Annotated in this window: 34 protein-coding genes, 19 tRNA genes, 1 rRNA gene, 1 pseudogene, 1 riboswitch and 1 other annotated feature (1 of these 57 running past the window's edge); of the genes and pseudogenes, 42 read left to right on the forward strand and 13 right to left on the reverse strand. The window is 40.9% G+C overall.

Features of this window, described 5'->3' with window-relative positions; all coding sequences use genetic code 11:
* The 20 genes from NSR00_RS16460 to NSR00_RS16555 all read left to right on the forward strand — a co-directional run.
* Nucleotides 1–1,590 (forward strand): 23S ribosomal RNA (locus NSR00_RS16460); it begins 1,343 nt to the left of the window's first position.
* A gap of 96 nt (nucleotides 1,591–1,686) precedes the next feature.
* Nucleotides 1,687–1,762: transfer RNA gene (locus tag NSR00_RS16465), tRNA-Val, on the forward strand.
* A 149-nt stretch (nucleotides 1,763–1,911) separates the two neighbouring features.
* Nucleotides 1,912–1,984, forward strand: a tRNA-Thr gene (locus NSR00_RS16470).
* A gap of 176 nt (nucleotides 1,985–2,160) precedes the next feature.
* Nucleotides 2,161–2,236, forward strand: a tRNA-Lys gene (locus NSR00_RS16475).
* Between the two features lie 7 nt (nucleotides 2,237–2,243).
* A tRNA-Leu gene (locus NSR00_RS16480) sits at nucleotides 2,244–2,325 on the forward strand.
* Between the two features lie 6 nt (nucleotides 2,326–2,331).
* Nucleotides 2,332–2,403: transfer RNA gene (locus tag NSR00_RS16485), tRNA-Gly, on the forward strand.
* A 7-nt stretch (nucleotides 2,404–2,410) separates the two neighbouring features.
* Nucleotides 2,411–2,499: transfer RNA gene (locus NSR00_RS16490), tRNA-Leu, on the forward strand.
* Nucleotides 2,500–2,504: 5 nt separating this feature from the next.
* A tRNA-Arg gene (locus tag NSR00_RS16495) sits at nucleotides 2,505–2,581 on the forward strand.
* Between the two features lie 3 nt (nucleotides 2,582–2,584).
* A tRNA-Pro gene (locus tag NSR00_RS16500) sits at nucleotides 2,585–2,661 on the forward strand.
* A gap of 11 nt (nucleotides 2,662–2,672) precedes the next feature.
* Nucleotides 2,673–2,745: transfer RNA gene (locus tag NSR00_RS16505), tRNA-Ala, on the forward strand.
* 10 nt (nucleotides 2,746–2,755) lie between these two features.
* Nucleotides 2,756–2,829 (forward strand) — tRNA-Met (locus NSR00_RS16510).
* A 6-nt stretch (nucleotides 2,830–2,835) separates the two neighbouring features.
* Nucleotides 2,836–2,912 (forward strand) — tRNA-Ile (locus NSR00_RS16515).
* Nucleotides 2,913–2,924: 12 nt separating this feature from the next.
* Nucleotides 2,925–3,014: transfer RNA gene (locus NSR00_RS16520), tRNA-Ser, on the forward strand.
* 10 nt (nucleotides 3,015–3,024) lie between these two features.
* Nucleotides 3,025–3,101, forward strand: a tRNA-Met gene (locus NSR00_RS16525).
* Between the two features lie 2 nt (nucleotides 3,102–3,103).
* Nucleotides 3,104–3,179 (forward strand) — tRNA-Asp (locus NSR00_RS16530).
* A 110-nt stretch (nucleotides 3,180–3,289) separates the two neighbouring features.
* Nucleotides 3,290–3,362 (forward strand) — tRNA-Phe (locus NSR00_RS16535).
* A 17-nt stretch (nucleotides 3,363–3,379) separates the two neighbouring features.
* Nucleotides 3,380–3,455, forward strand: a tRNA-His gene (locus NSR00_RS16540).
* 202 nt (nucleotides 3,456–3,657) lie between these two features.
* A tRNA-Gly gene (locus NSR00_RS16545) sits at nucleotides 3,658–3,728 on the forward strand.
* Between the two features lie 6 nt (nucleotides 3,729–3,734).
* A tRNA-Ile gene (locus NSR00_RS16550) sits at nucleotides 3,735–3,808 on the forward strand.
* A gap of 99 nt (nucleotides 3,809–3,907) precedes the next feature.
* Nucleotides 3,908–3,979, forward strand: a tRNA-Asn gene (locus NSR00_RS16555).
* Between the two features lie 703 nt (nucleotides 3,980–4,682).
* On the opposite strand, the gene NSR00_RS16560 is transcribed toward NSR00_RS16555, so the two are convergent.
* Entirely contained in the window at nucleotides 4,683–5,435 is a 753-nt protein-coding gene (locus tag NSR00_RS16560; RefSeq protein ID WP_340789838.1) for a TraR/DksA C4-type zinc finger protein, read from the reverse strand.
* A gap of 592 nt (nucleotides 5,436–6,027) precedes the next feature.
* Here NSR00_RS16560 and NSR00_RS16565 point away from each other — a divergent pair.
* On the forward strand, nucleotides 6,028–7,248 hold the full coding sequence (locus tag NSR00_RS16565; protein ID WP_340789839.1) for an IS110 family transposase: 1,221 nt from the start codon (nucleotides 6,028–6,030) through the stop codon (nucleotides 7,246–7,248).
* Nucleotides 7,249–7,536: 288 nt separating this feature from the next.
* Here NSR00_RS16565 and NSR00_RS16570 read toward each other — a convergent pair whose 3' ends face one another.
* Complete coding sequence (locus NSR00_RS16570) at nucleotides 7,537–8,478, reverse strand: 1,4-dihydroxy-2-naphthoate polyprenyltransferase (RefSeq protein WP_063386558.1); 942 nt, start codon at nucleotides 8,476–8,478, stop codon at nucleotides 7,537–7,539.
* Between the two features lie 241 nt (nucleotides 8,479–8,719).
* On the opposite strand from NSR00_RS16570, the gene NSR00_RS16575 reads away from it, so the two are divergent.
* The 5 genes from NSR00_RS16575 to NSR00_RS16595 all read left to right on the forward strand — a co-directional run bounded on the left by NSR00_RS16575 (nucleotide 8,720) and on the right by NSR00_RS16595 (nucleotide 15,032).
* Nucleotides 8,720–10,141, forward strand: a complete 1,422-nt coding sequence (locus tag NSR00_RS16575; protein ID WP_165381974.1) for an isochorismate synthase — start codon at nucleotides 8,720–8,722, stop codon at nucleotides 10,139–10,141.
* On the forward strand, nucleotides 10,131–11,861 hold the full coding sequence (menD, locus tag NSR00_RS16580) for a 2-succinyl-5-enolpyruvyl-6-hydroxy-3-cyclohexene-1-carboxylic-acid synthase (RefSeq protein ID WP_340789841.1): 1,731 nt from the start codon (nucleotides 10,131–10,133) through the stop codon (nucleotides 11,859–11,861). The genes NSR00_RS16575 and menD overlap by 11 nt, the downstream gene beginning before the upstream one ends.
* Nucleotides 11,858–12,679, forward strand: coding sequence for a 2-succinyl-6-hydroxy-2,4-cyclohexadiene-1-carboxylate synthase (gene menH, locus NSR00_RS16585; RefSeq protein WP_082829515.1), 822 nt, complete (start codon nucleotides 11,858–11,860; stop codon nucleotides 12,677–12,679). Before menD ends, menH begins: the two co-directional genes overlap by 4 nt.
* 12 nt (nucleotides 12,680–12,691) lie before the next feature.
* On the forward strand, nucleotides 12,692–13,510 hold the full coding sequence (gene menB, locus NSR00_RS16590; RefSeq protein ID WP_063386561.1) for a 1,4-dihydroxy-2-naphthoyl-CoA synthase: 819 nt from the start codon (nucleotides 12,692–12,694) through the stop codon (nucleotides 13,508–13,510).
* Between the two features lie 67 nt (nucleotides 13,511–13,577).
* The gene (locus tag NSR00_RS16595; protein WP_340789844.1) at nucleotides 13,578–15,032 is read left to right on the forward strand and encodes an o-succinylbenzoate--CoA ligase; all 1,455 of its coding nucleotides are present in this window, start codon (nucleotides 13,578–13,580) and stop codon (nucleotides 15,030–15,032) included.
* Nucleotides 15,033–15,040: 8 nt separating this feature from the next.
* Here NSR00_RS16595 and NSR00_RS16600 read toward each other — a convergent pair whose 3' ends face one another.
* Nucleotides 15,041–15,229 carry a hypothetical protein gene (locus NSR00_RS16600; protein WP_340789846.1) on the reverse strand — a complete coding sequence of 63 codons (189 nt, stop codon included), beginning with the start codon at nucleotides 15,227–15,229 and terminating at the stop codon, nucleotides 15,041–15,043.
* Nucleotides 15,230–15,283: 54 nt separating this feature from the next.
* Nucleotides 15,284–15,517, reverse strand: a complete 234-nt coding sequence (gene yidD / locus NSR00_RS16605) for a membrane protein insertion efficiency factor YidD (RefSeq protein WP_340789888.1) — start codon at nucleotides 15,515–15,517, stop codon at nucleotides 15,284–15,286.
* A 119-nt stretch (nucleotides 15,518–15,636) separates the two neighbouring features.
* Here yidD and NSR00_RS16610 point away from each other — a divergent pair, with 119 nt between their 5' ends.
* The 4 genes from NSR00_RS16610 to ytkD all read left to right on the forward strand — a co-directional run bounded on the left by NSR00_RS16610 (nucleotide 15,637) and on the right by ytkD (nucleotide 17,610).
* Complete coding sequence (locus NSR00_RS16610; protein ID WP_063386565.1) at nucleotides 15,637–16,110, forward strand: S-ribosylhomocysteine lyase; 474 nt, start codon at nucleotides 15,637–15,639, stop codon at nucleotides 16,108–16,110.
* A 96-nt stretch (nucleotides 16,111–16,206) separates the two neighbouring features.
* Nucleotides 16,207–16,650: a Dps family protein gene (locus tag NSR00_RS16615; protein ID WP_340789848.1), complete on the forward strand. Its 444-nt coding sequence runs from the start codon at nucleotides 16,207–16,209 to the stop codon at nucleotides 16,648–16,650.
* 94 nt (nucleotides 16,651–16,744) lie between these two features.
* A complete protein-coding gene (locus NSR00_RS16620) occupies nucleotides 16,745–17,071 on the forward strand; it encodes a hypothetical protein (RefSeq protein WP_063386567.1) in 327 nt (108 codons plus the stop codon).
* Between the two features lie 65 nt (nucleotides 17,072–17,136).
* Nucleotides 17,137–17,610 carry an RNA deprotection pyrophosphohydrolase gene (gene ytkD / locus NSR00_RS16625; RefSeq protein ID WP_340789849.1) on the forward strand — a complete coding sequence of 158 codons (474 nt, stop codon included), beginning with the start codon at nucleotides 17,137–17,139 and terminating at the stop codon, nucleotides 17,608–17,610.
* Nucleotides 17,611–17,771: 161 nt separating this feature from the next.
* Here ytkD and NSR00_RS16630 read toward each other — a convergent pair whose 3' ends face one another.
* Genes NSR00_RS16630 through NSR00_RS16640 form a run of 3 tightly spaced genes read right to left on the reverse strand, consistent with a single transcriptional unit; the run spans nucleotide 17,772 to nucleotide 20,363 of the window.
* The gene (locus NSR00_RS16630) at nucleotides 17,772–18,578 is read right to left on the reverse strand and encodes an ABC transporter permease (RefSeq protein ID WP_340789850.1); all 807 of its coding nucleotides are present in this window, start codon (nucleotides 18,576–18,578) and stop codon (nucleotides 17,772–17,774) included.
* Complete coding sequence (locus tag NSR00_RS16635; protein ID WP_340789851.1) at nucleotides 18,556–19,335, reverse strand: ABC transporter ATP-binding protein; 780 nt, start codon at nucleotides 19,333–19,335, stop codon at nucleotides 18,556–18,558. The genes NSR00_RS16630 and NSR00_RS16635 overlap by 23 nt, the downstream gene beginning before the upstream one ends.
* A 44-nt stretch (nucleotides 19,336–19,379) precedes the next feature.
* Nucleotides 19,380–20,363, reverse strand: coding sequence for an ABC transporter substrate-binding protein (locus NSR00_RS16640; protein WP_340789853.1), 984 nt, complete (start codon nucleotides 20,361–20,363; stop codon nucleotides 19,380–19,382).
* Between the two features lie 122 nt (nucleotides 20,364–20,485).
* On the opposite strand from NSR00_RS16640, the gene NSR00_RS16645 reads away from it, so the two are divergent.
* Together NSR00_RS16645 and NSR00_RS16650 are read left to right on the forward strand one after the other, a co-directional pair.
* A complete protein-coding gene (locus NSR00_RS16645) occupies nucleotides 20,486–21,265 on the forward strand; it encodes an alpha/beta hydrolase family protein (protein ID WP_340789889.1) in 780 nt (259 codons plus the stop codon).
* A 64-nt stretch (nucleotides 21,266–21,329) separates the two neighbouring features.
* Nucleotides 21,330–21,572: a DUF2584 domain-containing protein gene (locus tag NSR00_RS16650; protein ID WP_327864021.1), complete on the forward strand. Its 243-nt coding sequence runs from the start codon at nucleotides 21,330–21,332 to the stop codon at nucleotides 21,570–21,572.
* Between the two features lie 240 nt (nucleotides 21,573–21,812).
* Here the strand turns inward: NSR00_RS16650 and pckA are convergent, their stop codons facing one another.
* Nucleotides 21,813–23,402 (reverse strand): phosphoenolpyruvate carboxykinase (ATP), encoded by a 1,590-nt coding sequence (pckA, locus tag NSR00_RS16655; protein ID WP_063386648.1) that lies wholly within the window; start codon nucleotides 23,400–23,402, stop codon nucleotides 21,813–21,815.
* 268 nt (nucleotides 23,403–23,670) lie between these two features.
* Nucleotides 23,671–23,862: riboswitch (SAM riboswitch) on the forward strand.
* Between the two features lie 205 nt (nucleotides 23,863–24,067).
* On the opposite strand from pckA, the gene metK reads away from it, so the two are divergent.
* Nucleotides 24,068–25,273 carry a methionine adenosyltransferase gene (metK, locus tag NSR00_RS16660; RefSeq protein ID WP_340789855.1) on the forward strand — a complete coding sequence of 402 codons (1,206 nt, stop codon included), beginning with the start codon at nucleotides 24,068–24,070 and terminating at the stop codon, nucleotides 25,271–25,273.
* 691 nt (nucleotides 25,274–25,964) lie between these two features.
* On the opposite strand, the gene NSR00_RS16665 is transcribed toward metK, so the two are convergent.
* Together NSR00_RS16665 and NSR00_RS16670 are read right to left on the reverse strand one after the other, a co-directional pair.
* Complete coding sequence (locus tag NSR00_RS16665) at nucleotides 25,965–26,495, reverse strand: phosphatase PAP2 family protein (protein ID WP_063386576.1); 531 nt, start codon at nucleotides 26,493–26,495, stop codon at nucleotides 25,965–25,967.
* Nucleotides 26,496–26,667: 172 nt separating this feature from the next.
* Nucleotides 26,668–27,195, reverse strand: coding sequence for a gamma carbonic anhydrase (locus tag NSR00_RS16670; RefSeq protein WP_094245285.1), 528 nt, complete (start codon nucleotides 27,193–27,195; stop codon nucleotides 26,668–26,670).
* A 67-nt stretch (nucleotides 27,196–27,262) separates the two neighbouring features.
* Between NSR00_RS16670 and NSR00_RS16675 the strand changes: the two genes are divergently transcribed.
* Together NSR00_RS16675 and NSR00_RS16680 are read left to right on the forward strand one after the other, a co-directional pair.
* The gene (locus tag NSR00_RS16675) at nucleotides 27,263–28,042 is read left to right on the forward strand and encodes an alpha/beta hydrolase (RefSeq protein WP_340789858.1); all 780 of its coding nucleotides are present in this window, start codon (nucleotides 27,263–27,265) and stop codon (nucleotides 28,040–28,042) included.
* A 36-nt stretch (nucleotides 28,043–28,078) separates the two neighbouring features.
* Nucleotides 28,079–29,158, forward strand: coding sequence for a tetraprenyl-beta-curcumene synthase family protein (locus tag NSR00_RS16680; RefSeq protein ID WP_157727915.1), 1,080 nt, complete (start codon nucleotides 28,079–28,081; stop codon nucleotides 29,156–29,158).
* Between the two features lie 662 nt (nucleotides 29,159–29,820).
* Here NSR00_RS16680 and NSR00_RS16685 read toward each other — a convergent pair.
* Both NSR00_RS16685 and NSR00_RS16690 read right to left on the reverse strand, forming a co-directional pair.
* A complete protein-coding gene (locus NSR00_RS16685) occupies nucleotides 29,821–30,408 on the reverse strand; it encodes a class I SAM-dependent methyltransferase (RefSeq protein WP_094245288.1) in 588 nt (195 codons plus the stop codon).
* Nucleotides 30,405–31,370: a TIGR01212 family radical SAM protein gene (locus NSR00_RS16690; protein ID WP_066249458.1), complete on the reverse strand. Its 966-nt coding sequence runs from the start codon at nucleotides 31,368–31,370 to the stop codon at nucleotides 30,405–30,407. The genes NSR00_RS16685 and NSR00_RS16690 overlap by 4 nt, the downstream gene beginning before the upstream one ends.
* Before the next feature lie 158 nt (nucleotides 31,371–31,528).
* Here NSR00_RS16690 and NSR00_RS16695 point away from each other — a divergent pair, with 158 nt between their 5' ends.
* From NSR00_RS16695 to NSR00_RS16725, 7 genes and pseudogenes are all read left to right on the forward strand, one after another.
* Complete coding sequence (locus NSR00_RS16695; protein WP_063386581.1) at nucleotides 31,529–31,792, forward strand: YtzC family protein; 264 nt, start codon at nucleotides 31,529–31,531, stop codon at nucleotides 31,790–31,792.
* A 455-nt stretch (nucleotides 31,793–32,247) separates the two neighbouring features.
* A complete protein-coding gene (locus tag NSR00_RS16700; protein ID WP_311067003.1) occupies nucleotides 32,248–32,637 on the forward strand; it encodes a GntR family transcriptional regulator in 390 nt (129 codons plus the stop codon).
* A gap of 475 nt (nucleotides 32,638–33,112) precedes the next feature.
* Complete coding sequence (locus NSR00_RS16705; RefSeq protein WP_063386583.1) at nucleotides 33,113–34,264, forward strand: diglucosyl diacylglycerol synthase; 1,152 nt, start codon at nucleotides 33,113–33,115, stop codon at nucleotides 34,262–34,264.
* Nucleotides 34,265–34,353: 89 nt separating this feature from the next.
* Nucleotides 34,354–34,575 (forward strand) — a binding site (T-box leader).
* A 67-nt stretch (nucleotides 34,576–34,642) separates the two neighbouring features.
* Entirely contained in the window at nucleotides 34,643–37,057 is a 2,415-nt protein-coding gene (leuS, locus tag NSR00_RS16710) for a leucine--tRNA ligase (RefSeq protein ID WP_094245290.1), read from the forward strand.
* Between the two features lie 30 nt (nucleotides 37,058–37,087).
* The gene (locus NSR00_RS16715; protein ID WP_063386585.1) at nucleotides 37,088–37,408 is read left to right on the forward strand and encodes a rhodanese-like domain-containing protein; all 321 of its coding nucleotides are present in this window, start codon (nucleotides 37,088–37,090) and stop codon (nucleotides 37,406–37,408) included.
* A gap of 842 nt (nucleotides 37,409–38,250) precedes the next feature.
* Entirely contained in the window at nucleotides 38,251–38,436 is a 186-nt protein-coding gene (locus NSR00_RS16720) for a sporulation protein Cse60 (protein ID WP_063386586.1), read from the forward strand.
* A gap of 517 nt (nucleotides 38,437–38,953) precedes the next feature.
* Nucleotides 38,954–39,511, forward strand: a pseudogene (locus NSR00_RS16725) (NAD(P)-binding protein); the annotation flags it as partial.
* A gap of 123 nt (nucleotides 39,512–39,634) precedes the next feature.
* Here the strand turns inward: NSR00_RS16725 and NSR00_RS16730 are convergent.
* Nucleotides 39,635–40,402, reverse strand: a 768-nt coding sequence (locus NSR00_RS16730; RefSeq protein WP_340789860.1) for an aminoacetone oxidase family FAD-binding enzyme, incomplete at its 5' end; no start/stop codon positions are given.

Here is a 40,402-nt window from a genome sequence, read left to right on the forward strand (position 1 = left end):
GCCTAAGGTTTCCTGAGGAAGGCTCGTCCGCTCAGGGTTAGTCGGGACCTAAGCCGAGGCCGAAAGGCGTAGGTGATGGACAACAGGTTGATATTCCTGTACCACCTCCTCACCGTTTGAGCAATGGGGGGACGCAGGAGGATAGGGCAAGCGCGCGGCTGGATGTGCGCGTCCAAGCAGTTAGGCTGGCAAGCAGGCAAATCCGCTTGCCGGAAGGCTGAGCTGTGATGGCGAGGGAAAGGAAGTACCGAAGTTCCCGATTCCACACTGCCAAGAAAAGCCTCTAGCGAGGTGAGAGGTGCCCGTACCGCAAACCGACACAGGTAGGCGAGGAGAGAATCCTAAGGTGAGCGAGAGAACTCTCGTTAAGGAACTCGGCAAAATGACCCCGTAACTTCGGGAGAAGGGGTGCTCATCAAGGTGATAAGCCATGATGAGCCGCAGTGAAAAGGCCCAGGCGACTGTTTAGCAAAAACACAGGTCTCTGCGAAACCGTAAGGTGAAGTATAGGGGCTGACGCCTGCCCGGTGCTGGAAGGTTAAGGGGAGCGCTTAAGCTGTAGCTGAAGGTGCGAACCGAAGCCCCAGTAAACGGCGGCCGTAACTATAACGGTCCTAAGGTAGCGAAATTCCTTGTCGGGTAAGTTCCGACCCGCACGAAAGGCGTAACGATCTGGGCACTGTCTCAACGAGAGACTCGGTGAAATTATAGTACCTGTGAAGATGCAGGTTACCCGCGACAGGACGGAAAGACCCCGTGGAGCTTTACTGCAGCCTGATATTGAATGTGGGTACAGCTTGTACAGGATAGGTAGGAGCCAGAGACGCGTGAGCGCCAGCTTGCGCTGAGGCGACGGTGGGATACTACCCTGGCTGTACTGACATTCTAACCCGCGCCCCTGATCGGGGCGGGAGACAGTGTCAGGTGGGCAGTTTGACTGGGGCGGTCGCCTCCTAAAAGGTAACGGAGGCGCCCAAAGGTTCCCTCAGAATGGTTGGAAATCATTCGGAGAGTGCAAAGGCAGAAGGGAGCTTGACTGCGAGACCTACAAGTCGAGCAGGGACGAAAGTCGGGCTTAGTGATCCGGTGGTTCCGCATGGAAGGGCCATCGCTCAACGGATAAAAGCTACCCCGGGGATAACAGGCTGATCTCCCCCAAGAGTCCACATCGACGGGGAGGTTTGGCACCTCGATGTCGGCTCATCGCATCCTGGGGCTGTAGTCGGTCCCAAGGGTTGGGCTGTTCGCCCATTAAAGCGGTACGCGAGCTGGGTTCAGAACGTCGTGAGACAGTTCGGTCCCTATCCGTCGCGGGCGCAGGAAATTTGAGAGGAGCTGTCCTTAGTACGAGAGGACCGGGATGGACGCACCGCTGGTGTACCAGTTGTCCCGCCAGGGGCACCGCTGGGTAGCTATGTGCGGAAGGGATAAGCGCTGAAAGCATCTAAGCGTGAAGCCCCCCTCAAGATGAGATTTCCCATCGCGAAAAGCGAGTAAGATCCCTTGAAGATGACGAGGTAGATAGGTCCGAGGTGGAAGCGTGGCGACACGTGGAGCTGACGGATACTAATCGATCGAGGACTTAACCAAGAAAGAGCATCTATTCGTGAAGGAACCGTTATCTAGTTTTGAAAGAATTATGGACTTTTATTTACTTTGCATATGTCCTCTGGTGATTTTTGAATTGGAGGATTAGCTCAGCTGGGAGAGCACTTGCCTTACAAGCAAGGGGTCGGCGGTTCGATCCCGTCATCCTCCACCATACAGTATATCGATTCAGCTCAATTGGCAAAGCACGGTCGAGATATCGTCTTTCATGCTGCTTCATCGTACCAATTGAACTTTTCCTTGGACAAGATTTAACGACGATCAAATGAAGCAAGACTGATTATTGATTGTTGTATTCATCATGCCGGTGTAGCTCAATTGGCAGAGCAACTGAATCGTAATCAGTAGGTTGGGGGTTCGATTCCTCTCGCCGGCATCATTAAAGTTGTTGCATATTGAGCAGGAGCTTTTAGATTAGTCGTCAGAGCAACGAGAAATGCTTCGACGAACAATCAGAGAGTTGTCCCGATGCATCCAACATCCTCGAAAAGACTGGCAGAGGAAGGGACATCTGACAAATGAAAAATGGATTAGGAGAAAAAAATTTTTTATGAGCCATTAGCTCAGTCGGTAGAGCATCTGACTTTTAATCAGAGGGTCGGAGGTTCGAATCCTCCATGGCTCACCATTTTGACGCGGGTGTGGCGGAATTGGCAGACGCACTAGACTTAGGATCTAGCGCCTTACGGCGTGGGGGTTCAAGTCCCTCCACCCGCATAATACGCGGAAGTAGTTCAGTGGTAGAACACCACCTTGCCAAGGTGGGGGTCGCGGGTTCGAATCCCGTCTTCCGCTTTTCTCTGCCGGGGTGGCGGAATTGGCAGACGCACAGGACTTAAAATCCTGCGGTAGGTGACTACCGTACCGGTTCAAGTCCGGTCCTCGGCACCATATTTGCGCCCGTAGCTCAATTGGATAGAGCGTTTGACTACGGATCAAAAGGTTAGGGGTTCGACTCCTCTCGGGCGCGCCATATCGGGAAGTAGCTCAGCTTGGTAGAGCACATGGTTTGGGACCATGGGGTCGCAGGTTCGAATCCTGTCTTCCCGACCAGGGAATTTAAAGGGGCCTTAGCTCAGCTGGGAGAGCGCCTGCTTTGCACGCAGGAGGTCAGCGGTTCGATCCCGCTAGGCTCCATATTTAATTTGGCGGTGTAGCTCAGCTGGCTAGAGCGTACGGTTCATACCCGTGAGGTCGGGGGTTCGATCCCCTCCACCGCCATTTTTCGGACCTTTAGCTCAGCTGGTCAGAGCAGACGGCTCATAACCGTCCGGTCGCAGGTTCGAATCCTGCAAGGTCCACCATCTTTATTATATGGAGGAGTACCCAAGTCTGGCTGAAGGGGTCGGTCTTGAAAACCGAGAGGCGGGTCAAACCGCGCGGGGGTTCGAATCCCTCCTCCTCCGTCATTATTATCGCGGGGTGGAGCAGTCCGGTAGCTCGTCGGGCTCATAACCCGAAGGTCGCAGGTTCAAATCCTGCCCCCGCAACCAATGGTCCCGTAGTGTAGCGGTTAACATGCCTGCCTGTCACGCAGGAGATCGCGGGTTCGATTCCCGTCGGGACCGCCATTAATTATTGATTCAACAGCTGTAGGAGGAATTTTTCAAGTACAGCAGGTTGTTTCGATGAATTCTTTCTTTAATGATGGATTTTACATAATTTTTTATCGGAGTTTTACGGCTCGGTAGCTCAGTCGGTAGAGCAAAGGACTGAAAATCCTTGTGTCGGCGGTTCGATTCCGTCCCGAGCCATTGTTTTATTAATTGCGGCGACTGTGGCGAAGTGGTTAACGCACCAGATTGTGGCTCTGGCATTCGTGGGTTCGATTCCCATCAGTCGCCCCATTTGCCTATAGTTAAGTATTTATTTCTATCATCAGCTTATTATGCGGGTGTAGTTTAGTGGTAAAACCTCAGCCACGAGCGACACTTCAATGAATAATCTGCGAGTTGCCTCGACGCATTTACATCCTCGAACAATGCTGGAAGAGGAAGAGGCATGGAAAATGCGTGTTTATCATTTAAATAAAAAAATAAATATTTTCGTGCGGGTGTAGTTTAGTGGTAAAACCTCAGCCTTCCAAGCTGATGTCGTGGGTTCGATTCCCATCACCCGCTTAATATGGGCTTGTAGCTCAGCTGGTTAGAGCGCACGCCTGATAAGCGTGAGGTCGGTGGTTCAAGTCCACTCAGGCCCATTGCTATTTTTTTAGCAGCCTAGTTGGGCAATTGACATTGCTGCAATTGTCAGTCAAAAGCTGCTCTATTTGGCAAAATGCCTTAAATTTTTTTTATATTCCGCAGTAGCTCAGTGGTAGAGCATTCGGCTGTTAACCGAACGGTCGCAGGTTCGAATCCTGCCTGCGGAGTCATTTCGAAATCAAAAAAAAGCGTTGCAGTTTGCAACGCTTTTTTTGTCTTCGTGCGCCCGGCATGTACATGAACTATAGGGTGTAAGTCCCGAACCCCGAAGACAGAAGTAGAGGTTAGCCAAGAGCAAGGGTGTCCGTGGTGACGCGGAATCTGAAGGAAGCGAGCGGCAAACTTCCGGTCTGAGGAACACGAACTTCATATGAGGCTAGGTATCACTGGGTGAGTTTGCATGACAAAACAAAGCCCTTTCTGCCGAAGGTGATACAGAGTAAATGAAGCAGATGGATGGAAGGAAAGATTACACTCTTACCCGGGGAGGTCTGGCTGGCACGCCAAGTAACCTTGGTAACCTATCTAGTGATAGATAGCTGAACAGTCAGAAGTCAGCAGAGGTCATAGTATTAGTTGGTCTAGAACAACTAAGAAGGACCGAACAATTAAGAGAGAATAGCCCTTGGCATTCAGTGTGTCATGATGAACACAGAAAACGTAGTACCTCACTTGAGGGAGGAAGCGGTGAATCCCGTGGGAGATCTCTTGGAGGGTGGAGTGACCACTGGCATAAAGAGAACAGCTATTCACGGAAGTTATAAAGACTTGCGTCAATTATCTTAATTGAACCGCCGTATACGGAACCGTACGTACGGTGGTGTGAGAGGACGGGAGTTAATCGCTCCCTCCTACTCGATTCTTCTAATTTTAATCATTTTTCGTATATGGTTCTTTTTCTGTTAATGGAAGATCTCCCCATAAAACTGTTAAATCCTCTTCATCAAGCATTTTTTCATATTGTTTATGTTCATGTGACGGATAGACGTTTACGTTTTTTCCCTCAATATCTGTATAAATGAAGTTTTCAATATCTTCAATATATCCAATTTCATCATCGGAATTATACATATCTCCGTACGATAACGGTGGAGTTCTTACATCTTGCGGTGTTTCTGACGTTCCGTATTCGATAACATCTTGAAAATAATCATACGGCTCAGTAACAGCGGTATTTTCATGGTCGATTTGAGAGGATCCGTGAAAAGTCGCATCAAGTATTTCTTCCTCTACAGGTCTTTCATGAGAAATCGTTTGAACTAGAGTATGTTCTTTGCATGTTTTGGCTGTCGGTATGGCTTTGAGACGGTCTTCATCAATTTTTTTTCCGCAGACGGAACAAGTACCGTAAGTACCCTCATGAATTCTTTCTAATGCTTCAACGATCTCTTCATATTCTTTTTCTAAATGTTTATTTAATGCTAAATCTTTTTCTCTTTCATACAGTTCGGTCGCATCGTCTCCGGGGTGATTGTCGTAGCTGGAAAGCTCTCCAGTTGATTCATGGTCCAGCCCTTTTTCCAATTGAAAATGATCGTTATTATCCCAACGTTTTTCAATCTCATTTTTCATGAATATTAATTGCTTTTGAAAATCCTTTAATTTTTTTTCGTCCATGTCCATATGAAAGACACCTTCTTTTTTAGAATCTAAAGCTATTTTGGACGAAAAGGAATAAATTATAACTTTAAAATCATGAAAAAAATTCACCTTTGCAGCCATAAATTTCATCATCATTTTAAAACATGTCAGGAAAGGATTGCTGCTTCCGCGCCTTTTTTAACGCTATGCTTTGAAGCTGATGGCACTTGAAAGGCTAACATAACATCATTCGCTGAGAAACAGGCTGGCTATCCGATAAAGAGGCTGTGACCTATCGAGATGTTTTTTCAGGACAAAATATTTGCTCAGCATATTGAAATTGCGAGTGGATGATACAGAACAAATTTCACAGTAAAGCTTAATAAAAACATACTAACATTAGTAGTACAGACCTAGGCCAAGGTTTGTGCTACTATTTTTTTATAGTAGAAGTGAAGGAAGGTCGAACAGCTCCTGGGACCAAATAGAGTCCGTATTAAAAACAGACCAACTTCACACCCTTATTTGAATCAGTTTAGTATGTTGGGTCCGAAGAGACCGTGTATAAGAAAATGGAATCGATAAGGCAATGTGAAGACCTTCTATGTTTGGCTAAAAAGGAGAGGCAGAAAATATGAAACACGTAGTGGCATTTGATGTCAGTATGGGGAAAAGCACAATGGTCATTTACGACCGTTATCGTCAATGCGAATATGAGGGTGAAATAACCCATAACCGTTACTCTTTCGAGAAATTAAACAAAACCCTTATAACTTTAACACAAAAAGATGGACAGGCACCTGATATTGTCTTTGAAGCAACAGGCGTATATTCAAAACCACTAGAACGATTCTTAGGTGATCAAGGTTATATGTATTATCGAGTTAACCCACTCGAAGCGAATATTCAAATGGCTTCAATGAGGAGACAAAAAACAGATAAAAGCGACGCTCATGAACTTGCGAAAACTCACTTTAGAGTTGAACGTGAACAAACTTATCAAGAAGGGGAATATTATAAACAAATGCGTGCAATGACGAGATATTATGATGAATTAAGTAGTGAAATGACGCATTTATATAGTCGTTTACATGCGATTCTACAATTGAGTTTTCCCGAGTTAGAAAAGCTATTCAGTAAACGTTCTGCTTTATTTTTGAATGTCGTTCAATTATATCCTCATCCGGATCATGTGTTAGTTTGTTCAAAAACAGTGATTCGTAATCGTTTAAAAGCCAACACAAGAAAAAACTTATCATTGGCACGTGCTGAAGAAAAAGGGATCGCTTTAATCGAAGCAGCAAAAGAAGCGTATCCAGCAATTTCAAAAGATGATATTCGCTGTGAACAAGTGCGGGATTATGCCAAACGGATTGCAGACTTGAAGGAGAAAAGAGATCAACTTGTCCAAAAGATGGTTAAATTATCGAAAGATAAACAAGAGTATCAGATTTTAATTTCATTTCCAGGAATCGGAGAAACGACTGCAGTTCGTTTAATTGGAGAACTAGGAGATATTCAACGATTCAAAAACCATAAACAACTGAATGCTTACGTCGGTATTGATATCATGAGATATCAATCTGGGAATACCTTTTATAAAGACAAGATTAATAAAAGAGGAAATAACAAACTTAGAAAGATTCTATTTTACATGATCCAGACCATGATCCAACTACGGAAAAATACACAAAATCATATTGTAGATTATTATGATAAATTAAAAACGCAACCCCAGAGGAAACCTCATAAAGTTGCGTCCATAGCATGCGTGAATAAGTTCTTGAAATCGGCTTATCACCTTATCACACATAATCTGAAATACGATTACGAAAAGGCAACAATGCATCAGTAATCGTAAGTAAGATTATATCACAAAGACCTGGCGAAAAAAATGGAAATCGTGAGGTCTATTTGTCATGCGAAAATTTATTTTGGAAGGAAGGGGTACCCCTTCCTTCCAAAATAAAATCTATATTAACCAAATTATTTAATAAAAAACACTTGACTAGAGGTAAGAAGGGGCTGTCCAGAAAGTCAAATCCCCATTGAAAACAAAAAATCATAAACACCGATATATCAACGTTTCTAAAACATTCATGGGGGCGTCAATAAGCCGTAAAAAAGACTTATTAGACACCCCCTACTGAGATATGATGGTGCTTATGAGCAAACCTGCAGCAAGCAAAAAGCCTAATAAAGTGTTTGTTTGCGATGTTGCTTTCATGGCCGGCATCATTTCAATAGGCTTTGTTTTGCCGACAAATCGCTTCACCGCCTGAATAGCTTTTGGAATGCTAAGAAAAGCAAGAATAGACCACCATGTGGAATAATCAAAAATGATCATAATAAAAATGAGACAGTAAGAAACAATAAACATAATTGCTAAAAATCGAATTGCATTCTGGCGGCCAAGCAAAATTGCTAATGTTTTTCTTCCGTTTTCCTTATCGCCGTCTAAGTCTCTTATGTTATTCGCAAGCATGATGGCGCCGATCGTGATCGCAATCGGGATCGAATGAATGAAAGCTGTTGAAGTTAGATAACCTGTCTGAATAAAAAAGGAAATAAGGATAATAACGACTCCCATAAATAAACCTGAAGCTAGCTCGCCAAACGGCGTGTAAGCGATTGGATATGGACCTCCAGTATATAAGTATCCTACTGCCATACAAATTGAACCGACTAATGCCAACCACCAGCTTGACTGGAGACAGATGTAAATTCCCAATAGGATAGAGACAACAATACATGTGATTGCTAAATTTAAAACGGTTTGGGGCTTGAAGCCATTTCGGACAATTGCTCCTCCAATTCCGACAGATTCTTCTGTATCAAGACCTCGTTTATAATCGAAATATTCATTAAATAAGTTTGTGGCTGTTTGAATTAACAACGAGGCAGTAAGCATCGTAAGAAAAAGTCCAATATGAATGGGTCCTACTTGCAGTGCCAAAAGAGTTCCGACAATCACGGGGACAAATGCTGCAGTTAATGTATGGGGTCTTAAAAGCATCCACCAAGCCCGAAACCCTCGTTCAGCTTTTATAATGGGTACATTATGTGACTCCGTTTTAGGATGCATAATATGTTCTCTCCTTTATTTCATTCTGAAAACGAAAGCTATTCCCCACAACCTAGTCTAGAAAAATGTCGAAAGAGTGTCAATTGTTTTTCATTGGAATAAATGCTCAAGCCCCATCAAAGAGCTGAGGCAGTTTGTTTGCTTGTTGTTTTGCATTGCGTCATTCTATAATATAGTTGACATAAATTTTGAACAGGTGTATCTTAATATAAGCTATTTTTCGGTTATGGAGGGATCATCTTTGGTTTCAATTCCATGTTCAGATACATTGAGGGATAAAGTTGCGAATGCTGTCAATCATGTCAAAAAATATTCCCATCCAATCATTTTAAGTTATGTATTTGAAATCAAGGAGAAAGATCCGCTCCAGATTTTCTCAAGCTTTCAATCGGCTTATGCAGGGAAAAGATTTTATTGGGCGACACCTGATCGTACATTTATCCTTTGTGGAATTGGTGTTGAGCTCGAATTGACGACAGACAAAAAATTTTCCAACCGTTTTTTTGACATTTATTCAAAGTGGAAAGATTGGAAAGAACATATACAAATTGAAGGCGCCCATCCGATTGGAACGGGTCCGCTTCTTTTTGGGGGTTTTTCTTTTGACCCTTTAAAAAATGCGAATTCTTCAAAATGGAAACCGTTTCATGAAGCACGATTCACTTTACCTTCTTTCATGATTACAAAAATTGGCCGTCACACACTTGCTACTATAAACAGGGTAATTCAATCAACTGATGATATAAATGAAATTATAAATCATTTCAATACATATGAATACACCTTAAAGAAAAAAAATGAAGACACAAATTCTTTTTTGAATTTTACCATCAAAAAAGAAAGTTTGTTTTATAAAAAAGAGTGGATGGCAGCTGTTGAAAAAGCAACAGAACAAATAAAACAAAACCGTTTTGAGAAAGTCGTATTGGCAAGGGAAATGCTGCTGGAGTTTGAGGGATCGATTGATATACATTATGTTTTATCAATGTTAAATGAACATCAGCCTAATTGTTATTTATTTGTTGTTGAAAATGAAGGAAAAACGTTCGTTGGTGCAACTCCTGAGCGGCTTGTAAGCAAGAGAGACCAAAAGGTCCAGTCTGCATGTGTAGCAGGATCAATTAAAAGAGGAAAAACAGTGGAGGCAGACGAAGAATACGCTCAGATGCTGCTTTCAGATACAAAAAACATTCATGAACATCAAATTGTTGTCAAAGCGATCGAAAAAGTGTTCCGTGAATATTGCCAAGAAGTGCAACTACAAAACAATCCAACGATTTTAAAAACGCCGAATATTCAACATTTGTATACACCTGTTGAAGGAACCGTAAAAAAAGGTTTTACGTTGATTGATTTTGTAGAAAAATTGCATCCGACCCCTGCGCTTGGCGGCTATCCGAAAGATGCTGCTCTAGCATTTATTCGCAATGAAGAACCTTTAGAGAGAGGCTGGTATGCTGCTCCGGTTGGATGGATGGATGATCAGGACAACGGAGAATTTGTCGTTGCGATCCGTTCAGGTCTGCTGGATGAGCAAAAAGCTTATTTGTACGCAGGATGCGGCATTGTTGGAGATTCGAAGCCGGAAGAGGAATACAGGGAGACAGAAATCAAATTTGGACCTATGCAGCATGCATTAGGGGGAAAACTGAATGAAAAATAAAAATCTATCTGACTATGTCATTGCATTTGTAAATGGATTAATTACAAAAGGTATTTCTGAAGTTGTGATTAGCCCAGGTTCACGATCTACCCCGCTTGCGATCACATTTGCAGAGCATCCGAAAATACATGCTTATATTAATATTGATGAACGATCTGCAGGTTTTTTTGCTCTTGGATTGGCTAAAAAACAAAGAAAACCAATTGCTTTGCTTTGCACATCAGGAACAGCTGCAGCAAACTATTATCCAGCTATCATAGAAGCCCATTATTCACGCATCCCTCTTGTGATTTTAACGGCTGACAGACCTCATGAGCTGCGGGATATTGGAGCTCCACAAGCAATTGATCAAATTCATCTGTATTCGAACTATGTGAAATGGTTTGTTGATTGCGCTCTTCCTGAAAGCAGTCAAACGATGCTGTTATATATAAAAAATATCGCTCAACGGGCGGTCCAAACTGCAAATGAAAATCCGAAAGGACCAGTCCATATCAACTTACCTTTCCGAGAGCCGCTTTTGCCCGATCTATCGAAAATCCATCAATTGCAGAAGTCTCTTCATATTGAGCCAGTGGTGGAAACAAAAAAGCTGGTCGAACATGAGCAAATTGAACGGATTGTGGATGAAATCGATTCAAGCGAGAAAGGACTTATTGTATGCGGGGAATTACATAACAAAGAGTTTCGTGAACAAGTTTTGGCACTAGCAGAGAAATTGAAATTCCCGATATTAGCGGATCCGTTGTCCAATTTACGCTTTGGCGAACATTCTAAACATTATATTATTGATTGTTATGATTCCATTTTAAAAACGATGGAAAAGAAAGCGTATCTGAAACCTGATGTCGTCCTTCGTTTTGGTGCAATGCCCGTCTCAAAACCGCTGTTTCTATTGTTAAGAGACCATCCTGAAATAAAGCAAATTGTGGTTGATGGTGATGGCGGTTATCGCGATCCTACTTTATCAGCAGAACATGTTCACAGTGATGAAGCCTATTTATGTGAAATGCTGATCAAAAAATGTAAAGATAAACAGGAAACATCTTGGTGCAAAAAATGGAAACAAGTAAACAATCTCTTTCGAGAGTATTTGTCAACGCCGGTCATTGAGGAAGATTCTTTATTTGAAGGAACGGTATATGTCGAATTGCAAAAATTGCTCCCGGATCGCTGCAATGTATTTGTAGGAAACAGCATGCCGATTCGAGATGTCGACACGTTTTTCCATAACAGTGATAAAAATATTACGGTTTATGCCAACCGGGGAGCGAATGGAATTGACGGAGTCGTTTCGACAGCCCTTGGGGTTTCTGCAGCTAGTCATGAAAAAACTATTTTAATCATAGGGGATTTATCATTTTATCATGATTTAAATGGACTCCTTGCTGCAAAACAAAATAAATTGAACTTAACTGTTTTATTAATTAATAATAACGGCGGCGGCATTTTTTCATTTTTGCCGCAGGCGGATGAAAAGACGCATTTTGAACAATTGTTTGGCACCCCGACCAATTTAGATTTTCAATATGCAGCCAGCTTATATAGTGCACATTATAAAAAAATTTCCACTTGGGAAGAATTCAGAACCGAGTTTCAAATCTGCATGAATAGAGATGGATTAAATATTATTGAAATCCCGACCAATCGACATTCACGAGTCAACGAACAGAGAAAATGGCTTCGTTCTGTTTCCTGGGAAATAGAAAGGATGTTATGATGGGAAAATTGGCGGTTCGAAATGTGAATTATTGGGCTGAAACGTTTGGAAAGGGGGAGCCACTTGTTCTCCTTCATGGTTTTACAGGAAGCGGAGAAACCTGGGGATTTTTGAAAAATAGTTTAAAAAAATACCAGCTAGTACTTATCGACATCATCGGCCATGGTCAAACAGATTCACCTGAAAATCCTGAAAGATATCGGATGGAAGAAGCAGTTGAAGATTTAAAAGAAATATTGCTTTCATTCAATATTCGAAAAGCGCATGTGCTCGGGTATTCAATGGGCGGAAGATTGGCATTGAGCTTTGCAATGAGACAGCCGGAATTTGTGAAGACTTTAATATTGGAAAGCAGTTCTCCTGGATTAAAAACTGAAAAGGAACGAGAGACAAGAAGGCTGCAGGACGAACGACTTGCCCAAATGATTTTGGACGAAGGGGTTGCGGCATTTGTACAACATTGGGAAAATATCCCTTTGTTTTTAACGCAAAAGTCTCTCCCGCCTGCCGTCAAGGACAAAATAAGAAAGGACCGGCTGAAAAATAATGCAATTGGATTGGCAAACAGTTTAAAAGGAATGGGAACTGGCGTTCAACCTTCATGGTGGGGAGCATTAAAAAGTTTCAACATCCCTACATTATTAATTTGCGGTGAAAGGGATCTTAAGTTTTGCAAAATTATGAAAGAAATGAACCAATTGATTCCTTGCTCTGAATTAAAGGTCGTGCCGCAAGCCGGACATGCAGTTCATGTGGAACAGTCAAAATTTTTTGGTAAAATAGTAGATGAGTTTCTCCAACATTTTTCTACATATTAAAGGAGGATAAAAATGGGATTTCCTTGGGTAAAAGAACGAGAATATGATGAAATCATTTATGAAACGTACAATGGGATAGCAAAAATTACGATGAATCGTCCTCATGTACATAATGCATTCACACCAAAAACGGTCGCGGAAATGATCGATGCTTTTTCCTATGCGCGGGACGATGATAAAATTGGTGTAATTATTTTGACAGGTGCTGGTGATAAAGCGTTTTGCTCAGGCGGAGATCAAAAAGTGCGGGGGCATGGAGGATACGTCGGGGATGATAAAATTCCTAGATTAAACGTTTTGGATTTGCAACGGCTTATTCGGGTGATTCCAAAACCGGTTATTGCAATGGTGAACGGATATGCAATTGGAGGAGGACATGTTCTGCATGTCGTGTGTGATTTAACGATCGCATCAGAGAATGCAATTTTCGGACAAACAGGCCCAAAAGTTGGAAGCTTTGATGCGGGATATGGAGTGGGACTGCTTGCCCGGCTTGTTGGTACGAAAAGAGCTCGTGAAATATGGTATTTATGCCGTCAATATAATGCGCAGGAAGCTTATGAGATGGGCTTAGTCAACAAAGTTGTCCCATTAGAGCAGCTTGAAGAGGAAACTGTCAAATGGTGTGAAGAAATTTTGGAAAAAAGCCCAACTGCTATTCGCTTCTTGAAAGCTGCATTTAATGCAGATACAGATGGTCTCGCCGGTCTCCAACAATTTGCGGGGGATGCGACATTATTGTATTATACAACAGATGAAGCGAAAGAAGGACGAGATGCATTTAAAGAGAAAAGAAAACCTGATTTCAAACAATTCCCGCGTTTCCCATAAAAAGAACAAGCAGCTTGATGGCGATGCATCGAGCTGCTTTATTGTGCAATAATCGAGGTGTTAAGACATGAGTGCAAATCGAAATGAAACACCGAATTGGCTTAAACAGCGAGCTTTTTTGACTCCGGACCGATTGGCCATTCGTTATGAGGGGAAAAATTATTCATTTTTGGACTTGCATCAGCTTGTTGAAAAAAGAGCAAGACAGCTGCATCAAATAGATATCAAGCGTGGAGATACAGTTGGGCTTTTAATGAAAAACAGCTTAGAAATGGTCATTAATATTCATGCTTTAATGTATCTCGGTGCGGTCAATGTTCTTTTGAATACTAGACTAACAGCTCAAGAATTATTATGGCAAATAAATGATGCGAATATAACATGCGTTATCTGTGATGATGAATTATCGGTTCATTTTCCCGGTAAAAAAGTTATGACATTATCAGAGTTGCAGCTTTGTGATGAAAAGGAAGCAGCATTAGATGACAGCTTTATTTTAGATGACGTGGCAACGATTATGTATACGTCTGGAACAACAGGAAAACCGAAAGGAGTTCAGCAAACATTTGGGAATCATTGGTGGAGTGCGATCGGTTCTGTGCTGAATCTTGGACTGAAAGACGGCGATTGCTGGCTTTTGGCAGTTCCTCTTTTTCATATAAGCGGACTGTCAATTTTGATGCGCAGCGTCATTTATGGAATCGGAATTGTTCTCCATTCTTCATTTTCAGCGAAAGAAGCAAACAGAGCGATCAAAAATGAAGGAGTTACGATTGCTTCCGTCGTTACGGCCATGCTGAATGACATGCTGCAGGAATTAGGAAGTGACACGTATCCGAAATCGTTTCGCTGCATGCTTTTAGGAGGAGGTCCTGCCCCGCGGTCGATTCTTGAACAATGCCGTGAAAAAGAAATTCCCGTTTTTCAAACATATGGGATGACGGAAACGTGTTCGCAAATTGCCACACTAGCCCCTGAATTTTGCTTTTCAAAACTCGGATCTGCGGGAAAAGCGTTGTTTCCAGCTCAAATTCGGATCGTAGCAGACGGCAGGGCCTGCTCCCCTAATGAAGAAGGAGAAATTGTAGTAAAAGGACCGAATGTTACACCGGGGTATTTACATCGTCCAGACGCAACAAACGAAGCTATACGTGACGGCTGGTTTTATACTGGAGATTTAGGCTATCTGGATGAAGAAGGATTTTTATATGTATTGGACCGTCGATCCGATTTAATTGTTTCGGGAGGAGAAAACATTTATCCGGCGGAGGTTGAAGCAGTTATTTTGTCGCATCCTTCCGTAAAAGATGTAGGAGTGGTAGGAAAAGAAAATAAAAAATGGGGAAAAGTTCCCCATGCTTTTGTCGTCCGAAGCGAAGAGGTGTCTGAGGAAGAATTAAGGCAATTTTGTTTGAAAAAGCTGGCAAAATATAAAGTTCCAAAAGGATTTACATTTGTTGAATCTCTGCCACGAAATGCATCTAAAAAGCTGCTCAGGAGAAAACTAAAAGAATGGCTGTAGTTTTTTGGCTACTCATAATCGACAGTTAAAATATCATATTGGCTAATATGCAATAAGTGGTGGATTTCGTTTGGCAAATGTTCGAACGAGCCGTATTCGTAGTTCCACAAATTTAAAAAAGAACAAACAGAAGAATGGAACGTCTCTTCTGTTGCATTATTCACTTCATGTTTAAATTGAGCGATCATATTTTCCATATCTTTTGCTCCCCTTTAGCTTTATATGATAATTGTAGTATTTTGCATTATTTTTCATTTATTCACTCGTTTTTTTATATCTTTTTCAATTTCCGGGACAGGGTCAAATCCTCCCGGGTGAAACGGGTGGCATTTCAAGATTCGTTTTACTGTCAGAAAGCCGCCTTTGACAGCTCCGAAACGCTTCACTGCTTCAAGCCCGTATTCAGAGCATGTTGGGTAAAAGCGGCATGAAGGCGGCTTTAACGGGGAGATAAAGATTTGATAAAAACGGATAAGGGCGATCATGACAGATTTCACAGCAAGCACCTCTTTTTTCTGGAATCTTGACAACATTTTAACATAAATGTATGTTATAAAATTTTGTGTTAAAATGGAAACTAAGAAAATGTAAGGGAGTGATGGGAATGCCTTCAGTGGAGAGTTTTGAACTGGATCATACAAAAGTGCAAGCACCGTATGTCAGACATTGCGGAGTACATAAAGTCGGCACGGATGGAGTAGTTAACAAATTTGATATCCGCTTCTGTCAGCCGAATAAGCAGGCAATGAAACCGGATGCTATTCACACATTGGAGCATCTTCTGGCATTTACAATTCGCAAATATGCGGAAAAATATGATCACTTTGATATCATTGATATTTCTCCAATGGGGTGTCAAACAGGCTTTTATTTAGTCGTTAGCGGGGAACCGACCGTAAAAGAAATCATTGATTTATTGGAAGAGACAATGAAAGATGCTGTAGAGCAGACAGAAGTGCCTGCCGCAAACGAACTGCAATGCGGCCAAGCGAAGCTTCATGATTTAGAAGGCGCCAAAAAGCTCATGGAATATTGGCTAAAGCATAGTAAAGAGGATTTGGAAAAAGTGTTCAGCTAACAGCTACACGCAATGATGCAACTTTTTTTATAGTTTTAAGAGTACAAAAAAGGGGTACTGTATAACTAAAAGATTAAATAAAAAGGAGATGGGATTATGTCTAAACAAGATTTATTTCAAATCGTAAATAAACAAATTGCGGATTGGACGGTACTTTATGTAAAATTACATAACTTTCATTGGAATGTAAAAGGAGACCAATTTTTCGTTCTACATGAAAAGTTTGAAGAGCTGTACAATGAAGCTGCAGGTTATATTGACGAATTAGCGGAAAGACTTTTAGCTTTGGGCGCTAAACCTGTTGCTACGATTAGAGAAAGCCTAGAAATCTCCTCTATGAAAGAAGCAGAAGGCGTTGAAACTGCAGAACAAATGGTGCGGGCAGTTGTTGACGACTTTTCCGCCATCATTCAAGATTTGGACAAAGGAATCAAAGTTGCTGAAGAAGTGAATGACGAAGCAACTGGTGACATGCTTCTCGATATGAAAGTGAATCTTGAAAAACATAACTGGATGTTAAAGTCATTCCTTGGAAAATAATTATATCCTTCCTCTTTTGGCTGCGTTAGGCAGCCTTTTTTTATAAATATTTTTCTTTGATAAGGCAATACTTAAAAAGAGGAGGGGGATATAAATGTCCGAAAATCCAAAAAAAACCTATTATATATCAGTAGCTAGCGGTGAGATTTCCCAAAGCAGAGAAGCATCTCCGTGGGATTTTCAAATTTCTGCCAATGATGAAGAAATTACGGAGTTACGGGAGTATTTCGATCAGATTCATTCTACCAGCTGGCAAAATTTCTTCCGGGCGCATGTTCCGTATATACAGTATCATTATGACAAGGAAAATGATGCGATTGATGCTTTAACAAAAAAAGTATATGAATTCATTTATAAGCATGGCGACGAAGAAGCTAGAAAACATATTGCTTCAATGGGTCTTATGCATAATCAAGAATAAGTTATACAATCCTCTTTTCCATATGTTATGATGAAAACAGATAAATGGGAGTAGAGGGATTGATTATGTTTTATTTTAAAGATTTTTACGGCAATGATGTATACCTGTCTTTCCGTCAACACCCTTTTTCTGTTTACCCGAAGCATGTCTGGGTCATCTGCCGATATGAAAACAAATGGCTTTTAACTTTACATGAAGACCGGGGCTACGAGTTTCCAGGAGGAAAAGTCGAGAACGGCGAAAAGCCGGTTGGAGCTGCTGTCCGGGAAGTGAGGGAAGAAACGGGAGGAATTGTCCAAGATATCGTATATATTGGGCAATATAAGGTTATAGGAAAAGAGAAAACGATTGTGAAAAATATTTATTATGCGGAAATTGAGAGGCTCGAAAAACAGAGCACGTATTTTGAAACGTTAGGTCCAGTCCTGCTTGCGGACTTGCCTGAAAAAATTGAGGACGATCATCGCTTTAGCTTTATTATGAAAGATGATGTTCTAAAACGTAGCTTGGACAAAATTTATGCCGATTACATAAAATAGCTTTTAAATTCCTGAAAGTCGGTTTAGAAATTGTTTAAGGGGGTGTCTAGTAAGTCGTTTTTACGGCTTATGGACGCCCCCATGAATGTGTTAGAAACGTTGATATATCGGTGTTTATGATTTTATGTTTTCAATGGTGATTTGACTTTCTTGACAGCCTCTTATTGGCTTTTGATTAATGTTCTTTCAATTAGTTCGACAATTTTGTACATGATCGTTGCAAAGATGGCAATGATAACTAGGCTTAACAGCACAAGGGTAAAATTAAAAACTTGGAACCCGTAAATAATCATATAGCCTAATCCTTTAGCTGAAACGAGAAATTCTCCGACGATCACACCCACCCAAGATAACCCGACATTGACTTTCAAAGTAGAAATAATGGTTGGAAAAGATGACGGCAGGATCGCCTCTCTGAACACGTGCTTTTTGCCTGCTCCAAATGTTTGCAGCACTTTTATATAATTCGGATCCACTTCTTTAAAGGAAGTATAGACTACAATTGTAGTAATAATAACCGAAATGATTGTTCCCATCGCGATAATTGAGGTAAATCCGGGCCCAAGTACAACGATGAAAATCGGCCCAAGAGCTACTTTCGGCATTGCGTTTAAAACCACTAAATACGGATCTAATATTTTAGACAGCCTTGGAAACCACCATAATAGAGCAGCAAGTAATGTCCCGAATAATGTTCCCAAAATAAACCCCAAGACCGTTTCAAAAAGCGTCACGTTCAAATTGGCAAGTAATGTACCGTCCTGCAGTTTTTCAACAAATAAGTGAAAAATTTTTGTCGGCGAACTGAATATGAGCGGGTCTATCCATTTTTGGCTGGATGACACCTCCCATATGAGAAAAAAAGAAATAAAAATTAAGATTTGATAAAAGGTAATCCATTTCTTTTCCTTATTCAATCTTTGCAAATATTGTTTATGGAGGAGATCAATTGTTGTTGTTTGTTTCAAGCTGATCTAACTCCTTCCAGATTAAGTCAAAAAGTGAAGTATACGTTGGATGCTGCCTTGTTTTAAACGGGGATGTATCCCGCAATTCTTTTGGGACAGTAAATATTTTGGCAATTTTGCCAGGCCTTTTGGATAGCAGGACAATCCGATCGCTCATGGCGATTGCTTCCCCAATATCATGCGTGACTAGAATGGCTGTTTTTTTAAAATCCTTTAATGTTTGAAAGACTAAGTCTTCAAGCTTTAATTTCGTTTGATAATCGAGGGCGGAAAAAGGTTCATCCAATAGCAGCATTTTCGGATCTGTAGAAAGAGTGCGGACTAAAGCGGCTCTTTGTCTCATTCCGCCTGATAATTGATTCGGATATAGCTTTTCTACATTTTCGAGACCCATTTGGTGCAGAAGTTGAAATGTCCGCTTTTTCTCATTTTCATTCAGTTTGTTCATTAATTTTAATCCAATTAAAATATTTTCCTCTATCGTTTTCCATGGAAATAAATAATCTTGTTGCAGCATATAACCGACAGACGGTGTTGCGGAAGATATTTGCTTTCCGTTCAAAATAACTTGCCCTTCTGTCGGTTTCATGATACCGGCAATGATGGAAAGCAGCGTTGTTTTGCCGCAGCCGCTAGGACCTAGAAAGGATATAAATTCCCCTTCCTCTACTTCCAAATGGATGTCCTCCAAAGCAGTCGTTGCCGATTTTTTTGTAAAATAAGTATGGCTGACATGATCGATCGTTAAAAATGACAATCTCCTCCCCCCTTGTCGATAAATGTACTTCTTTTGAAACAACATTATTTTGTCACTTCGTTTGCTATGGACGTGTTGACTAATAGTTCATAATCAATTTTCTCCGGCAGTTCTCCTGCTTCTTCCATAATTTTTTGCAAATTGTTCCATTCGTCCTCATCTAACAGCGGAGTTTTTGCATAGGATCCTTGGCTTTTATAACGGTCAATGGAAGATATTAAAATATCGATCGGCGTATCTTTAAATTGCGGCGCTATCGTTTCGGCAATTGTTTCGGCGTCATGTTCTTCCACCCATTTTTGCGCTTTGTAGAGCGCTTTTGTGAATTTTTTCACCGTTTTATCATTTTTCTTAATATAGCTTTCTTTTGCCATAAATGTTGTATAAGGAACTTTGCCCGATTCCTTGCCGAAGGATGCGATAATGTGACCTTTTCCTTCTTTTTCAAAAATACTTGCGGTTGGCTCAAACAGTTGAACATATTCACCTGTACCGGAAGCAAAAGCATTTGCAATATTCGCAAAGTCGATGTTTTGGATAAGGTTTAAATCTTGATGCGGATCGATGTTATGCTTTTTCAGCACAAATTCCCCTACCATTTGCGGCATGCCGCCTTTACGCTGTCCTAAAAAAGTGCTTCCTTTTAAATCTTCCCATTGAAAATCATCCAACTTGTCTCTGGAGACAAGGAAAGTGCCGTCCGTTTCGGTCAGCTGGGCGAAGTTAATGACTGGGTCATTTGCTTCTTGAGCATATACGTAAATGGACGTTTCCGAACCGACAAGACCGATATCAGCGCCGTTTGATAAAATGGCGGTCATTGTTTTATCTCCGCCCCAAGTAGTTTTTAATTCTACGTCCAGCCCTTCTTCTTTGAAAAATTCTTTTTCAATGGCCACGTACAATGGTGCGTAAAAAACAGAATGAGTGACTTCCGCCAGCCGAATTTTTTCCACTCCTCCGCCGCAGGCTGAAAGAGGTATGGTGAAAAGGATCACCAATACGATGGAAGCAAGCTTTTTTTTCATGTGAAATCCTCCCTAATGATGTTCATATTAAAGGAAAAATGTTTAAATATATTTATCTAGGATAAAGTATGAAAAAAAAATATAATGTGTGATTGCCTACCTAAATGGAGGATGAAAAGATGATGAGAAACGGAGAAATAGTTGATAAACAAATTTTTCCATCTCCGAACCCTTCGATTAAGCTTTCCATCGTGACATATATTTCTGAAGGATTAAAAGTGAAAGGTATGTTAGCAGAGCCTGTTCAAGAAGGTGTTTATGATGGCTTTTTATATTTGCGCGGAGGGATTAAAAATGTTGGTATGGTCCGAGCAGGAAGAATTATACAATTTGCATCAAAAGGCTTTATCGTGATGGCTCCCTTTTATCGAGGAAATTTAGGAGGAGAAGGGAATGAAGATTTTGCGGGGAATGATCGTTTTGATGCGGTCAATGCATTCTATTTGTTGATGAAACATCCGCAAGTGAATCCGGATCGCATTCACGTTTTTGGCTTTTCAAGGGGAGGAGTCATGGCCTTGCTTACTGGGATTATATGCTCAAATGTTCGATCTGTTGTAAGCTGGGGCGGGGTGTCTGATATGTTTTTAACTTATGAGGAGAGAAAGGACTTAAGAAGGATGATGAAAAGAGTTATTGGAGGGACACCGAAGAAATATCCTGACCGCTATAAATGGCGGACACCGTTGTATTACCTTGAAAAAATGCAAGCACCCGTTTTAATCATTCATGGGGGAAAAGATGAAAACGTGTCAATTGAACATGCATATCGATTGGAAAGAAGGCTGAAAGAATTGGGAAAGCAAGTGGACAGCTGGTATTTCCAACATTTTAGTCATCATTTTCCGCCTCGGCATAACCGGATGGTTTTAGAACGAATGATAAAATGGATGAAAAACTGACCATTATATTTTTCATATGATACATACTAAAAAATGATCGATCAAATGAAAGGGGATTGGAGAAATGGGCATGCCGCTTGAATTAAATACGATGATTATTACAAAAGGGAAGGAAAAGCGGATAGAGGAAAACGTATTTCAGCTTGTCAAAGATGGCTATCGCCTTTATCCTATGAATATTCCTTTGGAAGTTCGAAAAACGTTGACAAGCGATCCTACAGGAACAGCTGAAATTATTAAATTGGAATGGGCTGATAACAAAACCGTGCTTACTTATAATCTCACTTCATTGTACTCAACCAATTAACCGTCATCATATTTCCGTTCATTTGTTGAACGGATTGTGGAAGAAAAAGGAATTTTCTTAATTTTATCGAGTACGGCTTCCATTTGTCTTATCATAAAAAATCGCGTAACCCCTTTTTCATAAAAGTTCGTTGAAAAAGGGGTTTTCGTCTAAAAATCTGTATATAACGGTTTGTTTGCCAACCCAATATAAAAAAAGGCTATCGGACAAAAAGCCGATAGCCGAAAGTAAGTAATTTTTTTATATGATTGGACCGCCAAGTTCTTCAATTTCCTTCGGAACGTTCGAGAATTTTTTGAAGTTCTCTTTGAATGCTTTTGCTAATTCATACGCTTTTTGTTCATAAGCGTTTTTATCACTCCATGTTTTAATAGGCTGTAAAACTTCATCAGGCACTCCTGGAACATGAGCAGGAATCGCCAGCCCGAAAATAGGGTCTTTTACAGTTTCCACCTCATCGAGTTCGCCTTCCAATGCTGCCTGAACCATGGCTCTTGTATAAGCAAGTTTAATTCGTTTTCCTACTCCGTATTCTCCGCCGGTCCACCCTGTATTGACTAAAAATACTTTCACATCGTGTTCTTCGATTTTTCTTCCGAGCATTTCAGAGTATCTTGTAGCTGGAAGCGGAAGAAATGGTGCGCCAAAGCATGTGGAGAACGTTGTTTTAGGGGAAGTAATACCCCTTTCCGTTCCAGCAAGCTTGCTCGTATAACCGCTTAAGAAATGATACATAGCCTGTTCTTTCGTTAATTTGCTTATTGGCGGCAGAACACCGAACGCATCAGCTGTTAAAAAAATAATAGTGTTAGGGTGACCCGCAATGCTCGGTTTAGCAATATTGTCAATCGCTTCAATTGGATAAGCCGCACGGGTGTTTTCTGTTAATAAGGAGTTGTCATAATCAGGAATTCGTGTCGATTCATCAACCACAACGTTTTCCAAAACGGAACCGAATCGAATCGCGTTATAAATTTGAGGTTCTTTTTCTTCAGACAAGCCGATGCATTTTGCATAACAGCCGCCCTCAATATTAAAAATACCAGATGAAGACCAGCCGTGTTCATCATCACCAATTAATCGGCGTTTTGGATCGGCGGAAAGTGTTGTTTTGCCTGTTCCCGATAAACCGAAAAAGAGCGCGACATCGCCTTCTTGACCGACATTGGCGGAGCAGTGCATTGAAAATATATCTCTTTCTGGAAGCAGGAAGTTCATGACGGAAAAGATAGACTTTTTCATCTCGCCTGCATATTCAGTTCCGCCGATCAGGATTATTCTCTTTTCAAAAGAAATAATGATAAATGCTTCTGAGTTCGTTCCATCCACAGCTGGATCTGCTTTAAAGGAAGGAGCGGAAACAATTGTAAACGGATTTTTATGCTCCTTTAAATCGTCTTGGCTTTTCGGACGGATAAACAGTTGGCGAGCAAATAAATTTTGCCACGCCAATTCATTGACCACTTGAATTGGAAGACGATATTTTTTGTCAGCTCCGGCAAATCCGTTAAAAACATAAATTTCATCTCTATTTTTTAAATATTGTATGACTTTTAAGTACAGTTTTTCAAAAACTTCTGATGAAATTGGCTTGTTGACGGGTCCCCAATCAATTAAATGCTTGACAGAATCTTCTTCAACGATGAATTTATCTTCTGGTGACCGGCCGGTATATTTGCCTGTTGTAACCGAAACTGCACCTGTATTTGTTAAAAAACCTTCTTTCCTAGCTAAAACTTTTTCTACAAGTCGTGCGACTGGTAAATTATGATATGCATTTGGTCCGCTGATCAACGAAGCTAATTCATTTGATACATCTACAATATTCATATACATACCATCCTTTTTTTGCATATTTGAAATGGTTTTATAGAAATAGTATAACACATTCGTGGAAATAGTCCATCCTATTTATCGATTTCTGAAAATAATGTTTTTACTATATATTTTGCCTTCATTTTTGGGCATCATACGAATCATGATTGATCAGCTGATCCTGAAATAATGGATATCAGATGATTTGGAAAATTACAGAGAAGCTTTATTTATTGTTGACAAGTACTTTTTTGCTCCTGTATGATATACATTTGAACGGATACTCTTATCCCGAGTTGGCGGAGGGACAGGCCCTATGAAGCCCAGCAACCGGCTCGTTGAAAGAAGACAGTAGAATATGGCTTTCAAAATCCCGGTATTCTATGGACATACAACATGATGCGAAAGAATTCCATATTCATAGACGAGCAATGGTGCTAACCTGATGCAAGGTTATATCCTTGAACGATAAGAGTGAAAGGCAATGATGTTTATAACAACCTTTCCTCTGGCAGGGAAGGTTTTTTCTATGTATAAGAGAAATCTCGTTTAGCCAAGTTTTTCTTATCGTACGAAATTTTGATATGTTTACAATAGTGGTGAGGGAATGAGTTCCGTGTCAATGACAAGGAGTGTAGCACTCCATAAACATCATTTTAAGTTTGAGGAGGAAGCAGTAAATGACAAAAAAGCGCCGTCTGTTTACATCTGAATCCGTAACGGAAGGGCATCCGGACAAAATTTGCGACCAAATTTCAGATGCGATTTTAGATGCCATTTTAGAAAAAGATCCGAACGCACGTGTAGCTTGCGAAACATCTGTCACCACCGGACTTGTATTAGTCAGTGGAGAAATTACGACAAGCACGTATGTGGATATACCAAAAATTGTGCGAGAAACGGTCAAAGAGATCGGCTATACGAGAGCTAAATACGGTTTTGATGCTGAAACTTGTGCTGTTTTAACATCAATTGATGAGCAATCACCCGATATCGCTGCAGGGGTGGATAAAGCTTTAGAAGCGCGAGAAGGACAAATGACTGATGAAGAAATTGAAGCGATTGGCGCTGGAGATCAAGGGTTAATGTTCGGTTTTGCATGCAATGAAACGAAGGAATTAATGCCTCTCCCGATTTCCATTGCCCATAAGCTTTCACGCCGGCTTACAGAAGTTAGAAAAAGCGAAGAAATTCCTTATTTGCGTCCGGACGGAAAAACGCAAGTTACGGTAGAATATGATGAAAATGAACAGCCGGTTAGAATTGACACAATTGTCATATCGACTCAACACCATCCGGAGGCAACTTTAAAACAAATTAAGCAGGATATTAAAGAAAAAGTAATTGATCCGGTTGTGCCAAAAGAACTGATCGATGAAGAAACAAAATATTTCATCAACCCTACCGGACGTTTCGTTATTGGCGGACCACAAGGAGATGCAGGATTAACGGGACGAAAAATCATTGTCGATACTTACGGAGGCTATGCTCGCCATGGCGGAGGAGCTTTCTCAGGAAAAGATCCGACGAAGGTAGACCGATCTGCAGCTTATGCGGCTCGTTATGTAGCGAAAAATATTGTCGCAGCCGGACTTACAGACAAATGTGAGGTTCAGCTGGCCTATGCAATTGGTGTAGCGAAACCTGTCTCTATTTCTGTTGATACGTTCGGTACTGGCAAAGTAAGCGAAGATGTTTTAGTTGAATTAATTCGCAATAACTTTGATTTGCGCCCAGCTGGCATTATAAAAATGCTTGACTTGCGCCGCCCGATTTACAAACAGACAGCTGCTTACGGTCATTTCGGACGCAACGATCTAGATTTGCCATGGGAACGCACAGATAAAGCGGAAGCTTTGCGCGAACAAGCTCATCAATATTTGTAAAATAAAAAAGGTGTCCAATGCGATGCATGCATTAGACACCTTTTTGCTTGTGCGCCCGGCATGGGTGTAATCTATAGGGTGAAAGTCCCGAGCTGCGAAGGCAGAAGTAGCAGTTAGCTTAACGCAAGGGTGTCCGTGGTGACGCGGAATCTGAAGGAAGCGAGCGGCAAACTTTAAGGTCTCTCGGAACACGAACTTCATATGAGGCTAGGTATCACTGGGTGAGTTTGCAAGACAAAACAAAGCCCTTTCTGCCGAAGGTGATACAGAGTAAATGAAGCAGATGGATGGAAGGAAAGATTACACTCTTACCCGGGGAGGTCTGGCTGGCACGCCAAGTAACCTTGGTAACCTATCTAGTGATAGATAGCTGAACAGTCAGAAGTCAGCAGAGGTCATAGTATTAGTTGGTCTAGAACAACTAAGAAGGACCGAACAATTAAGAGAGAATAGCCCTTGGCATTCAGTGAGTCATGATGAACACAGAAAACGTAGTACCTCACTTGAGGGAGGAAGCGGTGAATCCCGTGGGAGATCTCTTGGAGGGTGGAGTGACCACTGGCATAAAGAGAACAGCTATTCACGGAAGTTATAAAGACTTGCGTCAATTATCTTAATGGAACCGCCGTATACGGAACCGTACGTACGGTGGTGTGAGAGGACGGGAGTTAATCGCTCCCTCCTACTCGATTTATGGTCCGAATGCGACAAAACAGATGGTGCCTGCTGAAGCTCCTAGAACTATTCCCGCCAGCACATCTGAAGGGTAGTGTAGGCCAAGAAAAATTCTTGATAGTGCCACACTGAATGCGAGAGGAAGCAAAATCCATGTTAAGGCTGGAAAAAAGAGCAAAAATGGTGTAGCCACTGAAAATACAGCTGTCGTATGTCCAGAAGGAAATGAATGGTCAGTTAACGGATTTTCTAACACTTTTGTTTCAAATAATGTAAGATAAGGCCGTCTGCGTGGATAAATTCTTTTCACAATGAAAACCGGAATATGACTGAAAAAAAGTGCAGCTGAACTTGCCAAGGCAACAGTTTTTACAGGTTCATTAAAAAATAACATCAGCATTAAACATGTTGCAATTGAAAAAACAGCCCCTCCTAAATGAGTAACATACCGAAAATAAACATTCAGTCCTTTTCGTTCAAAATGCGAATTAATCAGTTTGAACAACTTGCACTCAAATTGGTAAAGCTGATTCAGCAGTCTGCCCATGTTAAAGTTCCTCTTTTCAAAAAGCAAAAATTCTTATAAAAAATTTTCTCTCATATTTATGTAAACTTCAACAAATCTAATAAAAATTTTACAAAATTTTAAAAATGCATGAAGCTGCCCGGTAAAGAATGACATTTGAAAGAGAAAGTTTTAAAATGTTTTTATAAGCAATTTATATGTTGTTCATACGAGCAATATTTTTATAATATTGAGCTTTTTCGATATACTCGCGACGGATGCGCTCCATATCTTGAAGATCTTCTTCTGTTAATTCTCTAATCACTTTGGCGGGTCTTCCGAATGCTAAAGTTTTCTCAGGTATCTTTTTGCCTGGCGGGACAAGACTGCCTGCACCGACAAAAGCGCCTTTTCCGATTTCTGCTCCATCCAGAATAATCGAACCCATTCCAATTAGAGCTCCTTTCCGCACAATCGCACTATGGAGCAGAACTTGATGGCCGACGGTTACATCATCTTCAATAATTAACGGTTTATTTGGGCTCTGGTGCAGACAGCATTGGTCTTGAATATTGACCCGATTTCCAATAATAGTTGGGGCGACGTCACCGCGAATAACCGTCTGAAACCAAATGCTTGATTCATCTCCTATTTGAACATCGCCGGTGATTGTGACAAAATCAGCTATATAAGCCGAATCGCTAATTATAGGTTTTTTGTCTTTATATGGATAAATAACCATGGGAACCATCCTTTTCTTTTTTTCATATTATAACAAATTTTCCGTCATGTTCGGAAAGGAGTTAATTATGTGGAAATGGGTAAGTTCTAGTCCTAAAGCTGCGATTGTCATCATTCATGGAGCTTTAGAACATCATGGACGTTACAAATGGCTGATAAAAAAGTGGCAAACAAACGGGTACCATGTTGTCATGGGGGATTTGCCAGGACAAGGAAATTCATCCTCCAGACGGGGACATGTCCAATCGTTTGATGAATATATGGATGAAGTTGACCGTTGGATCAGGGAGGCTCAATCTTTCCAATTGCCGCTTTTTTTGTTGGGGCATAGCATGGGCGGTTTAATAGCCATACGTACGCTTGAGAGAAATAAAATTCCGTTAAACGGGGTCATTTTATCTTCGCCATGTTTAGGAATTTTGCAAAAACCGAGTAAAGCGCTCGATCTTTTGGCAAAAGGATTAAATATTTTCGCGCCTAGGGTACGCTTTGATTCCGGTTTGACAGTTGAGATGGCAACGAGAAATAAGGAAATTCAAGACATAAACAGAAACGACTCCCTTTACGTAAGAAAAGTTTCTGTGCGCTGGTACAGAGAGCTTCTTCATGCCATTGAACTAGCATTTCAGCAGCTTCCGCAGTTTCCAGATGTCCCTCTTTTCGTCATGCAGGGAGGAGAAGACAAAATTGTTGATAAATCAGCAGTTCAAAAATGGTATAGTCAGTTGAATCTCACGGAAAAGAGCTATAAAGAATGGGAAGGACTATATCACGAAATTTTTAATGAACCGGAAAGAGAACTTGTTTTTCAAGATGCGTTGAGATTTACAGAAAGCCATTTAACATAAACACTGGAATTTTACAATGAAGAGGTGAGTTGATCTTTGAGTATACCTGAACACCCTATCAGCCTTATGTCAAGAGTTTATAGGGAAATTCTTCCGACCGTCCATTATTACTTAGATGGGTGGAAAAAAAAGGCTGAGGAAATACCGAATCCTGAATTGAGAAAGCAGGCGCTTGCAAGCATAAATACGAAGGCATTTCATTGCGAAGGAGGAAGCATTTTAGCGCTTTTGTCGCACTCTCATATAGAGGAATGCATAGAGTTTATCGTTGCTTATCAAACGATTAGCGATTACTTGGATAATTTATGCGACAGAAGCACTTCTTTTGATCCGGAAGATTTCCGCATGCTGCACCAATCAATGAAGGATGCGCTGTCGATTCATGCAGAATTAAAAAATTACTACCAATTTCGTGAGGACCAAGATGATGGCGGATATTTAAAAGAGCTTGTCATGACATGCCAAAGAATGCTGAGCCAATTGGAGAACTATCCGGTTATAGCTGGCTATTTGATGGAGCTTTGCGAATATTATTGTGAACTGCAAGTACATAAGCATGTAATAGAAGAGGAAAGAGTGCCAAGGCTAGTACAGTGGTTCGAACAATATAAATCTTCCCTCCCGGATATGCGGTGGTATGAATTTTCTGCCTGCGCTGGATCGACATTGGGCATTTTTTGTTTAGTCGCCTATGCATTTCAGCCCAGCTTTAACGAAGCGATTGCCAAAAAAATTAAAGACGGTTACTTTCCATATGTGCAAGGGCTTCACATTTTATTGGATTACTTTATTGATCAAGAGGAGGATCAATTGGAGGGCGATTTAAATTTTTGCAGTTTTTATGAAAGCACATCAGAAATGATGGAACGATTAGCTCATTTTGTACATGAAGCGGACAAAAATTTAAAAGGTATTCCGAACGAAAATTTTCATAAATTAATTAACCGCGGATTGCTCGGCATTTATTTATCTGATGACAAAGTATTAGTACATAAAGATTTAGGAAAGCTGGCTAAAAAATTAATAAAAAAAGGAGGAACAACCTCCGTTTTCTTTTATGTGAATGCTAGGGCATATCGAACGTTCCGAAAATGGAATTTGATTAAATCTTCTTGAAGGATAAAGCTAGCCGGGATATTATTCCCCGGCTATTTTGCTTGTGCGCCCGGCATGGGTGTAATCTATAGGGTGAAAGTCCCGAGCTGCGAAGGCAGAAGTAGCAGTTAGCTTAACGCAAGGGTGTCCGTGGTGACGCGGAATCTGAAGGAAGCGAGCGGCAAACTTTAAGGTCTCTCGGAACACGAACTTCATATGAGGCTAGGTATCACTGGGTGAGTTTGCAAGACAAAACAAAGCCCTTTCTGCCGAAGGTGATACAGAGTAAATGAAGCAGATGGATGGAAGGAAAGATTACACTCTTACCCGGGGAGGTCTGGCTGGCACGCCAAGTAACCTTGGTAACCTATCTAGTGATAGATAGCTGAACAGTCAGAAGTCAGCAGAGGTCATAGTATTAGTTGGTCTAGAACAACTAAGAAGGACCGAACAATTAAGAGAGAATAGCCCTTGGCATTCAGTGTGTCATGATGAACACAGAAAACGTAGTACCTCACTTGAGGGAGGAAGCGGTGAATCCCGTGGGAGATCTCTTGGAGGGTGGAGTGACCACTGGCATAAAGAGAACAGCTATTCACGGAAGTTATAAAGACTTGCGTCAATTATCTTAATTGAACCGCCGTATACGGAACCGTACGTACGGTGGTGTGAGAGGACGGGAGTTAATCGCTCCCTCCTACTCGATTTTCGATTGCTACAATAAACGGAGGGGAATTTTTTTGGTTTAAAAACCGGTATTCAAGTACATGAGCAGTATGTTGATCGATTTGTTCGGCAAATTTAAGAAGCTCATCTCTCTCACGTTTTCCTTCCGGATGGCCGTGATAAACGACCAGTACGATCATTCCACCGGGTCTTAGTATGGATAAAAGCTGCTTTACTGCTTCAATAGTTGATTCTGGTTTTGTCACAATGTTTTTTTGACCACCGGGCAAATAACCGAGATTAAACATCGCACCGGCGATATGATTGTGATGTTTTTTCGGAATCGTATTGAAAATGTCATCATGGCTGGAATGAAACAAAGTAACACGGTCGATTAAACCGGATTCCTTCAACCGTTTTTTTGTCTCTTCAAGCGCTTGTTTTTGAATATCATATCCAAACACATGACCTTGTTCGCCAACGAGTTGTGCTAAAAAGACGGTATCATGTCCGTTCCCGACTGTTGCATCAATAACGATATCGCCGTTTTGGACAGCGGAAGCCATCAATTTTTTTGCAAATGGAAGAATGCGAATGAGGTTCATTTTGACATCACTCGATCTTTTGTATAATACTTTCCTTGGTAGCTGTTTCGTTTTTCGAGTTCGGCATCAATGGCATTCAGCACTTCCCATTTGTTAACGCTCCACATCGGCCCTATCATTAAATCGATCGGACCGTCGCCTGTAATGCGATGAACGATCATTTCGGGAGGCAGTACCTCTAGCTGATCGCAAACTAATTGTACATATTCATCAAAGGATAAAAAGCGCACCATCCCTTTTTCATATTGCTTAACCATCGGTGTACCTTTTAACAAATGGAGCAGATGAATTTTAATTCCTTGAACATCCAGCTTAGCAACTTCTTTTGCAGTTTCCATCATCATATCGTACGTTTCAAGCGGAAGACCGTTTATGATGTGTGTGCAAACTCGGATTCCGTGCTTTCTGAGCTTGTTAACTCCTTCCACATAACATTCATAATCGTGCGCACGGTTAATTAAATCAGCGGTCCGCTGGTGAACGGTTTGCAATCCTAATTCAACCCAAAGATATGTCCTCTCATTTAATTCCGCCAAATAATCAACAACATCGTCAGGCAAACAGTCAGGCCTTGTAGCAATGGACAAACCGACAACTCCTTCGAGACCTAATACCGTTTCATATTTCTCACGAAGAACTTCCACGGGTGCATGAGTGTTTGTAAATGCCTGAAAGTAAGCAATATACTTTCCGTTTTTCCATTTCTCATGCATTTTGCTTTTAATGTCGTGAAATTGCGTAACAAGATCATCAGCTCTGTTTCCGGCAAAATCGCCCGACCCTGCGGCACTGCAAAACGTACACCCGCCATGTGCTACCGTACCGTCGCGGTTTGGACAGTCAAATCCTCCGTCTAAAGCAACTTTAAACACTTTATCTCCAAATGTATTTCGTAAATGGTAATTCCATGTATGATACCGTTTGTTGTCATTCGTATACGGAAATGGATTGTGGTTCGCCAATTCCTACTCCTCCTGTTTCGATATACTATCAAGACATTTTACCATGATTGCCAAACCAATCTCAAATAAGAATTTACCAGCTTTTTTCATGATGGAGCTTGCAGAAATAGCGAAAAATACAGTTGATGAAGAAATTCTTCATCAAGGAGGGGATTTGTTTGGCTACTAGACAATCCGTGGAAGAGTGCATTCAACATTGCCAGCAAGCATTGGAATATGCAAATGAGCAATATATTGAAGGGCTGAAACAGGAGCATTACAATGATGAAGAATATACAAATGCACAGCAAAAGCTTCAAGATGCACTTGCAGAAGTGGAAAAACTCAGTTTAAGCGCAAATGACCAGCAGCGGGAGCAGCTTCACCGCATGCGCCTTCAACTGCAGCACCTTCAAAATGAGATGATTTTGCTCGATCATTAAAATTCCAGGGCAAAGCCTGATTGTAGGCTTGCCCTTTAATTGCAATTATGATTTTTCATTTATTCTTTAGCCGATTTGATCTTATATATAAATTTGCATAGGGAAAGAATGGTTTTTGGAATAAAAACGAAAATATAGAATAAAAATATCTTTCAACAGATTGCGCAATTACCGATATAAAAGCTCGGCTCAATGCGAATGAACGATTACATTTTAAAACAAAATCGGGATCAGTTTGTTGAACATCAGCCAAACTTCTAGCAAAAGCTGCTATACGACTATGTACATCATAATTTTTCCCTAAGATCAAGAGCCCCCGAACGAGTGAAATCATTCAGTGTTCTTTATATGCGGAATCAGAAAATGTTGATTGCATCTTTTCTGTATTATGTGTACTATATAATGTAGTACACATAATACAAAAGAGTCCTTTTTGTAAGAAAGAAGGGTATTTGATGTTTGAAATTGACCCGAGAAGTGCCACTCCGATATATGAGCAGATCATAAAAAAAATGAAAGAACTATGTATCAAAGGTGTGTTAAAGCCTGGCGATAAACTGCCCTCTGTAAGAGAGATGTCTTCCATGATTATCGCTAATCCTAACACGGTTTCAAAGGCTTATAAAGAGCTGGAAAGAGAAGGCTTGATTGAAACGCTGAGAGGACGGGGGACATTTGTATCGAAAATGGTGCAGAAAAAGCTGGATGAAGAGAAAATTGAAATAATTAAAGAGGAGCTGCGGCAAATTATGATCGACGCATTTTATGCAGGAATCAGCTTTGAACAAATATACCAATGGATGAAAGACATGAATAACGAATTTGCCAATGCTTTTCATAAATAAAGTTTAGCAAAGAAAAAGTATTTGAATCTCTGCAGCGTGAGTTTCAGCTTGTTTGGCTAAAACGGTTCAGAAAAGATAAAGGAAAAACTTTGTTCGGAGGGCATATCTTATTCTTCTCGGTGTTATTCATGCAGCTTTGGCTGCCCATTAGCTAGCTAAAAAATCCCCGGAAAAACGGCATAAATTCAATTAAACCAATGCGTATCGGTAAGATTCTTGTATGAACCATGCGAGTAAACAGGCAGAATTATTTTTTGTTGGACATTAAAAAATCCCAATCCATATATTTGTCATTTTAGCTATTGCAACCAACAAAAAAACGAAAATTTCCAGTGAAATGTAAATGTAATAAAATAATAAAGGATTCTTAATTTTTTTCTCCTAAAATTATAAAAGGAAATATACATTTAAAGTGAAACTATTTTGATTTTAGTTCGTTCTAATTGTTGAGCTGCTTTAAGTTGAGGTGAATAAAATGTTAAAAGACCCAAAGATATTAATATTAACGGCAAATTACGGAAACGGTCATATCCAAGTTGCTAAAACATTGGAGCAGTCTTTGCATAAGATGGGAATCAACAACGTAAAAGTTTCTGATTTAATTAGCGAGTCTCATCCAATTATGGCGGAAATTACAAGATATTTATATTTGAAAAGTTTTTCCATCGGTAAGCAATTTTATCGGTTATTTTATTATAGTGTGGACAAAATGTCTAACAAACGCATTATGAATTTGTATTTGAAGCTTGGTCACCGCAAGTTGAATCAGCTAGTAAGGGAGATAAATCCTGACATCATCATTAATACATTTCCTATTTCCGTTGTGCCTGAATATCGCACGCGGACAGGCGTGTTCATCCCGACATTTAATGTGCTGACCGATTTTTGTCTTCACCGAGTATGGGTTCATAAAAACATTGATAAATATTATGTTTCGTGCGACGATGTGAAGGAAAAACTGACAATGCTCAACATCCATCCAGCGCTTGTCAAAGTAACCGGAATTCCTATACGGCCGCAGTTTGAAGAAAAAATGGAAACGATCGATTTATATAAAAAATACAATTTGGATCCGAACAAGAAAACTTTGTTAATTGCTACAGGCGCTCATGGAGTTTTAAAAAATGTAAAAGATTTGTGTGAATCATTTTTTACACGAGACGACATGCAAATAGTCGTTGTATGCGGAAATAACCAATCGCTGAAAGATGAGCTTGAACCGCTTCAGTATATTCACCCGGATCGAATAAAAGTTTTTGGCTATGTCGAAAGAATCGATGAGCTCTTTCGCATTTGTTCCTGCATGATAACAAAGCCTGGAGGGATTACTCTCAGCGAGGCGGCCGCATTAAAAGTTCCGCTTATTCTCTATAAACCTGTTCCGGGGCAGGAAAGGGAGAATGCCGATTTGTTTGCAGCAAAAGGGGCGGCGGTTGTCATCAATAAGCTTGAAAAAGTTCAAGAGACGGTCAATGATTTATTTAACCACCCTGAAAAAATGGAAAAAATGAAAATGAGCATTGCTGAATTATATAGACCAAACGCTGCTGACACGATCTTGCAGGACATTTTAAATGAAGCAGAAATGCTGCTTGATTCAAGCTTGAAAGGGTCTGTCAATTATTAATTATTAGACTGAAATCCAAATTTTTCGACATTGACTTGCATGAACTCATAAAATTCATTAAAATAACAATATGATAAGTGGATGAAAAAGCAAGAACGGTGAAAAGGATCAGTAGTGGATAAAGGCGTCTAGAGAGTTGACGGAAGGTGAAAGTCAATCGTTGTTTATTCACGAACTCCCCTTTGAGTTGCGGGTGTGAAATGTATTCCGGTACAGACTAATGCCCGACGTGTTTCCACGTTACGGAACAGAGTGAGTGCATTACGCGCTAATTTGGGTGGTACCGCGGGAAATTGTCTCTCGTCCCTTCGTCGTGGGGATGGGAGTTTTTTTATTATTTGACGCTTATACATATATATAGCAAAGGAGGATTTTTACATGTCTTACAACCATCGTGAGATTGAGAAAAAATGGCAAGATTATTGGCTAAAAAACAAAACATTTAAAACAGAGGATGATTCCGATAAACCGAAGTTTTATGCATTGGATATGTTTCCGTATCCTTCGGGAGCTGGTCTTCATGTAGGACATCCTGAAGGTTATACGGCAACCGACATTTTGGCGCGAATGAAACGGATGCAAGGATACAATGTTCTCCATCCGATGGGATGGGATGCATTTGGACTTCCGGCTGAGCAATATGCTTTAGATACCGGCAACGATCCTGCGGAATTTACGAAAAAAAATATTGATAATTTTCGCAGACAAATTCAATCACTAGGATTTTCCTATGATTGGGATCGGGAAGTAAATACAACTGATCCGGAATATTACAAATGGACGCAATGGATCTTCTTAAAACTTTATGAAAAAGGACTTGCTTACATTGATGAAGTGCCCGTCAACTGGTGCCCGGCACTCGGAACTGTTCTTGCAAATGAAGAGGTCATCGACGGAAAAAGCGAACGGGGAGGACATCCTGTTGAACGCCGTCCGATGAAACAATGGGTGTTAAAAATCACCGAATATGCTGACAGGCTGCTGGAAGATTTAGAAGAGCTTGATTGGCCGGAAAGCATAAAGGAAATGCAGCGAAATTGGATCGGCCGGTCGGAAGGTGCGGAAGTTCATTTTACAGTCGATGGAACTGATAAAACCTTTACTGTTTTTACTACTCGTCCAGATACGCTTTTCGGTGCTACGTATACAGTGCTTGCGCCTGAACATCCGCTTGTGAAAGAAATTACAACCGAGGAACAAAAAGAAGCGGTGGAAGCCTATTTAGATCAAATTAAAAGTAAAAGCGATCTCGAAAGAACGGACTTGGCGAAGGAAAAAACAGGCGTGTTTACCGGAGCCTATGCTGTAAATCCTGCCAATGGAGAAAGATTGCCGATTTGGATTGCCGATTATGTTTTAATGAGCTATGGTACAGGTGCGATCATGGCCGTGCCTGCCCACGATGAACGGGACTATGAATTTGCGAAAAAATTTGACCTGCCGATTAAAGAGGTTGTCGCTGGAGGAAACATCGAACAAGAAGCTTATACAGGAGACGGCGAGCATGTAAATTCCGACTTTTTGAACGGATTGAATAAAGAAGAAGCAATTGAAGCGATGATCAAATGGCTGGAGGAAAACAAAAAAGGACAAAGAAAAGTGACATACCGTCTCCGAGACTGGTTGTTCAGCCGTCAACGTTATTGGGGTGAACCGATTCCGATCATCCATTGGGAAGACGGCACGATCACAGCTGTTCCTGAAGAGGAGCTGCCGTTAGTGCTTCCGGAAACAGATGAAATTAGACCTTCGGGAACCGGTGAGTCACCTTTAGCGAATATTGAGGATTGGGTGAATGTCGTTGACCCGAAAACAGGCAAAAAAGGGCGGCGCGAAACAAACACAATGCCTCAATGGGCGGGAAGCTGCTGGTACTATTTGCGCTATATTGACCCGCACAATTCAGAACAATTAGCTGATCCTGAAAAATTGAAAAAATGGCTGCCTGTGGACATTTATATCGGCGGGGCTGAGCATGCTGTTTTACACTTGCTGTATGCCCGTTTCTGGCATAAATTTTTATACGATATCGGAGTAGTTCCGACGAAAGAACCGTTCCAAAAATTGTTTAACCAAGGAATGATCCTCGGCGAAAACAATGAAAAGATGAGCAAATCAAAAGGAAATGTCGTCAATCCTGATGAAATCGTTGAAAGCCACGGAGCGGATACTCTCCGTTTATATGAAATGTTCATGGGTCCGCTTGATGCATCCATTGCATGGTCAACAAAAGGACTCGACGGCGCAAGAAGATTTTTAGATCGTGTATGGCGGCTGTTTGTAATGGAAAATGGCGAGTTGAATCCGAAAATCGTCGATGAACCGTCTCAAGAGCTTGAACGCATTTATCACCAAACAGTGAAAAAGGTAACGGAGGATTATGAAAATCTGCATTTTAACACAGCTATTTCGCAACTGATGGTATTTATTAATGAAGCTTATAAAGCGACAATTCTTCCGAAAGAATATATGGAAGGCTTTGTAAAGCTTTTATCGCCGGTTGCTCCGCATATTTGCGAAGAGCTTTGGGAAAAACTCGGCCATTCTGAAACGATTGCTTATGAATCGTGGCCGGCATGGGATGAATCAAAGCTTGTCGAAGATGAAGTGGAAATTGTCATTCAAATCAACGGAAAAGTGCGGGCAAAGCTGCTTGTACCAAACGATGCTTCTAAAGAGGAAATGGAAAAAATCGCGATGGATGATGAAAAAATAAAAGAACAGCTTGAAGGCAAAACCGTTCGTAAAGTGATTGCTGTTCCTGGCAAGCTTGTCAACATCGTAGCCAATTAAGCTTGAATATCAATGAAAGGATGGCCATTCATGGTAAAAGAAATCACACCAAATGATCTCAAAACGAAGCTTGAAAACGGCGAAACATTAGACATTATTGATGTCCGCGAGGAAGAAGAAGTAGAAGAAGGCATGATTCCACAAGCAAAACATATTCCGATGGGAGAAATCCCGGACCGCATTGAAGAATTTGATAAAGAAAAGGAATATATTTTCGTCTGCCGCTCAGGAAGAAGAAGTGAAAATGTTTGTTTATATTTACAGGATCTTGGTTTTAATGTCATCAATATGGTTGGCGGAATGCTCGAATGGACAGGGGAAACTAAACCGAAGAGCGAGATAAAAAAATAAGTGGAAAAACCGCGCTTATGTAGGCGCGGTTTTTTCCTTGTGCGCCCGGCATGGGTGTAATCTATAGGGTGAAAGTCCCGAGCTGCGAAGGCAGAAGTAGCAGTTAGCTTAACGCAAGGGTGTCCGTGGTGACGCGGAATCTGAAGGAAGCGAGCGGCAAACTTTAAGGTCTCTCGGAACACGAACTTCATATGAGGCTAGGTATCACTGGGTGAGTTTGCAAGACAAAACAAAGCCCTTTCTGCCGAAGGTGATACAGAGTAAATGAAGCAGATGGATGGAAGGAAAGATTACACTCTTACCCGGGGAGGTCTGGCGGATATGTGAAGTACTCTTCATAACCTACTTAGTGATAAGTAGCTGAACCGTCAGAAGTCAGCAGAGGTCATAGTATTAGTTGGTCTAGAACAACTAAGAAGGACCGAACAATTAAGAGAGAATAGCCCTTGGCATTCAGTGTGTCATGATGAACACAGAAAACGTAGTACCTCACTTGAGGGAGGAAGCGGTGAATCCCGTGGGAGACCTCTTGGAGGGTGGAGTGACCACTGGCATAAAGAGAACAGCTATTCACGGAAGTTATAAAGACTTGCGTCAATTATCTTAATTGAACCGCCGTATACGGAACCGTACGTACGGTGGTGTGAGAGGTCGGGGGTTAGTCACCCCCTCCTACTCGATATAAAGGAAGATTAGCGTGGCAAAACAGTAAACCATACCGCATGTAATACCTTCAAAATCCCCATAAAAACTGCCGACATCCCTTTATTAAAAGTGTCATATTTGTACAAGCATAAAAGTATATTGGAAGCAACGAGATAAATAAAGGGAGTGTGAAGAAATTGAGCTATAAAGTCGCCATTTTTGACGAAGAGCATGAAAAAGATTTAGAAGAGGAAGTGAACGCTTTTTTAACTGCGCTTCCAAGTCAAAAATATATCGACATAAAATATCATGTAGCGGTAACATGCGATCAAAAAGGTGAACAAATTTACTGTTTTTCAGCGATGATTATTTACAAAGAATAAGAAGACTTTCACATTAATAATGAAAAGTCTATTATATTTAGTAAGAATGTAAACAGAATTAAACGTGAAGCGTTGGTTGATTGTAATTCAGAGAATCTTCGTCAATGCATCAATGTTCGCATGCGCTCCAAGCAGTTGCTATGCCCAGAGGATCTTGAAAGCTTATAAGCACTGATCCAGATAGGAAACACTTTATAAATTGTACCTGATGAGAGAAAGTCGAATAAAACTGAAATGATCGCCATCGTTTTGCAGGATGGAAGACGGACTAACTCATGAAAAAGCTTTTTAAAGCAAGCTTTAGACCCGTTTGAAAATCCTTGTTTATGGGGAATCTAGGTCTTTTTTTATTGGAAAAAAGATTTCAATGCTGTTTCGAAGCGACCGCACGTGAAAAAAGGATGGAGAATTTTTTTTGAAGTTATCCTAGAACCTTTTGAAAGGAAAAAACGCTTCGCATCAACCAGAAATTGTAAGCACTAAGACAAAAAAGGGTGATCATATGTATTACAGTGCGATGTTGAATATAAAAGGAAAAAAGACAGTCGTTGTCGGCGGCGGAAAGGTAGCGGAAAGAAAAATAAAAGCTTTGCTCGACGCATGTGCTGATATAACGGTTGTCAGTCCCGATCTATCAGATCATCTTTTTCGAATGCATCAAGAAAAAAAAATATCGTGGAAACAAAAAACGTTTGAAAAAGACGATGTAAACGGTGCGTTTCTAGTCATTGCGGCAACGAATGAAAGGGAAGTTAATGAGCAAGTATACCAGTCATGTGAAGCACATCAGCTGATCAATGTAGTGGATGCGCCTGAAAAAAGCAATATCATTATGCCGGCAACATTTAAAAGGGGCGATTTAATCATCAGTGTATCAACGAGCGGGAAAGTTCCGGGGCTCGCCAGAAAATTAAAAAATAATTTGGCAGAGCAGTTTGATGAACATTTTGCTGACTATGTTGAATTTTTAAAGGAAGGTCGAAAACGTGTCTTAGAAGAAATCAACGACCCAGAGCAAAAAAGGAGTGTTTTACATCAATTATTAGACAAGAGCTTTTTAGAAGCTTCAAATGAAGAACGGTATAAGCAGCTGGAAATGCTTTTGAATGCGAACAGGTCTAGCGAATAGCTAAACCGGATCGCACATGGCCGTTCAACGGGATAGCGATTTGTGCAAAAAAAGAAGCGCCCCCAAAAGTCAACTGCCCTGACTTATCGGTTCGCCCTTTTCTACGTAACGGCTTGCGTACAAGCCTGCCAGCCGTCCTGTTACGAGCGCAGCCGTGATGTTGTAGCCGCCCGTGTAGCCGTGAATATCCAATATTTCGCCGCAAAAATAAAGCCCGTTCTTTAGTTTAGAGGCCATCGTCTTTGGATCGATTTCCTTTATAGAAACGCCTCCGCCGGTCACAAACGCTTTTTCGATTGGGAGCGTGCCGTTTGCTTCGAAGCGGAAATCTTTCACTAAGCGGACAAATTGGCGCAGCTTATCTTTTGAAAGCTGGGAATATGTCATCGAATGATCGATTTCGGATTCCTCCAGCAAAAATAGCAAATATCGTTCAGGCAAGAGACCTTTTAATACATTTTTAACAGCCTTTTTCGGTTCGCCTTTCAATTTAAGCAAAATATGCTGAAAAAGATTTTCTTCATTTTCAGTAGGAAAAGCGTCAATTGACAACGTCACCGTTTTTTCTTTTTTCAATTGTTTTACAACAAATTGGCTGCATCTTAGTGCAGCTGGACCTGATACGCCAAAATGGGTAAAAATAAAATCCATTTTGTGCGTAATAATTGGTCTGTCCTTTTGATTCAACACACTTAAAGCCGCATCTCTTAACGACAGGCCTTGCAATTGTTTTGTTCGGATAAACGGTTCATTCGAAGTAATCGGAACTTCAGTTGGAAATAATTCCGTCACAGTATGACCGGCTTTTTTTGCCCACACGTATCCGTCTCCAGTACT

Origin of the sequence: Aeribacillus sp. FSL K6-8394, from assembly GCF_038008865.1 — a bacterium.
Classification (GTDB): Bacteria; Bacillota; Bacilli; order Bacillales; family Aeribacillaceae; genus Aeribacillus; species Aeribacillus composti.

What these genes read in the sequence shown, in the direction of transcription:
- NSR00_RS16560 (WP_340789838.1), bottom strand. Translation starts at nt 5,435, where the DNA reads ATGGACATGGACGAAAAAAAATTAAAGGATTTTCAAAAGCAATTAATA.
- NSR00_RS16565 (WP_340789839.1), top strand. Translation starts at nt 6,028, where the DNA reads ATGAAACACGTAGTGGCATTTGATGTCAGTATGGGGAAAAGCACAATG.
- NSR00_RS16570 (WP_063386558.1), bottom strand. Translation starts at nt 8,478, where the DNA reads ATGCATCCTAAAACGGAGTCACATAATGTACCCATTATAAAAGCTGAA.
- menD (WP_340789841.1), top strand. Translation starts at nt 10,131, where the DNA reads ATGAAAAATAAAAATCTATCTGACTATGTCATTGCATTTGTAAATGGA.
- menH (WP_082829515.1), top strand. Translation starts at nt 11,858, where the DNA reads ATGATGGGAAAATTGGCGGTTCGAAATGTGAATTATTGGGCTGAAACG.
- menB (WP_063386561.1), top strand. Translation starts at nt 12,692, where the DNA reads ATGGGATTTCCTTGGGTAAAAGAACGAGAATATGATGAAATCATTTAT.
- NSR00_RS16595 (WP_340789844.1), top strand. Translation starts at nt 13,578, where the DNA reads ATGAGTGCAAATCGAAATGAAACACCGAATTGGCTTAAACAGCGAGCT.
- NSR00_RS16600 (WP_340789846.1), bottom strand. Translation starts at nt 15,229, where the DNA reads ATGGAAAATATGATCGCTCAATTTAAACATGAAGTGAATAATGCAACA.
- yidD (WP_340789888.1), bottom strand. Translation starts at nt 15,517, where the DNA reads ATGATCGCCCTTATCCGTTTTTATCAAATCTTTATCTCCCCGTTAAAG.
- NSR00_RS16610 (WP_063386565.1), top strand. Translation starts at nt 15,637, where the DNA reads ATGCCTTCAGTGGAGAGTTTTGAACTGGATCATACAAAAGTGCAAGCA.
- NSR00_RS16615 (WP_340789848.1), top strand. Translation starts at nt 16,207, where the DNA reads ATGTCTAAACAAGATTTATTTCAAATCGTAAATAAACAAATTGCGGAT.
- NSR00_RS16620 (WP_063386567.1), top strand. Translation starts at nt 16,745, where the DNA reads ATGTCCGAAAATCCAAAAAAAACCTATTATATATCAGTAGCTAGCGGT.
- ytkD (WP_340789849.1), top strand. Translation starts at nt 17,137, where the DNA reads ATGTTTTATTTTAAAGATTTTTACGGCAATGATGTATACCTGTCTTTC.
- NSR00_RS16640 (WP_340789853.1), bottom strand. Translation starts at nt 20,363, where the DNA reads ATGAAAAAAAAGCTTGCTTCCATCGTATTGGTGATCCTTTTCACCATA.
- NSR00_RS16645 (WP_340789889.1), top strand. Translation starts at nt 20,486, where the DNA reads ATGAGAAACGGAGAAATAGTTGATAAACAAATTTTTCCATCTCCGAAC.
- NSR00_RS16650 (WP_327864021.1), top strand. Translation starts at nt 21,330, where the DNA reads ATGGGCATGCCGCTTGAATTAAATACGATGATTATTACAAAAGGGAAG.
- pckA (WP_063386648.1), bottom strand. Translation starts at nt 23,402, where the DNA reads ATGAATATTGTAGATGTATCAAATGAATTAGCTTCGTTGATCAGCGGA.
- metK (WP_340789855.1), top strand. Translation starts at nt 24,068, where the DNA reads ATGACAAAAAAGCGCCGTCTGTTTACATCTGAATCCGTAACGGAAGGG.
- NSR00_RS16665 (WP_063386576.1), bottom strand. Translation starts at nt 26,495, where the DNA reads ATGGGCAGACTGCTGAATCAGCTTTACCAATTTGAGTGCAAGTTGTTC.
- NSR00_RS16670 (WP_094245285.1), bottom strand. Translation starts at nt 27,195, where the DNA reads ATGGTTATTTATCCATATAAAGACAAAAAACCTATAATTAGCGATTCG.
- NSR00_RS16675 (WP_340789858.1), top strand. Translation starts at nt 27,263, where the DNA reads ATGTGGAAATGGGTAAGTTCTAGTCCTAAAGCTGCGATTGTCATCATT.
- NSR00_RS16685 (WP_094245288.1), bottom strand. Translation starts at nt 30,408, where the DNA reads ATGAACCTCATTCGCATTCTTCCATTTGCAAAAAAATTGATGGCTTCC.
- NSR00_RS16700 (WP_311067003.1), top strand. Translation starts at nt 32,248, where the DNA reads ATGTTTGAAATTGACCCGAGAAGTGCCACTCCGATATATGAGCAGATC.
- NSR00_RS16705 (WP_063386583.1), top strand. Translation starts at nt 33,113, where the DNA reads ATGTTAAAAGACCCAAAGATATTAATATTAACGGCAAATTACGGAAAC.
- leuS (WP_094245290.1), top strand. Translation starts at nt 34,643, where the DNA reads ATGTCTTACAACCATCGTGAGATTGAGAAAAAATGGCAAGATTATTGG.
- NSR00_RS16715 (WP_063386585.1), top strand. Translation starts at nt 37,088, where the DNA reads ATGGTAAAAGAAATCACACCAAATGATCTCAAAACGAAGCTTGAAAAC.